This is a genomic window from Falsiroseomonas sp., assembly GCF_030695085.1.
Taxonomy (GTDB): domain Bacteria; phylum Pseudomonadota; class Alphaproteobacteria; order Acetobacterales; family Acetobacteraceae; genus Falsiroseomonas.
This window is the reverse complement of record NZ_JAUYTS010000142.1, coordinates 1-55,191: the sequence shown is the minus strand read 5'-3', so window position 1 is coordinate 55,191 and position 55,191 is coordinate 1. Positions and strand designations below refer to the sequence as shown.

The window sequence follows — 55,191 nt, the reverse complement described above, 5'->3', positions numbered from 1 at the left end:
ACCCGGCGAAATACAGCCAGGACCGGGCGACGGATGACATCGCCGCAATCATCAAGGGGCTGGGCCTCGGGCCAAGCCATGTGGTGGGTCTGTCCATGGGCGGCTTCGCCACGTTGCATATGGGCCTGCGGCATCCGGACCTTGCCCGCAGCCTGGTCGCCGCCGGCGTCGGCTATGGCGCCGCCCCGGGCAAGACGGCGCAGTTCCATGCGGAGACGGACGCCGCCATCGCCCGCATCCGGGCGGAGGGGATGGACAGGTTCGGCCTGACCTACAGCCGCGGCCCGACCCGCCTGGTGTTCGAGGAGAAGGACCCGCGCGGCTATGCGGAATTCCAGGCCCAACTCTGCGAGCACAGCACGGAAGGCTCCGCACTCACCATGAACGGCGTGCAGCGCCGCCGCCCCAGCCTGTTCGACCTGGAGGCGCAGTTCCGCGCCATGACGGTGCCGACGCTGGTGATCGCGGGCGATGAGGACGACCCCACGCTGGAAGCCAGCCTGTATCTGAAGCGCACCATCCGCAGCAGCGCGCTGCTGGTGATGCCGAAATGCGGGCACACGATGAACCTGGAGGACCCGGACGCCTTCAACCGCGCGGTGCTGGACTTCGTGACGCAGGTTGATTGCGGCCGCTGGACCAACCGCATTCCGGCCAGCCTGGCCGGCGGAATTATTGCGGCAGCGGAGAAGTAGGCGGCCCTAGGCCTGGCGCAGCCGCTCAACGCGCCGGACCTGATAGTCTTCTATCGCCCGCGCCATCGGCAGGCGCGGGTCGAAGCGCAGATGGGTGAGGGAGACATAGGCCGCGTGGCCCGTCTCATCCGCGCCGAAATCCAGCTTGCAGACGATGCCGCCCTCGTCCCCCGCATAGCTGAGCGCCACGATGCGGCAGCTTGGCGCGAGCTTCATGGCCGGGCTCTGCTGCCGGAGCATCTCGAGCAGCTCCGGTGTCGGGCGCGCGGGCAATGGCAACGCAGCCTCGATCTGCGCCTGCAGCCGGCCAGTGGCTTCGATATCGTCGATCACCCCGGCCGGCCCTTCGCGTCAGATCAGCACGCGGTTGGCGGCGGCGGCGGCGAGGGGTTCCTTCCAGATCACCTCGGCCGGCGTCACTTCCTTGGACAGCCGGTTCATGCCGCGCAGCTGGTCAATGGCGAGCTGGATGTTGCCGACGCTGTCGGGCGTCAGGTTCATCTTGTACTCGACCTTGGTCATCAGCTCCGCGATGAAGGCGCGGTCCTGGCGCAGGAAGCGGGCGACCTGGGCGGCGGCCTCGGTGGGGTTCGCGGCGATGAATTCCTGCGCCTGGATCAGGGACCGCATCAGCCGGGTCGTCGCCTCCATGTTGGACTGCGCCCAGCCCTTGTTCATGTAGACGAAGTTGCGGACGATCTGGATCTGCTCGTTGGAAACCAGGATCTTGGTGTTGGGGATGGCGCGCATCGCCCGCGTCGGCCAGGGCTCCCACACGGCGAAGGCGTCGATATTGCCGCGCTCCAGCGCCGCCACCATCTCCGGCGCCTCGACATTGACGATGGTGTAGTCGGCCGGGTTCAGGTTGAGCTTGGAGACGACCGATAGCCAGAAGGTCTCGCTGCCGGTGCCGCGGGCGACGCCGACCTTCTTGCCCTTCAGCGCCTCCATATTCTCCACATTGCGGCCGAGCACGCTGATCCAGCGCAGCAGCGCTGTGCCCTCAGCCACCGCCACCACATTCGGGTCCACCAGATGGGCGGAGACGCCGGCCTGTTCGGCGCCATAGGCGGAGTTGATCTGGTTGCCGATCAGGAAGGCGATCATGGCGGAGCCGGAGGGGCCGGTATTGACCGTCACATCCAGCCCGTTGCGGGTGAAGAAGCCACCCTCCCGCGCCACGTAATAGGGCGCGAAGGATGGGTCCACGCCGGTGGCGATGGTCATCTTGATCGGCGCGTTCTGCGCGAAGGCGGGGGCGGCAAGCACGGCGCCACCAGCGGCGAGAAGGGTTCGGCGAAGCATATTCTTGTTCTCCCTGTTTTTCACATGGTCGGGTTGAAGCGGCCCGCGAAGGCGCGGATCAGCAGGCGGAACACGCGGTCCGTCGCGAAGCCCAGCAGGCCGAGCGAAATCAGCGCCACGAAGATATCCTCCACCTGCATGAACAGACGGGCATCCCACAGCATCTTGCCGAGCCCATCATTGCTGGCGACAAGTTCGGCGGCCACGATGGTGACGAAGGCATTCGCCATCGCCAGCCGCATGCCCGTCAGGATGTAGGGCACCGTCGCCGGCAGGGCGACGAGGGCGAAGACCTGGAACTTGTTGGCGCCGAGGCATTGCGCCGCACGGATCTTGTCCCGCCCCACGGCACCGACGCCGGCCGCCGTGGCGATGATCACGACGAAGACGGTGGTATAGGCGATGAGGAAGATCTTGCTCTCCTCCCCGATGCCGAACCAGATCACCGCCACGGTGATCATCGCCACAGCAGGGATGAAGCGGAAGAATTCCGTCCATGGCTCCAGCAGCAGCCGCACCGGCCGGAAACTGCCAATGGCCAGGCCTACGGGGATGCCGATGGCGGAGCCAAGCAGGAAGCCCTGGATGATGCGGCGCATCGAGGCCCAGATGGATTCCTGCAGCAGCCCTTCCTCCAGCAACACCCAGCCGCGCTCGAACACCGGGAAGGGCGAGGGGAACAGCACGGAGCTGACCAGGTATTGCGAGGCCAGGTGCCAGATGACGAACAGCAGCGCGAAGCCCAGCACATAGCCGATGACGGTGGCGGATCGGCTATTCATGCGGGTGGATCTCCGCATGAATCAGTTCATGTACCTGCCGGAAACTCGCCATGAAGGCGTCCGAGGTGCGTTCGCGCGGATAGGGTAGGTCGATCGGCACCACCGCCTTCAGCGTGCCGCCCGGGCCGCGCTTCATCACGCCGACGCGCGTCGCCAGCGCGCAGGCTTCCTCGATGTCATGGGTGATGAACAGCACTGTCTTCCGGTTCTCCGACCAGATGCGGGAGAGTTCGGTCTGCAGCACCGCGCGCGTCATCGCATCCAGCGCCCCGAAGGGCTCGTCCATCAGCAGCATGCGCGGATCATTCGCCAGCGCGCGGGCGATCTGGATGCGCTGCTTCATCCCGCCGGAAAGCTCGGAGGGGTGCTTGGACCCCTGCCCGGTCAGGCCGACCATGTTGAGGAACCGGTCCGCGATGGCCCGCCTTTCGCTGCGCCCCATGCCGCGCAGGCGCAGGCCGAATGCGATGTTGTCCCGTGCGGTCAGCCAGTCATAGAGGCTGTCATGCCCCTGGAAGACCACGCCCCGATCGGCGCCGGGTCCGCGTACCGGCTTGCCCTCCAGCCGGATCTGGCCGGCGGTGGGCGTATCGAACCCCGCCAGCATGTTCATCACCGTGGTCTTGCCACAGCCCGAAGTGCCGAGCAGGCAAAAGAATTCGCCCTCCGACAACTCCAGGTTGAAGTCGCGCACGGCCTCATAGGCGCCGGTGCGCCCGCGGAAGGTCATGCCGACCCCATCCAGCTCCACGAAGCCCACCATGTCCCCCACTTGTATCCAGGCTTGAGTTTACGGCACCCCCGTGATGCGGCAACCCGGCTTCACGCTCCTTCGACGGGGGATTAGAAGCGGGCTGCACGGATAGGAGGCAACGGATGATGCTCGAAGGCAAGGTGGCAATCGTCACCGGGGCAGGCGGCGGCATTGGGCGGGAGATCGCGGTCGCCATGGCGCTGGCGGGCGCCTCCGTCGTGGTGAACGATATCGGCGCGAGCCTGACCGGCGAGGGGCCGACCTCCGCAACCCCCGGTGAGCAGACGGTGGCCATCATCCACCAGCGCGGCGGCAAGGCCGTGGCCAATACCGACAGCGTGGCGGAATGGGGCAGCGCGCAGCGGATCGTGGCGCAGGCGATGGATGCCTTCGGGCGCATCGACATCGTGGTGAACAATGCCGGAATCCTGCGCGACCAGATCTTCCACAAGATGTCGCCGGAGGAATGGCTGGCGGTCATCAATGTGCATCTGAACGGCAGCTTCTTCGTCAGCCGCGCGGCGGCGGAGCAGTTTCGCAAGCAGGGCTCCGGCGCCTATGTGCACATGACCTCGACCTCCGGCCTGATCGGCAATTTCGGCCAGGCGAATTATTCGGCGGCGAAGCTCGGTGTGGCGGCATTGTCGAAATCCATCGCGCTCGACATGCAACGTTTCGGCGTGCGGTCCAACTGCATCGCGCCCTTCGCCTGGTCGCGCATGACCAGTTCCATCCCATCCTCCACCGAGGCCGAGAAGGCGCGCGTGGCGCGCTTGCAGCAGATGACGCCGGACAAGAACGCGCCGCTGGCGGTGTTCCTGGCCAGTGATGCCGCGAAGGACGTGACGGGGCAGATCTTCGCCGCGCGGCACAATGAGCTGTTCCTGTTCAGCCAGCCGCGGCCGATCCGCTCCACGCATCGCGGCGAGGGCTGGACGCCGGAGACGATCGCCGAGACCGCCCTACCCGCGCTCCGCAGCCATTTCCTGCCGCTCGATCGCTCCGGCGATGTGTTTTCCTGGGATCCCGTCTGATGGATTTTTCACTCACCGAGGAACAGGTTGCGTTCCAGGATTCCGTCCGCCGCTTTGCCGAGCAGAACCTAGCGAAGGATGCGCTGGCGCGCGCGCATGATGAGCGCTTCCCCTGGGATGTGGCGAAGCTGATGGCCGAGAACGGGCTGTTCGGCATCATGGTGCCGGAGGCGGATGGCGGCCAGGGCGGCACGCTGTTCGATGCGATCCTGGCGATGGAACAGATCGCCTATGTCTGCCCGCGCAGCGCGGATGTGCTGCAGGCCGGCAATTTCGGCGCGTTCCGCACCTTCGCGGAATACGCGACGGCGGACCAGAAGAAGCGCTATTTCGAACCGCTGTTGCGCGGCGAGACCATTGCCGCGGTCGGCATGACGGAGCCGGATGCGGGATCGGCGCTGACCGACCTCAAGACCACCGCGACCAAGGTGCAGGGCGGCTATCTACTGAATGGCGGCAAGGTGTTCACCTCCAACACCGAGGATGCCGGCGTCTTCGTCATCTATTGCCGCTTCGGGCCAGGCGTGAACGGCATCGGCTCCGTCCTGCTGGAACGCGGGATGGAGGGCTTTCGCCTCGGCCAGCCCAGCCGCTACATGAATGGCGAGACCTGGTGCGCGCTGTACTTTGATAATGTCTTCGTGCCGGATGAGAATTTGCTGCTCGGTGAGGGCGGGTTCCGCAAGCAGATCGCGGGCTTCAATGTGGAGCGTGCCGGCAACACCACCCGCGCGCTGGCGCTGGGCGAATATTGCTTCCGCCAGGCCAAGGCGCATGCCGAACAGCGCAAGCAGTTCGGCCGGGCGCTGATGGAATTCCAGGGCCTGCAATGGAAGTTCGCGGAGATGCGCGTCGCGCTGGATTCCGCGCAGTTGCTGCTGTACCGCGCCGCCGTGCGCGCCAAGGACGGGCTGCCGGATGCGCAGGACGTCGCCATGGCGAAATACGCCTGCAACCAGGCGGGGTGGATGTGCTCGAACGAATCGATGCAGATCATGGGCGGCACGGGCTATAGCCAGGACCTGCTGATCGAGTATTGCGTGCGCAAGACGCGCGGCTGGATGATCGCGGGCGGCAGCCTGGAGGTGATGAAGAACCGCATCGCCGAGGGCGTCTTTGGCCGCAGTTTTTCTCAAAGGCCGTCCAAGTGACACCTCTGGCGCAGGCGCTTCTCAATCCGCGCCTCATCGCGCTGATCGGCGCTTCCGCCGATGAGCAGCGGCTGACGGCGCGGCCGCAGCGCTATCTGCGCCGGCATGGGTTTACCGGGGAGTTGTTCCCCGTGAATCCGCGCGCGGCGGAGGTGCTGGGCGAACGCGCCTATGCCTCGCTGGCCGATATTCCGGGCGAAATCGACTTTGCGTACATTCTGCTCGGCACGGATAATGTCGAGGCGCAGGTCGCGGCCTGTGCCGCCCGCGGCATTCCGGTGGCCTGTGTGCTGGCCGATGGTTTCGCGGAAGCGGGGCCGGAAGGGGCTGCCTTGCAGGCCCGCGTGCTGGCCGCCGCACAGGCCAGCGGACTGCGGCTGCTCGGGCCGAATTCGATGGGTGTGGTCAATCTCAACGCCCGCACCGCGCTGACCACCAATGCGGCGCTGGAGGCGGAGGATCTGCCGGCCGGGCGCGTCGCGCTGGTCTCGCAATCCGGCTCCATGATGGGGGCGCTGCTGTCGCGCGGCGCGGCGCGGGGCCTGGGCTTCTCGCATCTCATCGGCACGGGGAACGAGGCCGATCTCACGGCGGGCGAGATCGCCTCCCTGCTGCTGGATGACCCGGATGTGGATGCGGTCGCGCTGTTCCTGGAAGCGATCCGCGCGCCTGAGCAGATGGCCGCCGCCGCTGCCAAGGCCCGCGCGCTGAACAAGCCGATCATCGCGCTGAAGCTCGGCCGCAGCCCGTTCGGTGCGGAGCTTGCCACCAGCCATACCGGCGCGCTGGCGGGCAGCGATGCGGCGGCGGATGCCTTCTTCCGCGCGCATGGAATTTTACGCGTTTCCATGCTGGAGTCGCTGCTGGAACTTCCGTTGCTGGTCGCCGGGCGGCGCGCGCCGGCACGCAGCCACCGCGCGGTCAGCGTAATGACAACGACGGGTGGCGGCGGTGCCTTGGCCGTCGATGCGCTCGGCGTGCTGGGGATCGAGGCGCGCAAGCCGGATGCGAAGGCCGCCACGAAGCTGGAATCCGCAAAGTTCAACGCGCATGCGCGGCTGCTGGACCTGACGCTGGCCGGCGCACGTCCGGATCGCGTCATGGCGGCGCTGGATGCGCTGCGGGCCGCGGAGGATACGGACCTCGTGCTGGCCGTCATCGGCAGTTCGGCACAGTTCCGGCCGAAGGATGCGGTGGCGGGCATTGTCGAGGGGGTGAAGGTGCCGGGCAAGCCGGTGGCCGCCTTCCTCGCGCCGCAGGCGGAGGCGTCGCTGCGCCTGCTGGCGGAGGCCGGCATCGCCGCCTTCCGCACCGCCGAATCCGCCGCCGACTGCATCAACGCCTTCTGCGCCTGGCAGGCGCCGCGGGCTATTCCCGAGCTGCCCGCACCGGCCATCACGCTGCCGGCACGGCCGGATGAGGCGGATGCGCGCGGCGTATTCGCGGCGCTTGGCCTGGATTCGCCCTTCGCCGTCATGCAGGACTCGCCGCCGGATGGCATGCGCTATCCGGTCGCGCTCAAGATCCTGTCGCCGGACCTGGCGCACAAAACGGAAGTTGGCGGCGTCGCGCTGAACATCGCCGACGCCGATGCGCTGCGGGAGGCCGCGGCCGCCATGCGGGCGCGCGTCACGGCGGCGGCGCCAGGGGCGAAGATCACCGGAATGCTGGTGCAGCCGATGGCGAAGGGGCTGGCGGAGGCCATTCTCGGCTTCCGGCGGGACCCGGAGGTGGGGCCGGTGGTGCTGCTCGGCGCCGGCGGCGTGCTGTCCGAGTTGCATCGCGACATCGCGCTGCGCCTGGCGCCGGTGGACCTCGACACGGCGCGGGAGATGATTGCGGAGGTGCGCGCGCTGAAGCCTCTTTCGGGCTGGCGCAACCTGCCGCTGGGCGACCTCGACGCGCTGGCGCAGGCCGTGGTCGCGGCGTCCCGCCTCGCTTCCGTGGAGCAGGTGGCGGAGGCGGAGATCAACCCGCTGATCATCGGCCGGCCGGGCGAAGGCGTGACGGTCGCCGATGCCTGGGTGGTGCTGCGGTAGTTGTCATGGCAGGCTGCGGAACATGGATGCCGAAGCCCTGATCCGCGCCCGCTACGGCGCCCTGCCCTTCACCCCTCCCGCCGAAATCCCCGCCGGCCTGGCCATGCTGCTGGACCGGCGGGTGACCCGAAGCTACCGGCCGGACCCGGTGCCGGATGCGCTGCTGGACCTGATTCTGGCCGGCGCGCAATCGGCGCCCGCCAAATCGGACCTGCAGCAATATTCGATATTGGTGACGCGCAATTCGGAAAAAATCGCCCAGGTGGCGGATGCGATCGGCACCATGCCTTGGATCAAGCAGGCGCCGGTGCTGCTGCTGTTCTGCGGCGATATCCGGCGCGGGCGGCAGGTCTGCGCGGCGCAGGGCCGCGAACATGGCAATGACAGCATCGACACCTTCCTGAATGCCAGCGCCGATGCGGCGCTGGCGATGGGCTTCGGAATCATGGCGGCGGAGGCGATGGGCCTCGGCACCTGCCCGATCTCCTATGTCCGCAACAACCTGGCGCTGGTGCAGGGGTTGTTCGGGCTGCCGGAGGGGGTGTTTCCGCTGGCCGGGCTGACGCTGGGCTTCCCGGACAAGCGCAACGAGACCTCGCCGCGGCTGCCGCCTGCCGTGGTGGTGCATCGCGAAACCTACGATGACAGCAGGCTCGCCGCCGCCCTGCCCGCCTATGATGCGCTGCGCCCGCCGGGGAAGCCGCGCTATCCGGATGTGCATGGACCGAAGCCGGAAGGCTGCACCTGGTCCGAGAATGCGGCGCGGCAGCTTTCCGTGCCGGAACGCGCGAATTTCCGCGCCTGGCTGGCGACGCGAGGCATCAACCTTGGCTGACGCGACGGCCGACAACCCCGGCGGCACCGGTGACCTGATCCCCGGCCCGCGCAAGCGCACCGTGGTGCCGCGCCATGCGTCGAGCCTGATCGTCTGGCGCCAGGGCTCCGGCGAGCCCGAGATCCTGATGGGCATGCGCCACCCCAAGCACAAATTCATGCCGAGCATCCTGGTGTTTCCGGGCGGCCGGGTGGATCGCGGCGACCATGGCGTGAAGGCACTTTCCGAGATGAAGCCGGAAACCTTCGGGCTGCTGGCGCATCAGGCGAAGCCCTCGCTGGCGCGCGCGCTGGGCGTGGCGGCGGTGCGTGAATTGTATGAGGAAACCGGGCTGCTGCTGGGTGAGCGGAAGGGGCAGCGGCTGCTCGCCGACCTCGCGCCGCTGGACTATCTTTGCCGCGCAGTGACGCCGACGACGCGCAGCATGCGCTTCAACGCCCGCTTCCTGATCGCCCCCGCCGAGGCGGTGCGCGGCGAGATCAGCGGGTCCGGGGAATTGGAGGGGCTGGCCTGGTACGGGCTGCGCGCGGCGCGGGCGGCGAAGCTGGCGGATATCACGGCCAAGATTCTTGGCGAATTTGCCGAATGGCTGGAGGTGCCGGCGGAGCGGCGCGCGGAACGACCGCGCATTGTCTTTCGCGGCCAGGATAACCGGATGAGCGACGGGTAGGCGGCGGCCCCCACCCCGACCCTCCCCCGCAAGCGGGGGAGGGAGAAGCGGGTCAGCGCGGCTCGAAGCTCTCCCCGTCCTGCACGGCCTGGCCCTCGGCCGCCAGCTTGATCAGATGCGCCAGCAGGCTGCGCGCCGCCGCCGGCACCAGCTTCGGCTCCAGCACCGGGCCATAGACCGCCGGCACCAGTTCCAGCGCCGTCGCGCGTTGGGCGGCGCGCAGGGCATCCCGCACCTTCGCCTCCCGCTCCAGCCGATGCGCGGCCAGCGCCGCGACGAAGGGCGCGGGGTTGGGCAAGGGCGGGCCATGGCCGGGCAGGTACAGGTGGGCATCGCGCGCGGCCAGCTTCCCCAGCGAGGCCATGTAGGCGGCCATGTCGCCATCCGGCGGGCTGACCACGGTGGTGGACCAGCTCATCACATGGTCGGCGCTGAACACCACGCCGTCTTCCCGCGCGAAGCACAGGTGGTTGGCGCAATGGCCGGGGGTGTGGATTGCGGTCAGACGGAATTCGTCACCCTCCAGCACCGCGCCATCGGCCAGCGTCACATCCGGCGTGAAGCTGTGGTCGCCCCCCTCCCCGCCCTGGTCGGGCGGGGTCAGATGCGGGCCGAAGCCGTAGCTGCGCGCGCCGGTTGCCGCCTGCAGGGCGGTGACGCCCGGGGAATGGTCGCGATGGGTGTGGCTGACCAGGATATGGGTGATGGTCTCGCCTTCCGTCGCCCGCATGATGGCGGCGAGATGCGCGGCATCGGCCGGCCCCGGGTCCAGCACCGCCACGCGGCCCTGGCCGATCACCCAGGTATTGGTGCCGCGCCAGGTGAAGGGGCCGGGATTGTCGCACAGGATGCGCCGCACGCCGGGCGCGACTTGTGTCACCGTGCCGGGCGGCAGGGGGTCGTCGCGCAGGAAGGGAATGCTCATGGCTTTTTTCCTCGGCGCATGATCTCTCGGTGCATGATGTAGAGGCTGGCCAGCACGATGGCCGCGGCACCGGCCAGCGTCGAGAGGCCCGGCACATCGCCGAAGGCCACCCAGCCGAACAGCACGGCCCAGAGCAGCGATGAATAGGAATAGGGCGCGAGGAAGGAAACCTGCGCGCTGGCCCAGGCCTCCGTCAGCAGCACCTGCGCGGCGCCGCCGATCAGGCCGATCGCGATCAGCATCAGCAGGTCCAGCGGTCCTGGCGTGACCCAGACGAAGGGCAGTGCGAACAGGGTGAAGAAGGTCATCAGCAGCGATTGCCACAGCACGATGGTGCCGGAATTCTCGGTGGAGGACAGGGTGCGGACCAGCATGGTGGTGCCGGCCGAGAACAGCCCATGCGCCAGCGCCGCCACCATGCCCCAGCGCGCCGCGCCGCCGAAATCGCCGGTGAAGGCGCCCTGACCAAGCGCGATGATCATGATGCCGAGGAACCCCACCAGCACCGCGGCGCCGCGATGGATCCCGACCTTCTCGCCCAGCAGCGGAATCGACAGCAGCGTGACGAAAAGCGGCGTGGTGTTGGTCAGCGCCGTGTGCTCGGCCAGCGGCAGCAGGCCGAGCGCGAAGAAGGAACAGGCCTGCGCCGCCGTGCCGGTCAGCGCGCGGAGCATATGGCCGGGGAAGCGCTTGGTCCGCAGCGCGCCCACCAGATTGCCGCGCAGGCCGATGCGATGCATCACCACCAGCACCACCACCGGCAGGGCGAAGAAGCCGCGAAAGAACATCTGCTCGAGGAAGTGGACCCGCTCCGCCAGTTCCTTCACCAGCACGCTCATCCCGGCGAACAGGGCGCAGGCCGCCAGCATGTAGATGACGCCGCGCTTGGGGTCGTGGCGAAGCGCCATCAGCGCGCCCCCCCTGCGGCGGAGCGGTCAGCACGGCCAACCGCGGCGCGATCCTCGCGGCGGCGCACCTGTTCCCGGTGCAGATTGTACAGGCCGGCGGAAATGACGACGAAGGCGCCGGCCACGGTGTACCAGCTCGGCACCTCGGCCCAGATCAGGAAGCCCAGCACGCCGCCCCAGATCAGCGTTGTGTATTCATAGGGCGCAAGGGCTGAGACCGGCGCGATGGCGAAGGCGCGGGAGAACAGCAGATGCGCGAAGCCATTCGCCATGCCGAGGAAGGCGAGGCACAGGAAGATGTCCCAGCGCGGCACCAGCGGGCCGAGCGGCGGGAACACCGGCAGCAGCAGCAAACCCACCGGCACATGCGCCGCCAGCAGCCAGAAGGCGATGGTCTGCGGCGTATCGGTGGCTGCCAGCACGCGGGTCCAGATCCGCGTCAGGCCGAGCGTCGCGGCGCCAGCCAGCAGCATCGCCGCCTCCCACCGCCACAGCTCGCCGCCCGGTTGCAGGATGATCATCACGCCGGCGAAGCCGACGCAGGTGCTGGTCCAGCGGCGCCAGCCCACCTTCTCCCCCAGCAGGGGAATCGCCAGCAGCGTCATGATCAGCGGGGCGGCGGCATTCACGGCGTAGGAGGCACCGAGCGGGAAGGCGTTGAACCAGGCCAGGTAGAAGGCCACCGTCACCACACAATGCAGCAGCGAGCGCAGCGCCAGCAGCGGCTTGCGGACCGGGACCAGCCCCCGCCCGCGCACCAGCAGCGCGATCGCCAGCATGCCGAAGACGCCGCGCCAGATCATCGCGACGGCGACGCCGACCTCGGGCAGCGCCCATTTCACAGCGGCATCGGCCGCCGAGATCACGGTGTAGCCGGCGACGATGATGCCGATGCCGCGCAGCGTGTCCTGGGTCAGCGGCAGCCGCGGCAGGATGCGCGCGACAACCGGTTTTCGATCACCCAACAGCCGGTGCCAGTACCGCTTCCGCCTGCATGCAGGTGGCGCCGGTCTCGTCCCGGGTTTCCAGCTTCACCTCCTCACCCGCCACCCGGCCGAGCAGGGTCAGCGGGCGGCTGTCGAAGGCCGGGCGGCGGCCGCGGAAGGCGAAGCTGTGCAGGCGCTGGCCGGGGGCGTGGTCCAGCGCGTGCTGCGCCATCAGGGTCGCCTGCAGGGGGCCATGCACCACCAGGCCGGGATAGCCTTCCTCCCCGGTCACATAGGGGTGGTCGTAATGGATGCGGTGGCCGTTGCCGGTAAGTGCCGAGTAGCGGAACAGCATCACCGGGTCCGGCAGCACGGTGGCGGTGGCCGCATCGGGCCAGGCCTCCGCGGCGGGGGCAGGTTTCACGGCGGCCCCCTCCGCGCCGCGATAGACGATGTCCTGCTCCTCCTCCAGCGCCAGGCCGGCGGGGCCGTGCAGCAGATGGCCCACGGTGACGAAGACCAGCCGGCCCGATCCGCCGGATTTTTCGGTGACCTTCAGGATGGTGCTGGTGCGCGTGATCTCGTCATCCGCCCGCAGCGGGACGGGATGGAAGCGGAGGCGGCCGCCGGCCCACATGCGGCGCGGCAGGTCGTGCACCGGGGGCAGGAAGCCGCCGCGCTTCGGGTGGCCGTCCGGGCCGATCTGGTCCGGCATCACCCAGTCCTGGAAGAACATCCAATGCCACAGCGGCGGCAGCTCGGCCGGCACCGGGCGGCCCAGCGTGGCGGCCATGCCCTGCAGCAGGCGGGGCTCCAGCCGGTCCTCGCGCGTTTCGGTGCGGCCGACGTAATCCTGGTGCGACATCAATCCTCGCGCAGATAAAGAAGGTAGGTGTTCATGTGCACCACCCGCGTGTAGTGGCGCCAGGTCTCGGCGAAGGCGGGATGGCGGGAGAAATAGGCGATCGGGTCGAAATCCTCCGCCCCGCAGCGCGGGATGCCGGAATTCTTGGCGACCAGCACGGCGCCGGGCGGGGCGCGTGCGAAGTCTTCCGCGACAGTGCGATAGACCAGGAATTCGGGGCGGGACATCTCCCAGGGCTCGCGGTAGCGCGGCGCGCCCTCGGGGCAGCCGGGATAGGCGCCGATCAGCAGCCACAGATTCATGGTCCGCAGCGTGGACCGCGCGCGGGCGTAGTTCAGGGCCGGATAGACCGGGTAGATATCGGGCGAGAGCACCAGCAGCCTTTCGCCGGCCACCTCGCGCTTCAGCGTGGCAGTCAGCTGGCCCTCCGCCAGGCTGGCGTACCAGATCTGCCGCCAGGGGCTCTCGCCGCGAACCTGCACGATGGCAACCGCGGCGACCAGGGCCAGGGCCAGGGCTGGTGCCGCCTCCGCCGCGCGGCCGGAAGGCAAGGCGTGGTCGAACCAGCGGGCCACCACCCAGCAGGCCATCAGCGCGGTCGCCATCGCCATCGGCACCACGTGATAGGACCAGCCCTTGTGCTGCACCCAGGCGGAGAGCAGCCCACCCACCGCGACCGCCGCCAGCATCCGCGCCGGCATCCCGGCGCCCTTCCAGGCGAGCAGCGGCAGCGTCACCAGCAGGGCGATCAGCGCCGGGCCGAGCTGGTTGGTGAACAGCACGTCGAACAGACCGATGCCGCCATTGCCCAGGTAGAAGTCCATCACCAGCGGCACGACGAAGCCGAGATAGTCCGGGAAGAACAACGGCAGGCTGGCGAGATAGAGCAGCCAGATCCCGGCCATGATCCAGGGCAGCCGGTCCCGCAGCGCGGCCACCGGGCCACGATGGAGCAGCACCAGCGCCTCCACCAGCGCCGGCACCGCCAGGAAATGCGGCTTCAGCGCGAAGCCCACCGCGGCGGCGATGGTCACCGTCAGCGCCAGCCCACCCGGGGTCGGCAGGCCTTGTGCCCGGCGCGCCGCCAGCAGGGCGTAGGGCAGCGCGAACAGCCCCATCAGGTGTTCCCGCTGGCCCACATCATAGGCGACCATGACGATGATGAGCGGGATCAGCGCATTCAGCGCCGCGGCCTCGACCGGGCCTTCCTCGATCCCCTGGCGCAGCCGCAGGCAGAGCCACCAGGCCAGGCCACAACAGGCCAGCACGCAGAGCAGCCAGGACTGCACGATATCGAGCGGCGTAAAACGGTCGATCAGCGCCGGAATCGCCGCCAGCACGAAGATCAGCGGCGGGTTCACGTCGATCAGGTCGCGAAACAGCGATTCGCCGCCAACCCAACGTTCCGCGAAGTTCAGGATGGCGGCGACGTCGTGGTTCAGCGGCGGCGTCAGCACCACAACCATGAAGAAGAGCGCTGGCAGCGCGGCCAGGACACGCAGCAGCCCGGCCCAGTACGCCGGCTCGGCGGGGCTGAACAGGCGCGGTGCCGGCACGGCCTCGGCAGTCGGGTGGGCCGGTTTGGCGAGGGGCTTCGGGGTCATGTGCGGCTCACGGCTGCCGCATCCTCGGCGGGCTTGGCGCAAGGTGCAACCGCATTGCGGCGCGCATGCGGCAGGTCTGCCCCGCAGCCCAGGCGGAGGCCGCCTTACGGCTGACGCGCGGGCGCCTTGCGGTCGCCCCGGTGCGGCGTCACAAGGGCGTGGTGGAACCTGCAGAATACGAACTGATGGACGCGGCCGAGGACGGCATGTGGTGGTTTCGCGCCGCCCATGCCCGGGTCCTCGACGCGCTCCGCAACCGCCCCGGCGCTGCCGGGCCCGTGCTCGATGCCGGCTGCGGCACGGGCGGCTTCCTGCTGCGCCTGGCGCAGCAGCTGCGCGACAGGCCGGCGATGGGCCTGGAATACATGGCCGAGGCAGCGCATCGCGCCGCCCAGAAATCCGGGCGGCCGGTGGTGGCGGGGGATGCCAATACGCTGCCCTTCGCCGATGCCAGCTTCGGCGCGGCGGTCTCCATCGACGTGATCTGCCATGCCGGGGTGGACCCCGCGCGGGGGATGGCGGAGTTGCACCGCGTGTTGCGGCCGGGCGGCACCGTGGTGCTGAACCTGCCGGCCTATGAATGGCTGCGCAGCGCGCATGATGCGCGTGTGCACACCGCCCGCCGCTACACCGCCGGCAGCGCCCGCACGATGCTGGAACAGGCCGGTTTCACCCAGGTTTCCGCCCGCTACTGGAACGGCCTGCTGCTGCCGCTGATGGCGTTGCAGCGGAAGGTGCTGCAGGCCAGGGCGGATGCGCCCAGCGACGTGACCCACTTCCCCCCCTGGATCGACAAGACCCTGCACGCCGTCTCGGAGATCGAGCGGCGGATCGGCGGCGCGGGCATTCCCATGCCCGGCGGCGGTTCCGTCCTCGTCATCGGCACGCGGCCCTGACGGAGAACCCGACGTGACTGAGACCCTGGCCCGGTTCGCCGGTGCTTCGAAAATCGGCGCTTCTGAAGCGGGACCCGCGGGATTGTCCTCGGGGTTGCCGCATCCGGGCGCCACACCGGTGGGGCTTTCCATCGTCGTCCCGGTCTATCGCGGCGCCGGCACGGTGGGCGCGCTGGTCCAGGCGCTGTCCGCGCTGCGCCCGGCGGGCGGGCTCGAGATCATCCTGGTGAATGATGGCAGCCCGGACAATTCAGGCGAGGTCTGCCGCGCCCTGGCCGCCGAGGCCACCGTGCCGCTGGTCTATGTCGAGCACGCCCGAAACTTCGGCGAGCACAACGCCGTCATGTCCGGCCTCCGCCAGGCGCGCGGGTCCTTCGTCATCACCATGGATGACGATCTGCAAAACCCGCCGGAGGAGGTCATCCGCCTGTACGACCACGCCCGGCTCGGCGGCTGGGACGTGGTCTATACGCGCTACGCCAAGAAGGAACATGAGGGCTGGCGCAACCTCGGCAGCCGCTTCGCCAATGGCGTGGCGGATATGCTGCTGGACAAGCCGAAGGGGCTGTACCTGTCCTCGTTCCGCTGCATGAGCGCCATGGCGGTGCGGGAAGTGGCGAAATACAGCGGCCCCTACCCCTATGTGGACGGGCTGCTGATGCAGGTGACGCAGCGCCTCGACAGCATCGAGGTGAAGCACCTGCCGCGTGCCGAGGGCCGGTCCAACTACACGCTGAAGCGGCTGGTGCTGCTGTGGCTGAACCTCGCCACCAATTTCTCCGTCCTGCCGCTGCGGCTGGCGATCCTGGCCGGCGCGGTGATGGGCGTGTTCGGGCTGGTGGCCGCCGCCATCGTGCTGTTCGAGGGGCTGAGCGGGGAGACACCCTCCGGCTGGGCCTCGATGATGACGGTCACGCTGCTGGTGGCCGGCGTGCAGTTCCTGATCCTGGGCGTGCTCGGCGAGTATGTCGGCCGCGCCTTCCTCTCGGCCAATGGCAAGCCGCAGGGCGTGGTGCGGGATGTGGTGCGGGCGGGGGGCGCCGAACGGTGATCTCCGCCTGGATCACATTGGCCGCCGCCATCACCACCTCCCTTATCGGGCAGGTCCTGCTGAAGGCGGGCGCCTCCGGCTCCGTCGCGGCGGAGGCCGGCTTCGTGGACCAGCTGTTCCGCTGGCAGACCATTGTCGGGCTCGGCTGCTACGGGGGCGCGGCGCTGCTGTACATCATCGCCCTGCGCAAGATCCCGATGTCGGTCGCCCTGCCCTGCACGGCGGCGAGCTATGTGGTCATCGCGCTGATCGGCTGGGGCATGTTCGGGGAAAGCCTAGGGCTGGCGAAGATCGCGGCGATCGGGCTGATCTCCGCCGGCGTGGTGCTGCTGGCCACCACAGCCTGAAGGCGATGCGGCCCGGGCTGGTCCTCGCGGCGCTCGGCGTCACGCAGATCCTGGGCTGGGGCACGGCGTATTTCCTGCCCGGCGTGCTGGGGCCGGCGATGGAGCGCGACCTCGGCCTGGCGCCGGGGCGGGCCTTTCTCGGCATCGCCATCCTGCTGGGGCTGGCCGGATTTCTCTCGCCGGTTGTCGGGCGGTTGATCGACCGGCACGGGGCACGGCCGGTGATGGCCTGCGGGTCGCTCGTCTTTGCCGCCGGTCTGGCGCTGCTGGCATTCTCGCAGAACTGGGTGCAGGCGCTGGGGGCCTGCCTGGTGCTGGGCCTGGCCGCGGCGCTGGCGCTGACGGAGGCAGCCAATGCGGCCCTGGCCGCGCTCGGGGCGGAACGCGCGCGGCGGCGGCTCGGGCTGCTGGCGCTGGCCTCCGGCCTGTCCTCCATCGTCACCTGGCCGGCGCTGGCGGCGGCGGAGGCGGCGTTTGGCTGGCGCGGCGCGGTGCTGGCCTCGGCGGCGGTGCATCTGCTGGTGGCGTTGCCGCTGCACCTGGCCTGCGTGCCGGCGGCGCCTCGCGGCGCCCGGCCGCCACGGCTGGCGGGCGGGCTTCTGCCGCCGCGGCTGCGCTGGCTCTCCGCCGCCTTCGCCATGCAGACGCTGGTGGGCAGCGCGATCCTGGCCAATATGGTGCTGCTGGTGGAGGCGCTGGGGATGGAACGCGGCAGCGCCATCTGGTGGGCCGCCCTGGTCGGCCCGGCGCAGGTGACGGCGCGGCTGCTGGATGTGGTGGGCGGCGGGCGGTTCAGCGCGATCGCCACCGCCTCCGTCGCTCTGCTGCTGATGCCCCTCGCGCTGCTGATGCCGCTGGTGGCACCCATTGGCGTGGCGCTCGCCGCGCCGGTCTTCGTGCTGGCCTATGGGCTGGCCTCCGGCGTCATGTCCGTGATGCGCCCGGCCTGCCTGATCGAGCTGCATGGCACGGATGGCTACGCCACCGTCGCCGGGCGGGTGATGGCGCCCGTGACGGCCGCCATGGCGGTGGGGCCGGCGCTGTTCGCGCCGCTGATCTTCGCGCTGGGGGCGGAGGCATCGCTGGCGCTGGCGGCGGTGGGCGCGCTGGCCAGCCTGTTGCTGCTTCGCATCGCCGCACGCGCATCGTAGGCTTTGCGGCATGAGGTTCCTGCCCCTGCTTCTGCTGCTGGCCGCCTGCGCCACCCCGCCGCCGCCCTGCCCGCCCGGCACCCAGGCCGCGACGATGCTGGAGGGCTATTTCGGCCGCAACTCGGGCGGGGCGGAGGTGGTGGATGACGCCGCCTGGGCCGGCTTCATGGACCAGGTGGTGACCCCCGCCTTTCCCGATGGCCTGACCGTGCTGGATGCCGCCGGCCAGTGGCGCGGCGCGGCCGGGCGGCTGGCGCGGGAACGCAGCAAGCTGCTGGTGGTGGCGATGCCCGGCGCGACGCCGGCGCAGGCGCTGGCGCGGATCGACCCCGTCATCGCCGCGTTTCGCGCCCGCTTCGCGCAGGAAAGCGTGATGGTGACGACGGCCGGGGCCTGTGTGAGGTTCTGACCTCACCACCGGAGGAACCCGACCCATGCCCACCACCGTGAATGAGATGCTCGCCGCCGCCCATGCCGCCGTGCCGCGCATCTCCGCCGCCGAGGCCCGCACCCTGGCGGCCAACCCGCAGACCGTGCTGCTGGATGTGCGCGACGCGGCGGAGGTGAAGGCCTCCGGCAAGGCGAAGGGCGCGGTGGCGGTCTCGCGCGGCCTGCTGGAATTCCGCGCCGATCCGGAAAGCCCGCTGCATGAGGCGGCCTTCGACCGGGCCAGGACCATCATCATCTACTGCGCCTCCGGCGGCCGCGCCGCGCTGGCGGGCAAGACGCTGAAGGATATGGGCTACACCGACGTACGGAACCTCGGCGGCTTCAAGGACTGGGTCGAGGGTGGCGGCGAGGTCGAGATCGGCTGACCGCCGGAGCAGTTTAGCGCGCCAGCATCGCCTGACTGAGGATGCGGGCATAAGGGTCCGCCAGGGCCTGCGGTGTACGTGACTCGCGCAGGCGTCTCATGTTTGCGGCCTGCCGCGCATGGCGCGCCGGGTCGAAGCTGTTCGCCAGGTTGTGCAACACTTGGCGAAGCTCGGCTTCGTCCTCACAGAGAAAGCCGATGTCGCCCGCCTGCTGGAAGAAGCTTTCCATGCTACGGCGGCGCAGCGCAATCACCGGCTTGCCTGCCGCCACGGCATCGAGAAGCGTGCCACTGGCAGCCAGATCGTAGTAGCTGCCTTGGACCGGAACGCAGACATAGTGCAGCGCCTTGAGCCGGGCGAGATAGACTTCCCGCTTCAGATGCGCGCCGTCCGGAGGATCGGTAAACCCCGTCATTGGCTGCCCGATGAATTCGCGATGCATGGCGCCGACATGGTGGAATGCGAGGCCCGGAACATCGGCCAGCGCGGCGACCGTGCGCATCCACAGGTCGAACCCTCGCCCTCGATTGGCGATCCCTAGCGTCCCAATCCGCACCGGCACGTCCGGCAGCGCCTCCAGTTCCAGGGAAGCACCGGCTGGATGTGGGATGAAATCAACTTTCCCTTCCAACCACGGGGCGAGTTGGACCATTGCTTCCGCCACATGGCGTTCAAGTACAAGAATCCGAAACCGCTGCCCTGGCAACCACCGCAACGCGGCGTGCAGGTCGATGATGCGGGCTAGCGGATTGCGGGATCGCCAACCCTCACGAAGCACATTCACTTCGCCATGCAGGGGGAATTGCATGGGCGGGCCGCCCATACGCTGCATGATCCACGCGCCGAACATTCCTGCAGGCGTGCTGGAGGACACGATCATCGCGGCGGTTTTTCCAGCATGGGCACGATGTATCTGGCGAAGGGTGGCAATAGCGTGAAGGATGCGGGCGAAGGAGGAATGGGTGACCTCCGCCTTGTCTGGCCAGAGAGTGAGGGCATGAAATGCGAGCCCGTCCTCGCCGTCCAGCAGCGGCCGGATCGCGTCGAGATGCGTCGGGTCCGCCCAAAAGGCGATCCCACGCTCCGGGAACGCCCGCATGACGGTCTGCAGAAACGCGGCGTTAAACGGGGCGTGGCGCCCGCTGCGGTTGGAAAGCTCGACCACAACGATCGGCCCGTGGCGCTCCGACGAAGGCCACGGCTCCGCCCCGACCGTGGTTGCCAGAACCCCCTTTGCTGAAACCTCCACGACCTTCATTACACCCACCACGTATTTATTGTGCGACCATGACCATTAAAGGGATGCTGCGGGAGACCCAGAGGCCTTCACAATCTCGATAGACAAACGCGTAAGATGCTGAAAAATGAAACTTATTTTGTTGCGATGCCGTTCAAACTATTGAATTTTCAGGAAAATCAAATACTAGAAACCGCGATACCGCCATGAAATATGCTGGTAATTTTTTTTCGACGTCCATTTTTTCGTGTGCTCGGGTTTGGCAGTCGCAGCTCTCCGGGCCGTGGCTGTGCGTCCTGCTGGTGCGCATAGTCCGCGGCTCACCAATCTCCCTCAAAGCGATACGGCCCGCTGAACCGCCTGGGGGCCGCGGCCACCCCGCGACCTCATCCGTTCGGAGGATCTGGCCGGCCAGCCGCGGCCACCGGTTCAGCCGAAGGCGCCCACCTCATGCGCGATGGCGGCCGAGCATTCCCGCACCTGGGCGAACAGCCCGGCCATCGGGGTGAAGATCGCGGTGTGTTCCGCGGCGTAGGAGGCCCCGCCACGACCCGGTGCCGGTTCGTGGAAATCCAGGCTGCTCGCCGGGTCGGGGCGGGAGGGAAAGACCTCCGCCAGCAGCGCCAGGGCGCGATCCACATCCAGCTGCAGGATGCCGCGGATCAGCGCCTCTCGCGTTGCGCCGTGGCGCGGGCTGAATTCGGGAATCTGCACCGCCAGCAGCCAGATGCGATGGATCAGCGCCAGGCGCAGCGCATGCAGCAGCACCAGCCGGTCCGGCATCCGCGGCAAGTCCGGCCAGGCGGCACGCAGCGCCAGATGATCGGCCTGCAGGTGCCGCAGCATGCGCCGCACATCGGCGGACAGGCCAAGCCGTTCGAGCGCGGAGGCCACATGCATCAGCTCCTCCCGCCGCCCCGGGCGCCTGGTGGCGCCGGCGCGGTCGAGCCAGGGGCCGGGGTCCAGCGTATCCACCCCGGCCCGCAGCACGCCGAGATCGGAACACGCCGCCGCCCGCGCGGCCATGGCCACGGCGCGGGCGAAGCGCGGGCTGCGCGCCAGCATGTCTGCGAAGCTGTCCGGGTTGGCGGCCACCGCGGCGCCGAGGCCGTGCAGCGTATTCGCCAGCCAGCCCATCTGCTGCAGGATGGCGTTGTTCGGAATGGCGCGCAGCTGGGAAGGGTGGGTGATGCGCGCCGGCCCGCCCATATCCGATTGCCGCGCCGAGGGCCGCGAGCCGGTGCGGTCCAGCAGCCCCGGTCCGAAGGCGCCGAGCAGCGCGGCATAGCCCGGGTCCTCCACCAGGATCTGCATCTCCCGCCGGATGGTGGCGAAGAAATCCGCGCCGTAGTCGCTTTCCGCATAGATCGGGTCCGGCTCGGTGGCCGGTGGCGCGAAGGCGTGCTCGGCGATGCGGGCGATGGTGGCGGCGGCCAAAGCGGGGGTGCCGAACAGCAGATAGCCATCGCCGCCCTGGAAGCTGCTTTCCTCCCGCAGCTTCAGCCCCGCCTTGGCCAGCGCCGCCCGCGCCTGGGGCGGGGAGAGGTAGTCCAGCCGATCCGCCAGGCTGTCCGGATGCCCACCACGGCCGATGCTCTCGCCATGGGTGTCGAACAACACCAGCTCGATCTCGGACAGGCCATGCCGGCGGAGCTGATCGGCCAGGCGCAGCTTCAGGCGTTCCGCCAGGTAGCTGGCCGGAAGCTGGCCGACATAGCGGCCGGAATCGGAATAGCCGAATTGCAGGCACAGCCGGCCATGGGTGCGGAGGTAGTCGCGAAAGAAGGGGCTGCGCAGCGCCTCCTCCACCACCTTCTCACCGCGCTCCAGCGCCTCCGCCGTCTCGAACAGGGGCGAGATCTCGACATGGCGCTCGATGCCCAGGCGCTTGGCCAGCCACAAGGCACCGAGCAGCGTGTAGCCGCTTTCGGTCTCCGCGATCAGGAAGCGCACGGGCTGGGACGCATCCACATGCTTGGCGATCTGCGCCACCGTCATCATCAGCCGCACGGCGGAGGCCTGTTCGGCCAGCAGCGCGCCGAAATCCACTGGCTGCGGCGTGACCTCCGCCAGCGCCGCATTCACCTGGGCCAGCAGGCCGCGGCGGCTGGCCATGTCGTCCGGGCTGGCGGTCAGGCCCAGGCGCTGGCGCAGCGCGTTGTGGATCTGGCTCGCATTCAAACGGGTGTGGGTATGCGCCAGCGCCAGGCCGTGCCCGGCGAGGCCGGCGCGGGCGATGGCGAGCGCCAGACGCGTCGCCTCATCCGGCGCCGCAGCCAAAGCCGCGGGGAACAGGCCGACCAGCGGGCCAGGGTCGGTCAGGGCCGCCTCGCGCTCACCGATCAGCACCGCGGCGAAATGCTGCACTGCCTCCGGCACCGGGGTCTGTGGCACTGCATCCAACTGCCGGGCGACGGCGGCTTCGGCCTGGCCAGCGCGGGCGGCAAGCGCTGCCGCGCAGTCACCGAGCGGGGCAAGCTGCGCGGCCAGGCGCTGCAATTGCAGGCGCTTCATGGTCAGGCGCAGGCCGATCGTGTCCCACCAGCCGATATCGGTGCGGCCATCGGTATCGTAGCCGACCCAGGAACTCAGCAGGATCGGCGCCGGCAGCAGCGCCTGCCAGCGATCGCCCCAGATGCCGCGCGCCGCCCGCAGCAGCGCACCGTTCAACGCATCCAGCGCATCCCGCCCGCGCTGGATGGCGGCCACCGCCTGGACGAATTCCTCAACCAGCGTGGGTGCGGCAGGGCGGTGCGACAGGCCTGGCGGGAATGCGGCGCCAGACGCCGCCGCCGCCACGGCCGCACCGGTGCCGGGCGGCAGCGAAAAGGTGGGATGCGCGGTGAACACCGCGGCGAAGCGCGGACGCTCCACCACCTCCCGGAAGGCGGCGAAAGGCACCGGGCTGTCCTCCGGGTCCGGCCGCACCAGCCGCGCGGCCAGCGCATCCAGCGTCCCGGCGCCGCGATCCAACCCGACATAAGCCGCCAGCCGCCGGGCGCGGTCCGCGGCAGCGGTATCAGCCAGCCGCGCAATCAACTCCCCCACCGAGGCCGCATCCAACCGCCCATCATCCAGCCGCCGGCTGATGGCCAAGGCAATCAACAGGACAGGATCGCCAAATGGGTCCGTCGCCGCAGCCTCCCGCGCCTCCCGCAATTGCAGCAGCAGGGCGGCGATGATCTCGCCGATGCGGTCCGCCTCGGGCGGCGCGGCAACGGGGCTGGGTTCGGCGACAAGCGCCTGTTGCATCCGGTCCATGCCCCGATGCTGCACCTGCGAAGGCCCCGGACGCCAGCATGTTCTTGCGGGGTGGCGGCTGGTTTGTGCGGGCGGCCTGCAAGGAGGGCTCTGCCCTCGTGATCCCCTTTGACCGAACTTTGGGAGCGCTGTCGGCCAGGGGCGCGTGCCTCGGGAAAGATGCCGCCCGGCAGGACCGCGCCACCGAGTTCTAGAACTGCGCTGAACTGCCCCACCAGCTCGATGGCGGGCGGCCCGCCTTCGCCGTCCGGGGGCATGACGACCACCCGCGCGATCAAGGCCCGCGCCGCCTCGAGCGCCTCCGGCGCGCCCTCCCCGGCCAGTGCCTCCCGGAGCGCCGCAAGCCGGACGAGGCGGATGGGATGCGGGGACACGCAGGCCGACGCCGATGACCGAGACTTACAAGTGCGGGCCGCTGACCGACCACACAGACATAACAACCTCACGCAAGAGGTCGCTGCTCTCGGGTGCCACCACCACCAGCACGCCGGTCGGCTGCGCCATCTACGCCCGCTACTCCGATGACGGGCAGAACCCCAACTCCATCGCCGACCAGATCCGCCTCTGCCGCATCTACGCCGAGCGCCCCGCCGGACTGGAGACGCGGCGGGAGTAGCGCCGCGCCTCCCTCGCCGGGCCGCCACCCGCACCAGCGAGGCTGCCCCCCTGACCTCGGGGTGATCTGCCGCGCCATTTTGGGCCAAAGCACGAAATACGTGAAACACCGTTGGAAACGGGTCGGCGCTTGTCGCGAGGCAGCCCGCTCGGTCATCATCGACGGGATGCGTCGAGGAGGATGACCTGAGCGGAATATAGTCAGGGCCGTCAACTGGCCCACGACCAAAGTCTCGGCCGTTGACCGGCCTCAATCGCGCCGGCAGCATTGCGCAATGACCATCGCGGCCGAAACCCAGCTCCTCCGCCACGTGCTGGAGACAGAAGAAGACGCGATTCCCGCTTCCGCGAAGCAGGCGGCCCGCCGCTTCCTGTTTGACACGCTGGCCGTGGGTCTCGCCGGCTCCGCACATCCCGCGCAGCCAGGGCTGCTTTCCGCCGCCAGCCGCTGGGGTGCGGGCGCGGAGGCCGGGATCTGGGGCGAGACCGCGCGCCTGCCCGCGGCGCAGGCCGCCTTCGTCAACGCCTTCCAGGCACATGCGCTGGAGTTCGACGCGATCCACGAGGCGGCCGTCGTCCATGTGATGACGCCAACCCTCGCCGCCGCGCTTGCGGAGGCGGAGCGGCAGTCTGCGCTGGGCAGGCCGGTTGCCGGCAGCCAATTCCTCGCTGCTCTCGTCCTCGGGGTCGATCTCGCCTGCACCATTGGCGCGGCAGCGCGCGGGCCGATGCGTTTCTTCCGTCCGGCGACCGCAGGCATGTTCGGCGCCTATGGCGCGGTCGCGCGGCTGCGCGGCTTCGATGCCGCACGCGGCGCGGCTGGTGCGGGGCTGATGCTCGGCCAGATCCCCGGCACCATGCAGGCGCATCACGAAGGTTCGATCGCGCTGGCGGTGCAAATGGGCTTCGCCGCCGCGGCAGCCTTCCGTGCGGCGGACCTTGCCGAGGCTGGGGTGAGCGGCCCGCTCGCCTGGCTCACCGGCCCCTCCGGCTTCCTCGAAATGACGGAGGCCGGGCATGATCTTGAACCGGGCCTCGCCGCGCTCGGCCGCGATTGGCAGGTGACGCACCTGGCGCACAAGCCATTCCCCTCCGGCCGCCTGACCCATCCCGCCATCGATGGGGTGCAGCGGCTGATGGCACGCGGCGGCATGGATCCCGGGCGGATCCGGGAGGTTCGGCTGCACCTGCCGCCGCTCGCGATGCGGCTCGTCGGCCGCCCCCTGGTGCCGGAGCTGACCGAGAACTATGCGCGGCTCTGCCTGCCCTATGTCGTGGCGACCACGCTGCGCTTCGGCACCGTCGGGCTGCAGGATTTCACCCCCGCACGGCTGTCGGACCCCGCGACGCTCGCCCTCGCGCTGCGCGTGAGGGTGATGGAGGATGGGACCAGTGACCCCAACGCGGTCGTGCCGCAGACCGTCGGGATCATCGGCGAGGAGGGCCTGGCGGCGCGTGTGGTGGTCGAGGCCGCGCTCGGCAGCCCTGCCAACCCGCTGACGGAAGCGGCGCAGATGGCCAAGGCGGAGGCCTGCGCCGCCGCCGCACGGCATCCCATGCCGCCGGAGCGCCTTCGCCAGCTCGCGACGCGCGTCGAGGCGCTCGCATGCGCGCCGGATGTCGCCGCGCTGGCGAAGGCGCTCGGTCCAGTCTGACCGACCGCTCAGCCCGTGATGTAGCCGAGCGCGCGGTCGCGCGTATTGGCCTCGGCATCGCGGCGCGCAGGATCGCCGAAGCCGCCGCCGCCCGAGGTCTCCAGCCGCACGACATCGCCGCGGCGGAGCTGCACGCCGTCGCTCTTCGGCGGGATCGGCGTCGCCTCGCCGTCGCGGATGCGCAGCAGCCGCCCGAGGCTTCCGGGGCGGCCGCCGGCCAGGCCGTAGGGCGGGAAGCGGAACCGGTCCATATTGGCGGTGAACACGCAGGACGGGCTCTCGACGCGCCATTCGCGCACCAGGCCGAGGCCGCCGCGGTGCTCACCGGCGCCGCCGGAACCGGGCAGCAGCCCGTAGCGGGTGATGGAGAGCGGCATCTGGCTCTCGATCATCTCGACCGGGATGTTGGCGTTGTTGTGCATGCCGAAGGACCAGGCGTTGACGCCATCCTTTGCGGGGTGCGCCCCGGTGCCGCCGATCTCGATCTCCACCAGCACCTCGCGGTGCCCGTCCTCGGCGATGGTCTGGAAGGTGACGACGTAGCTGCCACCATAATACGCGGCGGGGATGCGGTCGGGCAGCGGCTGGTGCAGCGCGCCGAACAGCACATTGGCCAGGCGGTGCGTCACCGCGACGCGATGCGCCACGGAGGCCGGAGGGCGGCAGCTCGTCACGCTGCCTTCGCGGTGGATGATGCGGATCGGGCGGTAGCAGCCGGCATTGGCCTGCACGGCGCCATCGGTCGCGGCGATGATGGCGTAGTAGGCGGCACAGTCGGACATCGCCGGCGTGCAGTTCACCGGACCGCGCTGCTGGTCCGCGCAACCGGTGAGGTCAACCTCGATCTCATCATCCGCAATCGTCACGCGCGCATGCAGCCGAACCTTCTCGCCGGAGACGCCGTCCTCGTCGAGGAAGTCCTCGAATTCATAAACGCCGTCTGGCATGGCGCGGATGGCGGCGCGCATCGCCGCCTCGCTCATATCGAGGATGCGGGCGCAGGCCTCCAGCATCACATCCGCACCGTGCCGCAGCGCGAGGCGGCGGATGGAGGCGGCGCCGACCTCGAGGCTGGCGAGCTGGCTTTGCAGATCACCGAGCATCAGCGCGGGCTTGCGCACATTCTGCCCGATCATCGCCCAGACCGCCTCGTTCAGCTTGCCGCCCTCGATCAGCTTCAGCGGCGGGATTCGTAGCCCTTCCTGGAACACCTCGGTCGCCGTCGCGGCGTAGCTGCCGGGCGCCATGCCGCCCATGTCGATGTGGTGGCAAAGCGCGCCGACATAGGCGATGCGCCGGCCTTCATGGAATACCGGCTTGAAGACAAGCACGTCGTTCAGGTGCTGCGCGCCACAATAGGGGTCGTTGGTGGCGACGATGTCCTCCGCCCCCCAGCGCTCCGCATCCACAAAGCTGGCGAGCAGCGTGCGCAGCGCCGCACCCATCGAGTTCAGGTGCTGGGGGATGCGCGCGGATTGCGCGACGTTGTTGCCCTCCGCGTCGAAGACTGCGGTGGAATAATCAAGCAGCTCGCGCACGATGGTGCTGCGGCTGGTGCGCCAGATCGTCACGTCCATCTCCGCCGCGGCCGCCGTCAGCGCGTTGCGGATGACCTCGATCTCGACCGGTCCGAGTCTGCTCATGCCGTTCATCCCTCCGCTGCCGCATCGCTTTTGTGCGACGCAATCAACGCCCCGCCGGTGCCGAGGGTCGCGATCCATCCGCGGCCGATCCAGTGCGTCGCGAAAGGCTCCTCCACCACAGCGGGCCCCTCGATGCGATCAGCAGGGCCGAGTGCGTCGCGGTCCCAGACCGGCAGATCGCGCCATTCCCCGCCTTCGAAGACGCGGCGCGTGCCCTTGCGGGCGGGGCGTGTGGCGGGCTGGGGCTCCGCCACGCGCGGCTTGGGCAGGCTGCCGGTGGCGAGGGCGCGCAGCGTCACGATCTCCACCGGATCGCCGGGATTGGCGTAGCTGAAGCGCTGGCGGTGCATGGCGTGGAAAGCCTCCACCAGCCGCTCCAGAGCCGCGGCATCGGGCGCGGCGATCTCGCCCCAGGGCACCAGCAATTCGAAGGCCTGGCCCTGGTAGCGCATGTCCGCGGCAAGCTCGATGCGGCGTTCCGCAGGCGGAATGCCGTCGCGCGCCAGCCGCGCATCGGCCTCGGCGCTGAGCGAGGCCACCGACTCCGCGATCGCGGGCAGCGAGGCGGGCTCCGCTCGGCAGAGGCGAGAGCGCGCGAGGTCCTGCGCCAGGTCGGAGAACAGGATGCCGTAGGCGGAGAGCGTCCCGGGATCGCGCGGGAAGACGACATCGGAGATGCCGATCTCAGCCGCCACATCGGTCGCGTGCAGCCCGCCTGCGCCGCCGAAGGAGAGCAGTGCGAATTCGCGCGGGTCGAGCCCCTTCTCGAACAAAGAAAGGCGGATCGCCGCACCGAGGCTGGCATTGGTGACGGTCAGCACGCCCTCCGCCGCGCGCTCGACCGTCAGGCCGAGCGGCGTGCCGACCCGCGCCTCGATCGCGGCGCGCGTGGCGGGCATGTCCAGCTTCATCATGCCGCCAAGGAAGAAATCGGGATCGAGCCGCCCGAGGGCGAGATTGGCATCCGTCACCGTCGGCTCCGTCCCGCCGCGGCCATAGGCGACGGGGCCAGGCTTGGCCCCTGCACTGCGAGGCCCGACGGTAAGGCGCCCGCCCGCATCCACCGCGGCGATGGAACCACCACCAGCGCCAATGGTCCGCATATCCACCATCGGCAGGCGCACCGGCAGCCGGTCGATCTCACCCTGCGTCACCACGGAGACGCGCCCATTCTGCACCACGGAAACATCGAAGGATGTGCCGCCCATATCCACCGCGACCAGGTTCGGCCGCGCCAGCATCTGCGCCAGCCGCCCCGCCGCAAGGGCGCCGCCGGAGGGGCCGGAAAGCAGCAGCCGCGCCGGCTGTTCCGCCGCGGTGCGCAGGCTGCAAACGCCGCCATTGGACTGCACGAGAAAGATGAGCGGACGGAATCCGCCCTCACCGAGCCGCCGCTCCAACCGGTCGAGATAATTCTGCACGACCGGCAGCAAAAGCGCGTTCAGCACTGTGGTCGAGGTCCGCTCATATTCGCGGATCTCCGGGCTGACGTCGCAGGAAAGCGAGACCGGCAGGCGCGGCCGCGCTTCCGCCAGCAGCGCGCCCAGGCGCCGCTCATGCGCGGGATTGGCGTGGCTGTTGAGCAGCGCGACGGCAATGCACTCCGCCTCCAGCGTATCGATCCGCGCCAGCAGCGCGGGCAGCGCGGCCTCGTCGAGCGGCTGCTCGGCGGTGCCGTCGGCGCGCATCCGTTCCGCCACGCCGAGACGCCGGTCGCGCGGGATCAGCGTGGGGAAGGGATCGGGTGCCAGGCCGTAGATGTCGCGTCGCACATGGCGGTTGATCTCCAGCACGTCCTCGAAGCCGGCGGTGGTCAGCAGCACGCCGCGCGCCAGGCGGCGCTCCAGCACCGCATTGGTCGCAATGGTTGTGCCATGCAGCAGCAGGCCGATATCGGCGAGGGCGAAGCCGAAGCGCTCCGCCGCCTCACGCAATCCCGTCGTGAGGCCGAGCGAGGGATCGTCCGGCGTGGTCGGCGTCTTCCATGCGTGCACGGCGCCGGTGCGGGCGTCGAACACCTGCAGGTCGGTGAAGGTGCCGCCGATGTCCACGGCGACCCGCACGGGGCGGGGCGGCTCAATGTCGCTTTGCAACGCGTGCTCCAAGGCCAGGAGATGGCGAGAAAAATATCATGCTGCGATGTGCGGTACTTGACCAGGGGTGCCGCGCGGAATTGCCAGATATGCGACGCATCGCGCACGGAACGATCTCGCTGCTTGCATGGCGCCCTTCGCCAGTGCCAACATCTTTGGCGGGCCCGACGCCTCGCGCGGAACGGCACTGCCAGGGCAGGACGAATCAAGCACGGGAAGGAGAATCTCAGGTGAAGATGCGCAAGCTATTCGGCGCCGCGCTCGCGGTGCTCCTCCCGGCCGTCATGGGCAGCGCGGTGGCGCAGGATCTGCCGCGGCTGCAATTCAAGGCGATCGGCCTGAACAGCCCGACCGTCGCCTCGACGGTGAACGAGGTCCCCTTTTGGCGGGAAACCATCCCGCGCGCCTCGAATGGCGCCATCACGGTGGATATCACGCCGCTCGACCAGATGGGCGTCGACGACCGCACCATGCTGCGCCTGCTGCGGCTCGGCATCATGGACTTCGCGGGCATGGACATCTCGAAGATGGCTGGCGACGATGCGCGCTTCGAGGGCTGCGACCTGGCCGGGGTGACCCTCGACATCGATCGCGCACGTGAAGCCTGCAACGCCTGGCGGCCCATCATCGACCGGCAGATGCAGCGTAACTGGAATGCCAAGCTGCTAGCCTTCGGTGGCAATCCGCCGCAGGTGTTTTGGTGCCGCAGCGTGCTCGGCGGTCTCGCGGATCTTCGCGGCAAGCGCGTCCGCGTCTTCAATAACACGATGCGGGACTTCCTGCAGGGCGTGAACGCCACCGCCATCAGCATGGCCTTCGCCGAGGTCGTGCCCGCGCTCAACAACGGCGTGGTGGACTGCGCGGTCACGGGCAGCCTGTCAGGCAACACGGCGGGATGGACGGAGGTTTCGCGCTCCATCTACCCGATGTCGCTCGGCTGGAGCATCAACGTGCTGGCGGTGAACCTCAACACCTGGAACCGCCTCGACCAGCGCACGCAGACCTTCTTCCTCGAACAGGTCGCGACCTATGAGGACGGGATGTGGGAGACGCTGCGGCAGGGCACCGCCCAGGCTGACAATTGCAACACCGGCCGGCAGCCCTGCACAATGGGGCGGCCCGCCAACATGACCATCGTCCCCGTGCGGCCGGAGGAGGAGACGCAGCGCCGGCAACTGGTCGAGGGTGCGGTGCTGGCCAACTGGGCACGGCGCTGTGGCGCCGAGTGCACGCGGGAATGGAACGACACGGTCGGCCGGACGCTGGGCCTGACCGCACCCGTGCCCGGCCGCTGAAGCCCAACACACGGATCGGGCCCGGTGCTTGAAGGCCGGGCCCGCCTGTCTCCGTAAACCCGTTTATCCGGAAGGCGCATGCGACAACTCCTCGCAGCCGCACAGGGCGTAGCCCGCGCCGGACTCTGGTTCGGCGGTGCGCTCATCCTCCTTTCCGCATGCCTGATCGGCGTCGATGTGACGATACGCAAGCTGTTCGCCGTCTCGGTCGGCGGCGCCGACGAGATCGCCGGTTACGCACTGGCCATCGGCACAAGCTGGGCGCTGGCCGCGGCGCTGCTCGACCGCGCCCATATCCGGATCGACAGCGTCTACATGCTGCTGCCGTCGCGGCTTCGCGTCGCGCTCGACTTCGTCGGGCTTGCGCTGTTCATTGGCTTCTTCGCGCTGGTGGGTTGGCATGGCATCGGCGTGCTGCAGCAATCCTGGGTCTCGGGCTCGCGCAGCCAATCCGAACTCGAGACACCGCTGATCCTGCCACAGGCGATCTGGCTCATTGGCCTCGGCACCTTCGTGGTAATCGGGGTGATTCTGTTGCTTGCCGCGATCGGGCACCTGTTTGCCGGCGACCGGGCCGGAGCCGGGCGCCTCATCGGCACCCGTTCCGCACAGGAGGAGGTGGACGAAGAAATGCGCGCGGCAGCGGCACGCAAGGCGGCGGAAGGCCGATGATCGCCACGACCCTTATCGTCCTGCTCGCGCTGCTCGCGCTGGCCGTCCCGGTCGCCGCGGCGCTTGGCGTGCTCGGCCTGGTGCTGGACCAGATTTATGGGCGCTTCCCGCTGTCGCTCGCGATGGGCGAACTGGCCTGGTCCACGTCCAACTCCTTCCTCCTGGTCGCGATCCCCTTCTTCGTGCTGCTGGGCGAGATCCTCCTGCGTTCAGGCATCGCGGAGCGGATGTATTCTGCGCTTGTACAGTGGATGCCGTGGCTGCCGGGCGGGCTGATGCATTCCAACATCGTCGCTTGCGGGATGTTCGCGGCGACCTCGGGCTCCTCGGTCGCCACCGCGGCGACGATCGGCACCGTGGCGCTCGGTGAGGTCGAGCGGCGCGGCTACAATGAGCGCCTGTTTCTCGGTACCATCGCTGCGGGTGGCACGCTCGGCATCCTCATTCCGCCTTCGATCAACATGATCGTCTATGGCGTGCTCACCGAAACCTCGATCCCGCAGCTCTATTTGGCAGGGTTGCTGCCCGGCATCCTGCTGACGGTGCTGTTCAGCCTGACGGTGATGGTGGCGTGCCTGCTGCGGCCGGACCTCGACGGCACGCGGGTGCCGACAAGCTGGGAAGGGCGCCTGCGTTCCCTGCCGGATCTCCTGCCGCCGCTGCTCATTTTCGCCGCGGTCATCGGCTCGATCTATGCAGGGTTGGCCACGGCGACGGAATCGGCGGCGCTCGGCGTGATCGCCGCAATGGCGGTCGCTGCCTGGCATGGGCGGCTGACGCTGGAGGTGCTGCGCGCCGCGCTCGAAGGCACAATGCGGACAACGGCGATGATCATGGCCATCCTGATCGCCGCCTACTTCCTGAACTTCGTGATGACGTCGATAGGGCTGACTGCCCAGGTGAACCGCGCCATCACCTCGCTCGGCCTGTCACCATACGAGCTGCTGCTGGTGGTGATCGTTTTCTACATCGTCCTCGGCATGTTCATGGAGACGCTCTCCATGATGGTGGCGACAGTGCCGATCATCGCGCCTGTCCTCGTCACAGCAGGGTTCGACCCCGTCTGGGTCGGCATCCTCATCATTCTGCTGATGGAGACGGCGATGATCACGCCGCCGGTCGGCATCAACCTGTATGTCGTGCAGGGGCTTCGCAAACGCGGCCGCATCGACGACGTGATGATTGGCGTCGCTCCCTTCGTGCTGACGCTCGTGCTGATGATCGCGGTGTTGGTGGTCTGGCCGGACCTCGCACTCTGGCTGCCGCGCAGCGTCGCCACCGCGGGCTGACGGCTACGTCCTGTCGAGCAGGATGTTGCGCGCGTCATCGAGGCTGGCGCGCCAGCCCGGCAGTACCAGGCAGGTGGCGTCGTATTCCTCGACGATCAGCGGCCCCATCTGCGACACGGCAAGGTCGCTGCGGCGGATCACGGGCGCTTCCACCCAGCCCTCCTCCGGCCCCAGGAAGATGCGCCGTGGCGCCGGGGCCGCACTCTCGGCACGGCTCGGCACGCCACCGAGCGGCTGGGCGACGCCGGTCCGGATTCCCTGCCCGACCACCTGGATGGAGACGAGTTCGACCGGTTCCTCCGCGCCGGCCCGGTGGCCGTAGGTCCGCTCATGCTCCTGCCCGAAGGCCTCCTCCAGCGCGCGCAGTGCGTCGGTGGTGATCGGGCCATCGGGCAGCGGCACCGTCAGGTCGAAGCTCTGGCCGTGATAATGCAGGGCGGCGGCACGGCGCAGCCGCGCTTCCGCACCGGTGAAGCCCTCCGCCGCAAGCTGGTCGAGCGCCTGGCTGGACAGCGCGTCCAGGGCGGCGTTGAACTCGGCCAGATCCAGCCGGCGGGTCTGCCGGCGGAGACTGCGCGAATAATGGTGCTCCACATCCGCGTAGAGCAGCCCGAAGGCCGAGAACAGGCCGGGTGCCGGCGGCACCACCACCCGCCGCATGCCGAGCGCCTCCGCCATGCGGCAGGCGAACAGCGGTCCGTTGCCGCCGAAGGAGAACAGGGCGAAGTCGCGCGGATCGCGCCCACGCTCGGACGACACGGCGCGGATCGCGCGGATCATGTTGGAGACGGCAATGAGATGCGCGCCATGCGCGGCGCGCGCGAGTTCCAGCCCGAGCGGCCGCGCGACCTTCGCCTCGAAGGCGGCGCGCGCGCTTTCCGCGTTCAGCCGCACGGCACCACCAACCAGATGCCCGGGGTTCAGGTAGCCGAGGATGACATTGGCATCCGTGACCGTCGGTTCGGTCCCGCCCATGTCGTAGCAGACCGGGCCGGGGGAGGCGCCGGCGCTCTCGGGGCCCACCTGCAGCGAGCCGCCGGCATCGATCCGCACCAGGGAACCGCCGCCAGCACCGACCTCGGCCAGGTCGATCGCCGGAACCTTCAGCAGGTAGCCTGCCCCGGTCAGCAGGCGCGAGCCCATCATGATGCCGCCGCCCACCGAGTATTCGGTGGCGCGCGTGACCTCGCCGCGCTCGACCGTCGCGGCCTTGGCCGTGGTGCCGCCCATGTCGAAGGTGATGACGTCGGGCAGCCCCTTCGCGCGGGCCAGCGCCTGCGCGCCGACTACGCCGGCCGCCGGGCCGGACTCGACGATATGCATCGGCTTCGCCACGGCAGCCTCGGCGGTCATCAGCCCGCCATTGGATTGCATCAGCAGCAGCCGCGCCGGCACGCCCGCGCGATCCAGCCCGCCGCGCAGCGAGCGCAGGTAGCGCGCGACAATCGGCATGATGTAGGCGTTGATGACGGTCGTCGAAGTCCGCTCATACTCCTTGATCTCCGGCAGGACTTCGGCGGAAACCGAGAGCGGCAGGTCCGGCGCCAGGTCGCGGATGATCGCCGCGATCGCCTGCTCATGTGCCGGGTTGGCGTAGGAGTTGAGCAGGCAGACGGCGATCGCCTCCACCCCCTCATCGAGCAGCGCCTGGACGACGCGCGCGGCCTCCTCCCTATCGAGGGGCCGCTCGATGCGGCCGTGTGCGTCCACGCGCTCATCCACCACGCGGCGGAGGTGGCGCTCGACCAGCGGCGCCGGCTTTTCCCAGGCGATGTCGTAGAGGCGGGGCATGCGCAGCGTGCGGATTTCCAGCACGTCCCGAAAACCCTTGGTGGTGATCAGGCCGGTGCGCGCGCCCTTCTGTTCCAGGATCGCGTTCGAGGCCACGGTGGTGCCGTGGCGGATTTCCTCGATGGCGTCGCCGGTCACGCCGGTCTCCGCGAACAGTTCGGCCAAGCCTACCACGATGGCGCGCGCATAGTCGTCCACGCTGGAGGAGATCTTCTTGGTGTGGATGGTACCGTCCGAGCCGAACAGCGCGATGTCGGTGAAGGTGCCGCCGATATCCACGCCGACGCGCCAGGTGATGGTCATGGCGGTCATTCCCCGGCCTTGGCGGGCAGCGGGTCCGTCCGCTGCACCTTGGGTGTCTCGACCCAGCCACGACGCTGGCGCAATTCTGCGCGCAGATGCGCGGTCGCCGCCGCATCCACCGTCCATGCGGTGATGTCCAGCACCACGCCGTAATCGGCACGCGCCCGTTCGGGCGACAGGAACTCGTTGCGCACGTCCTTCAGCACCTTTGCCGGGTCACGCTCCAGCGGATCACCCCAGCCGCCGCCGCCCGCAAGCACATGGCGGAACACCACGCCACGCTGGATGTTCGTCGTGATCTTGGAGGGCACGAGGCGGTTCTCCCCCTCCGGCTCCATGCGGTTCTCGGACGGCGCGCCGGGGCTGCCGCCGTAAAGTCCGAAGGGCCGATGCACGCGCCGGTCGGAGCGAACCTGCAGCACGCCCTCCTCCTCCGTGAAGCGGTAGTCGCGCCGGAACGGCACACCGCCGCGGAATTGCCCCGCGCCGGCGCGATCCGGGACGAATTCGTAGGCGAGCAACTGGATGGGCTGCTCCGCCTCGGTCACCTCGATCGAATGAGAGGCCATGTTCGCCATCATGTGGCTGTTGCCGTCCAGGCCATCCGCCCAGGGCCGCGCGCCCCAGGCGCCGCAGGTGAAGTCCACATAGATGAAGGGAGAGCGGTCCGCATGGTACCCGCCGATCGAGATGCCCGTATTGCCGCCATCGCCCGCCGCAAAGACCTTGTCCGGCAGCATCATGGCGAGCGCGCCGAAGATGCAGTCCGTCATGCGGAAGCCGGTGAGCCCGCGCGCGGCGCAGGCCGCGGGCAGCACGCCGTTGCCGACCGTCCCGGGCGGACAGATCACCTCGATGGCGCGGAAGACGCCTTCATTGTTCGGGATGCCCGGCGGCAGCACGGATCTGACACCGGTGTAGGACGCGGCCTTGGTGAAGGACAACGTGTTGTTGATCGCGCCCTTCACCTGCGGATTGGTGCCCGTCCAGTCCACCACCATGTGCGCGCCGGTCTTGCGGATGGTGACGAACAGGCGGATCGGCTTGCCGTAGTCCACGCCGTCGTCGTCGATCCAGTCCTCGAAGGACCACTCGCCATCGGGCAGATCGGCCAGCGCGGCGCGGGTCAGGCGCTCGGCGTAGTCGATCACATCCTGCATGTAGACCTTCACCGTCTCCGCGCCGTAGCGGGCGACGAGCTCGGCGAATTGGCGCTCCGCGATGTGGCAGGCGGCGAGCTGGGCGCGCAGGTCGCCGAACAGGCGGACCGGCAGGCGGACATTGCGCTCGATGATCGCCATGATGGCCTCGTTGCGCCGTCCCGCCTCATACAGTTTCAGCGGTGGAATGCGCAGACCCTCGGCATAGATCTCGGTGGAGTCCGAGGCGTTCGAGCCCGCAACGCGGCCGCCGACATCGGTGTGGTGGCAGATGGTGGCGGCGAAGGCCAGTCGCTCCCCCGCGTGGTACAGTGGCTTGAAGATGAAGATGTCGGGCAGGTGCATCCCGCCCTCGAAGGGATCGTTCATGATGAACACATCGCCTTCGTGGATGTTGTCGCCATAGCGGCGCATTACCGCTTCCAGCGCGGTCGGGATGGAGCCGAGATGCCCCGGCAGCGTCAGCCCCTGCGCGACCAGCCGCCCCTCCGCATCCGCGAAAGCGGTCGAGTAGTCCATGTTGTCCTTGAGCACGCCCGAATAGGTCGTGCGGAATACCGTCAGCGCCATCTCGTCGGCGATGGAGAAGATGGCGTTCTTGAACAGCTCGAATGTAATCGGGTCCCGCGCCAGGGTCATGGTCGGTGCTCCACGTCTCGGATGAGCGGGACCTGTTGCTCCCGGCTTACGTGTGGAGCGTAGAACGCTGCCGTCGAGGCGGGCAATAGCGGGAGCGCGCCCGCGCTGCGGACATCGTACCGCGCCGCCATTGTCTCCGCGCCGCGCAGCACCGCCGTTGCGCGCCCGCGCTCATCAGGCGAATGATATTCCACCTTGCGGCCCTCCAACGTCACGCGTGTGGTGCCGCGGGTGTAGACCGCAGCGAGCGGTGCAGCGCGACTGCTTGCGGGCTGCGCCAACGCCCAGGGGAGGACTGTCTGATCCATGAAGTGATTGTCGTGGCGTACAGCACGACGAGGGTACCAATCGCCAATCCCACTTGCGACAGTAGCAGGAGCAATTCCGTTGCCCGCGCGAGCCGCGGTGCAGCATTCCGATGCTGGTCTGAGGCGCTGGCGAGCGATTGCTGCGCGGTCTGCATCCGGGTCGGATGGAGCTGCATGCCGCGCGTCGCGGCCTACAATCTGATTCGCCTGCCGAAGTCCCGGGCGGTACCTGCCTAAGCGCCCGAGTAAGGCCCAGGCGCCATAGTTCCCGCGGTTAGCCCACTCGAAAACAGGCACCAACGCCCATCCGCGGCAACCCAACCGCTACCACCACGAAGATAACCATTGCTACAGCGGCGAATTCCCGCAGCCTGCCAATTCTATCGCTTCGGAAGCCAGCGCTTGGCGATGCGGCAGGCGACCGTGAAGGCCGGGTTGAAGACATTGCCGACATCGTAACGGACGACCTGGCCCATCAGATGGCTGGCGGCACGGGCGTCCAAACCGTAATCCTCGCCAAGCCAGCGCGACATCTCGGTCGTCGCGTGCTGCAGCGCCTGGTCCAGCGGCCGGGCATTGCCAATGGTGAAGATGTCATTTGCCGTCTCGCCGCGCGGCCAGAAGATCGTCCGCTTCAGCACGCGGAAGGTCACCTCCATCTCAAAGGATGTCTCGATCCCGGTGCCGGTGATCTCCCCGTCGCCCTGGCAGGCATGCCCGTCACCCAGATAGAACAACGCGCCGGGCACCGCGACCGGAAACCAGGCTGTCGTGCCGGGTGCGAACAGCCGGTAGTCCATGTTGCCGCCATTCTGCGCGCTGGTCGCGGTGGATAGCGCCTGTCCGCCCGCCGGCGCGACCCCGAAGCAGCCGATCATCGGCTGGAGCGGCGGTGCGAAATCCTCCAGTCCCTTCACCGTGTCCTGCAGCCGCACCGTCCCGGCCTCGCGGTCGATATCCCAGACGACGCGCTGCTGCGGTGGCCGGTTGAGGATCGCTGCCGGGTCCAGTACGGTCAAGGCGAGCGGCGAAGAGGTCCAGCCGGTCGCCCGGCTCGGTGTCAGCCGATCGATCCTCACGGCAAGCGTGTCCCCGGGCTCCGCGCCCTCGATGAAGAACGGACCCGTCATCGGGTTCGGCCGGCCGGCGACCGTCACCTCCCGCGCATCCAGGCCCGACGCATCGATCGTGTCGGTTATCACCGTGTCGCCATCAGCGACGCTCAGGCAGGGTTCGGCCACGCCGATCGCATTGTAGTACTGCTTGGGATTGAAGCGGTGCGTCGCCATGAGCTCCCCAGGACATCTTGCTGGCATCGGCCGGATGGCCCGCGCCAAGGCTGCTCCGGGCACGGTAAGAACGGAGTCGCGCGGCGGTCAAGGTACGGCGTGGGGCAGGGCCTTGGCGCCGATATTCGTGTGCGGTTCGAGGGGGCGGGCCTGCGGCTGCACCTGCCTGGCCCAACGACGGAGATACCGGCCCGGCTCAAGACCCTGGAAGGCGCGAACCGTGAGTTCCGGCAGGCGCGCGAGATTCTGCGCAAGCCATGATCCACCGGCTGACCCAGTCGCGCAGTCCTCCCCTCGGCAATCAGTCGTGCGACAATGTCTGTGGGCTCATCGGCGAACCACGTCCGCGTCCATGGACGACCCATGGGACCAGTTGGACCGCTTGCGACGCAGGGTTGTCTGTGTATCGACCTGCCCACCCCGCCATGGCAGCGCAGGATTTTGTGGCCCGATGGCGAGACACCACGCTTGGCACCGTGGGTTCCCTTCTCGCAGGGCTTCGGACGAAAATGGACGCACATGCGGTTCGCCAACAACGACACTGTGCTGCATTCGCGCAACGGGTATGAGGACCATGAGGATCCCGCGAAGTGCCGGCACCTGTTTCGGCTGTGGCTGAAGGTGCCGGGCTTCCGCAAGTTTGATCAGGCGCTGATCGAATACGAGCCCTGGTCCGGCTGGAGCCGGCGAGAAGGCATACTGTCCAATGTGCGATCGGCAGGATTTGCTGTCACACAGCTTCGACGCGCACGGCGCAATACTTGAACTCGGGAATTTTTCCAAAGGGATCGAGCTGCGGGTTCGTCAGCAGGTTGGCCGCGGCTTCGCGATAGGCGAAGGGCATGAAGACGAGGCCTTCCGGCAGATCCGGGTCGGCGCGCGCGGAAAGCTCCACCGTGCCGCGGCGCGTGGACAGGCGCAGGCGCCCTCCCGGCGCTACGCCAAGCCGCCGCAGCACTTCCGGCGCGAGGGAGGCCGTGGGCGAGGGTTGCAGCGCATCCAGCACGCTGGCGCGCCGTGTCATGGCACCGGTGTGCCAATGCTCCAGCTCACGCCCCGTTGTCAGCACGAAGGGAAACTCCGCATCCGGCATCTCCGCCGGGTCGAGCAGGTTTGCCGGCACCAGCCTTGCGCGGCCCGTGACGGTCGGGAAGGTCTCGCCGAAGACAATCGCCTGCCCCGGCTGGTCCGGGCCGAGGCAGGGATAGGTGACGCTGTCCTCCCGCAGCAGCCGGTCCCAGGTGATGTGGTCGAGGCTCGGCATGGCCAGCGCCATCTCGGCGAAGACCTCACGCGGGTGGGCGTAGCGCCAATCCAGGCCGAGCCGGCGGGCCAGGTCCACGATAATGTCGAGATCCTGGCGCGCCTGGCCGGGCAGCGGCAGCGCGGCGCGGCCCATCTGCACCTGGCGGTTGGTGTTGGTCGCCGTGCCATCCTTTTCCGGCCAGGCGGAGGCGGGCAGCACCACATCGGCCAGCGCCGCCGTTTCCGTCAGGAACAGATCCTGCACCACCAGGTGGTCGAGCTTCGCCAGCGCCGCGCGGGCATGCACGAGGTCGGGGTCCGACATCGCCGGGTTCTCGCCCATCACGTACATGCCTGCGATCTCGCCACGCTCCATGGCGCCCATGATCTCGACCACGGTGAGGCCGGGCCTGGGGTCGAGCCGGGCGCCCCACAGCGCCTCCAGCCGAATGCGGGCCGCGTCATCACCGGTCCGGTGGTAGTCCGGGAAGGCCATCGGGATCAGCCCGGCATCCGAGGCGCCCTGCACGTTGTTCTGACCGCGCAGCGGATGCAGCCCGGTGCCGGGCCGCCCGACATGGCCGCAGATCAGCGCGAGCGCAATCAGGCAGCGCGTATTGTCGGTGCCATGGGTGGATTGGCTGATCCCCATGCCCCACAGGATCATCGCACGATCGGCGCGGGCGAAAAGGCGGGCGACGCGGCGGATCTGGGCGGCCGGCACGTCGCAGATCGGTGCCATTGCTTCCGGTGTCAGCGCGGCTACGTGGTCGCGGAGCTGCGCAAAATCCTCAAGGTGGGCCGCCACATATTGCCGGTCGTGCAGCCCTTCCGTGATGATGACATGCAGCATCGCGTTCAGCAGCGGCACGTCGCGGCCCGGCGCGAAGCGCACTACCTCCGTTGCGTGCCGATCGAGGCCGGTTCCGCGCGGGTCCATGACCACCAGCTTCGCGCCGCGCGCGGCGGCCTCCTTCAGGAATGTGGCGGCGACGGGGTGGTTCTCGGTCGGGCGCGCGCCGATCACCACGATCACCTCCGCCTCCAATGCCGCGGTGAAGGGGGCGGTGACGGCGCCGCTGCCGATGCCCTCGAACAGCGCCGCGACCGAGGCCGCGTGGCAGAGCCGCGTGCAGTGATCCACATTGTTGGTGCCGAAGCCCGTGCGCACCAGCTTCTGGAACAGGTAGGCTTCTTCGTTGGACCCCTTGGCCGAGCCGAAGCCGGCCAGCGCATCCGGCCCGCGCGTGTCGCGGATGCGGCGCAAGCCTTCCGCCGCCCGCGCCATCGCCTCCTCCCAGCTCGCCTCGCGAAACTTTCCGCGGGCCCGGCCGGGATCGACGCAGTCACCGGGTTCCTTCGCCGCGTTGTCGATGCGGACCAGCGGCACCGTCAGCCGCTCGGGGTGGCGCACATAGTCGAAGCCGAAGCGCCCCTTGACGCAAAGCCGGCCGAGATTGGACGGCCCGTTGCGCCCCGTCACTTCGACGATGACATCGTCCCGCACCCTGAAATCGACCTGGCAGCCGACGCCACAATAGGGGCAGACGCTGGGCACCACGCGCTCCGCCGCCTGCGCGCGCTGGCCCGCCTGGTCCACGACGGATTTGGGCAGCAGCGCGCCAGTCGGGCAGGCCTGCACGCATTCCCCGCAGGCGACGCAGGTGCTTTCGCCCATCGGCGTCGCGGTATCGAACACCACCTGCACCTCCATGCCACGATGGGCGAGGCCGATGACGTCGTTGTGCTGCACCTCGCGGCAGGCACGCTCGCAGAGCCCGCATTGGATGCAGGCGTCGAGCTGGACCAGCATGGCGGGATGGCTTGCATCGGCGCCGGGCGCATGCGCCTCCGCGGAGAAGCGACTGGCGGTCACGCCGACATGCCGCGACCAGCGCGCGAAGACGCCGGCGGGGTCGCGCGCGCCGGCGCCGGGCTGGTCTGCCAGCAGCAGCTCGAACACCATCCGGCGCGCATGCTGCACGCGCGGTGTCGCGGTCTGCACGACCATGCTCTCGACCGGCTTGCGGATGCAGGACGCCGCCAGCACGCGCTCCCCGCTCACCTCGACCAGGCAGGCGCGGCAATTGCCGTCGGGGCGGTAGCCCGGGCGCTCCAGGTGGCAAAGGTGCGGTACCTCCACGCCGAGGCGTGTCGCGACCTGCCAGATGGTCTCGCCAGGCCTGGCTTCGACCTCGCGGCCATCGAGTGTGAAGCGCGTCGTCATGGCAGCCGGTCTTCGGGGAAGTGCCGCAACAGGGTCAGCACCGGGTTCATCGCCGCCTGGCCCAGCCCGCAAATCGAGCCATCCGCCATGGCCTGCGCCAGGTCCTTCAGCAGCGCGCGGTTCCACACCGGCGCCTCCAGCATCTGCGCGGCCTTCGCGGTGCCGACCCGGCAAGGCGTGCATTGGCCGCAGCTTTCATCGCGGAAAAAGCGCAGCAGGTTTCGCGCCGCCTCCGCCAGGTCGTCCTGATCCGACAGCACCACAACCGCGCCCGAGCCAACGAAGCAGCCCTGCGCATCAAGCGTGCCGAAATCGAGCGGCAGGTCACCCAGACGCTCCGGCAGAATACCGCCGGAGGCGCCGCCAGGCAGATAGGCCGCGAAGCGATGGCCGGGCGCCATGCCGCCGGAGAACTCCTCGATCAATTCGCGCACGGTGACACCGGCGGGGGCCAGCTTCTCCCCTGGGTCGCGCACGCGGCCGGAGACCGAGAAGAAGCGCAGGCCGGTGCGCCCGCGCCGCCCCTGCGCCGCATATGTGGCTGGACCTTCCGGCGTGCCCAGGATCTGCGGCAGGAACCACAGGGTTTCGACATTGTGGATCAGCGTCGGCTGACCGAACAGGCCGGCCTCCCCGGGGAAGGGCGGCTTGTGGCGGGGGTAGCCGCGCCGACCCTCCAGGCTCTCCAGCAGCGCCGTCTCCTCGCCGCAGATATAGGCGCCGGCGCCGCGGCGCAGATGGATGGGCATTTCCGCCAGGCCCGCAGGCGCCAATGCGGCGATCTCGCGTTGCAGGGCGTGGCGCAGATGCGGGTATTCGTCGCGCAGGTAGATCCAGCCCGCATCCGCGTGCACGGCATGTGCGGCCAGCAGCATGCCCTCCAGCACCCGATGTGGCTCGGTCTCCAGGCAAAAGCGGTCCTTGAAGGTGCCGGGCTCGCCTTCATCCGCGTTCACCACGACATGACGCGGACCAGGATTGGCGCGCACCAGCGCCCACTTCCGGGCCGCTGGGAAGCCCGCGCCGCCCAGGCCGCGCAGCCCGGCTTCCTGAATGCGTTCCAGCATCACCTCGCGCGGCAGATCCCCCGCCAGCGCCGCCGCCAGCACGCGGTAGCCGCCACGGGCGCGGTAGTCCGTCAGCGCGGGCGGCGCCGGCATCGCCGGCGCATCGCCCGCGACAGTGCGCGCGATGCGGTCCGGCGTCGCCGCCCCCACCAGATGGTGTCCGACGGCGCAGGCAGGCGCATGGTGGCAGGCGCCCAGGCAAGGGGCCGCGACCAGCCTTGCGCCTGCGATGGGTGCGTCGCGCAACGCCTGCATCAGCCGCGTCGCGCCGGCCATGACGCAGGGCAGGCTTTCACAGACCCGCACCGTCACCGGTTCCGGTTCCGGCGCGGCGTCGTCCAGCAGGTTGAAATGCGCATAGAAGGTGGCGACTTCGAAAACCTCGACCGGCGCCAGGCGCAGCATCGCCGCCAGGGCCAGAAGGTGGCCTTCCCGGAGGCAGCCGAAGCGGTCCTGCAACGCGTGCAGGTGTTCGATCAGCAGGTCCCGCCGCAGTTCCATCCCCGAAAGCGCCGTGACGACAGCCTCGCGCATTTCCGCCGTGAAGCCGCGGCCACGCGGGCGGGAGCGTGGTGCGCGGCGTGGCGTCATGACCGAAGGCAAAGCGGCGGGTGGCATCAGCATGTCGTCGCGCTCCACCTGTTCCCGACATCCGAATCACGGGCAGGCTTGATCGGCCGCCCGGCAGATGGCTTGCCTCGGCATTAGCACCCAGAGGCTTGACCATGTCCGCGCGTGGCTGACTGACCAGGCCGTTGCGAAGCGTAGGCGTGCCCGGATGGATGGCGCAAGACTGCGTCCAGAAGCAGGTGGCCGGAAACGGGATGGTATTCCGATCCGGCCATCCGAAGATCAGTCACGCTTGGCTTCGCGCTTCGGCTTGTCTGGCTTCTCACCAACGCCCAGGGCAACGGGCGCCATCTTGGCGAGACGGCGCGACGCTTTGGCCTTGCACAGGCGCACATCAACGAGCCAAGGTCGCGCTCGCATCTTGAAGCGTGGGCGGGCCAACGGCATGTCGGAACAGCATCACGGTGGCGAGCGAAGGCTGCGCATCGGTGTGGATGTTGGCGGCACCTTCACCGATCTCGCGATGGTGGACGAGGCGACGGGCCGCATTCTGTTCCACAAGGTGCCCTCCACGCCGGCCGATCCCTCGCAGGCCATCGAGGCGGGGGTGCGGGGCATCCTGGAACGCAATGGCCGCGCCGCCGCGGAGGTTGCCTTCCTCGGCCACGGCACGACGGTGGCGACCAACATGGTGATCGAGCGGCGCGGTGCGCGCACCGGCATGATCACCACCAGGGGCTTTCGCGACGTCATCGAGATTGCACGGCAAACCCGGCCACACCTCTACGACTACGACATCCAGCGTCCGGCCCCTCTGGTGCCGCGGCGTCGCCGTATCGAGATTGCCGAGCGTATCGCCGCCGACGGGACCGTGCTCCACCCACTTCATAAAGCAGACGTACTGGCCGCCGCCGAGGTGTTTCGCGCAGCGGGCGTTACGTCCGTCGCCGTCTGCTTCCTGCATTCCTGGCGCGACGCGCGCCATGAACGCGCCGCGAAGGAGGCGCTGCGCCGCGCCCTTCCGGACGTCTACCTCTCCGTATCCAGCGAGGTGCTGCCGGAGTTCCGGGAATTCGATCGCTTCTCGACGACGGTGCTCAACGCCTTCGTCGGCCCTCGCATGGCAACCTATCTGGACCGGCTGCTGGCGCGCGTACGGGATCTGGGCGTCTCGGCGGAGCCCTATACGGTGCATTCCAATGGTGGCCTGATGTCGGTGGCGACCGCGGCCGCGACGCCGGTACGCACCTGCCTCTCCGGCCCCGCGGCTGGCGTGATCGGGGCGGCCATGGTGGCCAAGCAGGCCGGCTTCCCCGATATCATCACCTTCGACGCCGGCGGCACCTCCACCGATGTCTCGGTCGTGGCGGGCGGCAAGGCAACCTCCAGTTCCTCGCGCGACGTTGCGGGCTATCCGGTGAAGGTCCCCTCCATCGGCATCGACGTGATCGGCGCGGGCGGCGGCTCCATCGCCTATATCGACGCGGGCGGTGCGCTGAAGGTCGGGCCGCGCAGCGCTGGCGCTGATCCCGGCCCTGCCGCCTATGGCCGCGGCGGCACCGAACCCACCGTCACGGACGCCAACATCGTGCTCGGCCGGCTCGATCAGACCGCGCTGCTGCGGGGTGCGATGCCGGTGGACGCGGAGGCAGCGCGCCGCGCCATCGAGCTGCGTATCGCAAGGCCGCTCGGGCTGACGCTGGAGCAGGCCGCGCTTGGCATCATCCGCATAGCCGTTGCCAATATGGGCCGCGCCATCCGCGGCGTGACGACGGAACGCGGCTACGCGCCGGAGCGTTTCGCGCTGTTCGCCTTCGGCGGCGCCGGGCCGCTGCACGCCACCGAAGTCGCCGCCGAATGCAACATTCCGGTGGTGGTCCTGCCGCGCGAGCCTGGCACCATGTGTGCGCGCGGAATCCTGCTGGCCGACATCGCGCTGGATTTCGTGCGCAGCGAGATCGCTACTCTGGATGATGCAACCTGGTCGCGCGCCGCCGCCCGCTTTGCCGAGATGGATACCGAGGCGGAGGCCTGGCTCGCTTCCGAGGGCGTGCCGCCGGAACGCCGCGGCACGCTGCGTGCGCTGGAACTGCGCTACGAGGGCCAGAACTTCGAGGTGCGCGTCCCGCTGGCCGCCGGCTGGCCCAGCCTGGCCGAGGTGCTGGAGGCCTTTGCCCGGGAGCATGCGCGAACCAATGGATACGACATTCCCGGCCGCGGGGTGGAGCTGGTGAATTGCCGCCTGACCGCGGTTGGTCATGTGCCGCGCGGCGCACCCGAGCCGCCGCCGGAAGGCGGGACGGTGGAGGCTGCCCGCATCGGCACGCGCCGCGTCTATTTCGACCCGGGCAGCGGCTGGCGCGACACGCCGGTCTATGCGCGGGAGATTCTGCCGGTCGGCGGTCGCATCACCGGCCCCGCCGTCATCGAGGAGATGTCCTCCACCTCGCCCGTCTTTCCGGGCCAGTGGGCGACGCTCGATGCGGAGGGCAACGTGATCATCCGTCACGAGGAGACCGGTGCCGCGCGCGCCCGCAGGCGGGAGCACGCCGATGCCTGACATGATCGCAACCGGGAAAGATGGACGCGGCCGGGACGGCGCGGACCCCATCGCGATGGAGGTCTTCGCCAACCGCCTGCTCTCCATCACGGAGGAGATGGGCAACGTCCTCGTCCGCGCCTCTTTCTCCACCAACATCAAGGAGCGCAAGGACTGCTCTGTGGGCATGTTCGACGCGCGCGGGCGATGCCTGGCGCAGGCGGCCCATATGCCAATGCATCTCGGCTCCCTGATGGGCGCGGTGGTGACCGTGCTGGAACGCTACCGGCTGGACCAGTTGCGCCCGGGCGATGCCTTCGTCTGCAACGACGTCTTCCTCGCCGGCGGAACGCATCAACCCGATATCAACATCATCACGCCGATCTTCGTGGAGGACCGCGTCGCGTTCTTCGCCGCCAATACCGGCCACCATTCCGACGTGGGTGGCCCCAACCCGGGCAGCATGTCGCAGAGTGCTCGCAGCATCTTCGAGGAGGGTCTGCGTATCCCGGTCATGCGGATCGTTCGTGCGGGCGAGCTTGATCTCGACCTGCTCGAGATGATCGCGCACAACTCCCGCGAGCCCGTGGAGCGCATCCTCGATCTCCGCGCCCAGATCGCGGTCAATGAGCGTGGGGTGGAGCTGATGGGCCGCCTGGTCGCCACCGACGGGCTGGCAGCGACGGAAGCCGCGATCGAGGCGCTGCTGGCCTATACCGGCCGCAGGCTACGCGCCCGCATCGCCACCCTGCCTGATGGCGAATACGCGGGCGAGCGCTGGATGGACGGCGACGGCGTGCCGGGCGGCGGGCCCATCGTGTTGCGCGCGAAGGCGGTGGTGAAGGGTGACGACCTGCTGCTGGATTTCGCCGGATCGGCGGCCCAGGCGCGGGGTGCGCTGAACATCGCCACCAACGCGCTCCAGGCCACCTGCTATTACGCGGTGAAGGCGCTGCTCGATCCCGAACTGCCAGCCAATAGCGGCCTGTTCGATGCCATCCGTATCAGTGCGCCAGAGGGCAGCATCTGCAACCCGCGCTTCCCGGCGGCCACCTGCGCCCGCGCGATCAGCGCCAACCGGCTATCTGGCGCGATCTTCGACGCCTTCAGCAAGGTGTTGCCGGCGGCAAGCCGGATGGCGCATAGCCACGACTCCGTGCCCGCCTTCGTTGTCGCCGGTGAGCGGCGTACCGGCCCCTATGTCTACCTCGAGACGATCGGCGGCGGGGCGGGTGCGAGGCTCGGCGCGGATGGCGCCGATGCGGTGCAGATGCATGTCACCAACAGCTCCAACCTCCCGGCGGAGGCGATGGAGATCGAATACCCCGTTCTGGTGGACGAATACGCCCTGGTGCCGGACAGCGGCGGCGCCGGGCGCTGGCGCGGCGGGCTTGGTATTGCGCGGCAGGTCAGCGCGCGCGTGGACGGCACGCTCATCACGGCACGCGGCGAGGGGCATGAGAAGGTGGCCCCCGGCCTTGATGGGGGCCTGCAAGGGGGCCGCGCCCTGCTGCTGATCGAGCCTGGCACGGAACGCGAGCGCCTGCTGCCCACCGCCACAACCGCGCTGCCCGTCGCCGCAGGTGTCGGCGTGCGCATGGAAACGCCGGGCGGCGGCGGCCTGGGCGATCCGGGCCTGCGCGATCCCGGCACGATCGCCGCAGACATCCTGGATGGAAAGGTGACCAGAGCGGCCGCCGAGCGCGACTACGGCGCCGCCCGCGTCGCGGAGGCGTTGGCTACCTGGAGGGACCCGACATGATCCGTCGCCGCACCACGCTTGCCGCCCTGATCGCGGCGCCCAGCTTGGCCACACCGCAGATCGTCCGTGCACAGGGAGGCTACCGGCCGCCCGCACCCGAGGTGATAATGCCGAGAGCCCCTGCCGCGGCCACCGGTTCTGGCCCGGCAGGATCAGCCCAGCCTGCTACAGCGACAATCCACTAGAATTTCCCCCGGACCACTCAATGGGGGCTGATCAGCGATGCATCGGGACGCTCCGGCCGCGATGCCGACGCCGCCGGGCCAGGACGCCTTCGGCGCGATCCAGGAGATCGTCCAGATCCTTCAGGCGGATCCCGCGACCGACTGGTCTAAGGTCAATCTGGCCGCGCTGCGCGAGCAACTCGTGGACATGAACGAGGTAACCCTTCGGGCCGTGGCTATCGAAAGCCCGATTGACGGTGGTGTTGCCATTGCGGTGACCGGCAGTGGCCGCAATCTGGAGGGCATCCGGCGCATGATCCCTGCGCACGGGCAGGAGCTGAATCGGCTCAACGGCTGGCGTGCGACAACTGAAGCCCTGCCTGATGGTGTGCGGCTGACCGTCACCTCGTTGGATCCTGTACAGGTGGCGCGCCTGCGGGCGAGCAATTCCACTGATGCATGCCAAGCCGGCCATCGAAGCGCTGGGGCTTACTCGGCGCTACGGCGATCGGCTGGCCGTGGACAACATCCACTCTGCAGTCGCCCGTGGTGAGATCTTCGGCTTCCTCGGCCCGAACGCAGCCGGCAAGTGCACCACGGTCAGGATGCTCACCGGCTATATGCCGCCAAACGCCGGGACGGCACGCCTGGCCCGGTTGAATGTGGCGTAGGTCAAGCCGCAAGTGGTGAGCGTCGGGTCATCTTCCCCGTCTTCTTCTACCTGGTCTTCTCCACGATCCACGACCTTCCGGTCGTGTGAGTGTACGCCTCCAGGAGAGGCTGACCACGAAACCGGAATGTCCAGCACCTCCGCGGACGCTGCGTTGTGGGAATCCAAATGACTCTCGAGCAACGATCCAGCTCCTGCGGCGTTGATGGATGGCGCATAGTCGCTGCCGGAGCAGATGAGCCATGGTTTTCGAGCTGCTCAGACCAGCCAGGCAAGCGATTTGGAAAGATGCAGCGCCGGTTCGTGCTGAAATATTCGGCATCGAACGCCTTGAAATGCATGGCAAGAGTCTTGCGGCGATTCAGAGCGTCACCAGGCGACAGAGCCTGGGTGATCCGCTGGGCCGGCGCCTCGCGGACAACGCAGCGCGTTTGCTCGAGTGCTATGTCGGCATGGTGCAGGCGGTCGACGAGGCAAGGCCCGTTACCCCAGCCACCGAATGGTTGATTGACAACTTTCATCTGGTGGAACGCCAGATCCGCGCAGTTCAAGTCCACCTGCCTCCGAGTTTCTACCGCCAGCTGCCCAAGCTCGCCAACGGCCCGTTCGCCGGCTATCCGCGCGTTTTCAGCGTCGCCTGGGCGTACGTCGCCCACACCGACAGCAGCTTCAATCCGGCGATGTTCACCCGCTATCTTCGCGCCTACCAGACAGTACAGCCACTCACCATCGGTGAGCTTTGGGCCAGCTCCATCACCCTCCGTATCGTGCTGATCGAAAATCTGCGCCGCCTGGCGGAGCGCATGCTTGCCGACCGAGTGGCGGAGAAAGCGGCGGACGGCATCGCAGACAGGCTGCTCAACGCAGCGGGGACGCCGGACCAGCCAGTTTCGGCTGTATTAGCGGACCTGGCGAGCGGACCGGTCGCTGATGCCTTTGCCGTACAGTTGGTACACCGGCTGCGCGATCAGGACCCATCGGTCACGCCTGCATTGGCCTGGCTGGATCAACGTCTGGAGGCGCAGGACACGACCGCTGACGCGGCGCGGCAGGATCTGCAAAGGAGCGAGGGTGCTGCCAACGTCACCGTGCGCAACATCATCACGAGCCTGCGCCTGATCGCCGACGTGAACTGGAACCAGATGTTCGAGAGCGTCAGCCTGGTCGACGAGGTTCTTGCCGCAGGCAGCAGGTTTGCAGCCATGGATTTCGCGACAAGGAACCTGTACCGCAGCGCCATCGAGGAGCTGTCCGCACGCTCCGCCAGTAGTGAGATCGACATCGCCCGCAGTGCGGTGACCGCCGCACAGCGTTATCCGGATAATCCGCGAAAGTCGGACCCCGGCTATCATTTGCTGGCCGGGGGGCGGCGTGATTTCGAAATCGAGATCGGCTTCCGACCTCCCTTCCGCGCCTGGCCAGAACGCTTGAATCGTGCCCTGGGCATTGGTGGCTATGCCAGCGCCGTGGTCTGCACGACGCTGATCCTTCTCGCGCTCGCGCTGTACGCCATGGGGGCGATGGGGCTTGGCTGGGGGTGGCTAGTGGCGCTTGCCGTCCTCGGCATTGTCCCAGCCCAGGACCTGGCCGTGTCCCTGATGAACCGCGTTGTCACCACCGGCTTCGGCGCACGGCTGCTGCCCGGGCTGGAGTTACTGGAAGGCGTGCCGCCTGAGCTTCGGACCATGGTGGTGGTTCCAACCCTGTTGACCTCCGTGTCCGCGATAGACGAGCTGGTTGAGCGGCTGGAAGTGCATTACCTGGTGAGTCCTGCCGGCTGCGTCCATTTTGCGCTGCTGACCGACTGGACCGATGCCCCGGACGAACAGGCGCCCGATGACGAGGCCTTACTGGCGGCGGCCACTGCAGGCATTGCCGAACTGAACCGCCGCCTCGGTCCAGGGCCCGATGGAGACCGCTTTTTCCTGCTGCACCGCCGCCGGGTGTGGAACGCCGGCGAAGCCTGCTGGATGGGCTGGGAGCGCAAGCGCGGCAAGCTGCACGAGTTCAATCGGCTCCTGCGCGGTGCGGCCGACACCAACTACATCGCGCCCGACGGGCTCGCGCCGCGGGTTCCCGCCGGTGTGCGCTACGTCATCACGCTCGATGCCGACACGCGCCTGCCGCGCGACACGGTGGGCCGGTTGATTGGCAAGATGGCGCATCCGCTCAATCAACCACGCCTCGACTTGGTCGCCGGGCGGGTGGTTGAGGGTTACGCCGTTCTGCAGCCGCGCGTTACGCCATCGCAGCCCATCGGCACCGAGGGTTCGGTGTTTCAGCGCATTTTTTCCAGCGTAAGCGGCATCGATCCCTACGCTCTGACGGTGTCCGACGTCTACCAGGATCTATTCGGGGAAGGCTCCTACGCTGGGAAAGGCATCTACGAGGTTGATGCCTTTGAAGCCTCGCTGGCCAGCCGCGTGCCGGACTCGACCCTGCTCAGCCATGATTTGTTTGAGGGCGTGTATGCCCGCTCCGGTCTCGCCTCCGATGTCGAGGTCGTCGAGGAGTTTCCGTCGCGCTATGATGTAGGCGCCCAGCGTCACCACCGATGGGCGCGCGGTGACTGGCAGTTGCTGCCCTGGATCCTTGGCAGAAAGGCCAGGCGCTCGGCGGGACACAGCGGTGCCATGCCGACCATCGGCCGTTGGAAGATGATCGACAATCTTCGCCGGTCATTGTCGGCGCCAGCGGCGGTGCTGGCGTTGCTGGTGGGCTGGACACTTCCGTCGGCCACGGCGGCGCTGGTCTGGACGCTGCTCATCCTGGCCACCATCGCGCTGCCGGCGCTGATTCCAGTCCTCGCCGCCGTCGTTCCTTGGCGGAAGGATGTAACCCTCGCCAGCCACACCCGCGCCCTGGCGCACGATCTTGCGACGGCGCTGGCGCTTTCCGGCCTTCTGGTCACCTTCCTGGCGCATCAGGCCTGGCTGATGGGCGATGCCATCGCGCGCACGCTGTGGCGGCTTTTCGCCTCGCACCGGCACCTCCTGCAATGGGTGCCGGCGGCGGACGCCACGCGCAGCCGCCGGCCGGGCCTGGGCGATTCCTTCCGCGCGATGAGCGGTGGGCTGGTGATCGGCGGCGTAGCCGGCTTGGTCGCCGCTTCGTCGGGGCATTGGTTCCTGGCCGGGCCATTCGCGTTGCTTTGGTGGGCCTCGCCCGCCGTGGCGCGCTGGGCGAGTTCCGCGCCCCGATCCGCGGCCCGCATTGCCGTCTCCGAGGATGAACGCCACGCACTGCGGCTGACGGCGCGGCGCACGTGGCGGTTCTTCGAGACGTTTGTCACGAACGCCGACAACATGCTGCCGCCCGACAACTTTCAGGAGGATCCGGAACCGGCCCTGGCGCGCCGCACCTCGCCTACGAACCTTGGCCTCTATCTGCTTTCGGTGGTCAGCGCGCGCGATTTCGGCTGGATCGGCACGCTGGAGGCCGTCGATCGGCTGGAGGCCACGCTCGAAACCATGGCCCGGATGGAACGGCACCGCGGCCATTTCTACAACTGGTATGACACGGGCAACCTTCGCCCGCTGGACCCGAAATACATCTCCTCCGTCGATAGCGGCAATCTGGCAGGGCACCTCATCGCCCTCGCCAATGCCTGCCGGGAATTCCCGCGTGCGGCGCCTCCGCCCATGCGCGGTATTGTCGATGCGATCGACCTGGCGCGGGAGGAGAACGCGCGCCTGAACGATGGCCATCGCACGCAGACGACGACCTGGCGGCAATTGGATGGCGCACTCGCCGCGCTCGGCGCCGCGGTTGTGGCCCAGCCGGACCGGGACCATGCCGCCCAGGCCGACACGGTTGCCGAAATCGCCCAGGCGCTGGCCTTCGAGCGCGGCAACGGCGCGGGCGATGACCTCCTGTTCTGGGCCCGGGCCTGCCGGAACGCGATCGGCAGCCATCGGCGTGACCACGACCTCGATGCCCTTGCCAAGGCAGCACTCGATGCGCGGCTGGCCTCCCTGGCGGAGGATGCGCGCGCCATGGCCATGGCCATGGAATTCGGCTTCCTGCTCGATACGGAGCGCATGCTGCTCTCGATCGGCTATCTCGTGCCCGAGGGCACGCTTGACCCCAGCTGCTATGATCTGCTGGCCTCCGAGGCGCGGCTGGCCAGCTTCTTCGCCATCGCCAAGGGGGATGTCCCGGCGCGGCATTGGTTCCGCCTGGGGCGTGCCATGGTGCCGGTGGCCCACAGTGCGGCGCTGGTATCGTGGTCGGGCTCGATGTTCGAGTATCTGATGCCTTCCCTGGTGATGCGCGCGCCAGGTGGCAGCCTGCTGGAGCAGACCAACCGCCTGGCGGTGCGCCGCCAGATGGAGCATGCGGCGGCGCTGCAGATTCCGTGGGGGATTTCGGAGTCCGCCTACAATGCGCGGGACCTGGAACTGACATACCAGTATTCCAATTTCGGCGTTCCCAACCTCGGCCTGAAGCGGGGCTTGAGCGAGAATTGCGTGATCGCCCCCTACGCCACGGCGCTGGCCGCGATGGTGGACCCCAGGGAGGCATACGCCAATCTGGCCCGGCTGACACAGGCCGGCGCGCGTGGTCGCTATGGCTTCTACGAGGCCATCGACTACACCCGCACCCGCCTTCCCAAAGGCGCTGACAGCGCACTCATCCGTGCCTACATGGCGCATCACCAGGGGATGACCATCGTGGCGCTGGCCACCGCCCTGGATGGGGGCGCAATGCGGCGGCGCTTCCATGCCGAGCCGATCGTGCAGGCCACCGAATTGCTGCTGCATGAGCGCATGCCGCGCGAGGTCGCAAGCGCCCGGCCATTCGCGGTGGAGGTCAGATCTGCCGGCCGGACGTCCGAGGCGGATCGATCGGGCGCGCGCCATTTTCCATCAGCGCAGCAGGCCACGCCCGCCACGCATCTGCTCTCGAACGGCCGCCTTTCCACAATGCTGACCGCCGCGGGTTCCGGCTACACGCGCTGGGGAGACATCGTGGTGACGCGCTGGCGCGAAGATGCCACCTGCGACGATGCGGGTTCCTACATATACCTGCGTGACGTGCGGTCTGGCCTGGTCTGGTCCGCGGGGGCACAGCCTACCGGCGCGCGGCCGGACAGCTATGGCGTCACCTTTCACGAAGACCGCGCGGAGTTTACCCGCGATGACGGCACGCTGACGACGACGCTCGAGGTGATCGTCTCGTCGGAGAACGATGCCGAGGTGCGTCGCATCTCGGTGACGAACACTGGCACGACCCTGCGTGAGATCGACGTCACCTCCTATGCCGAGCTGGCACTGGCCAGGCCGGCCGACGACATCGCGCACCCGGCCTTCTCCAAGCTGTTCATCGAGACGGAATACGTCCCGGCCCTGGGGGCCTTGCTGGCGACGCGCCGCAAGCGCGGGTCCGACGACCCGGGAATCTGGGCGGCGCATCTGAGCGTGGCTGAAGGCGCGACGCACGGCCCACCCCTGTTCGAGACCGATCGTGCGCGGTTCCTGGGGCGCGGTCACGGGGCGCGCAGCCCCGCCGCCCTGGCCGGCAGCCGCGACCTGTCGGGCACCGTGGGCACGGTGCTAGACCCGGCCTTCGCCCTGCGCCGACGCATCCTCGTGGCACCCGGGGCGATGGTGCGCGTCGCCTTCTGGACGATGGTGGCGCCGACGCGCGAGGCGCTGCTGGACATCGCGGACCAGTACCGTGACGCCGGCGCATTCCCGCGCGCCGCGACGCTGGCCTGGACCCAGGCACAGGTGCAGATGCACCACCTGGGCATCACGCCCGGAACGGCGGCATTGTTCCAGCGCCTTGCCGGGCATCTGGTGTACGCCACGCCGGCCATGCGCGCCAATTCCGAGGCGATCTGCCATGGCGGCGGCGCGCAATCGGGGCTTTGGGCGCACGGCATCTCGGGCGACCTGCCCATCCTGCTGCTGCGGATCGATCAGGCCGACAACCTGGGCGTCGCGCGAGAATTGCTGCGGGCCTTCGAATACTGGCGGGCCAAGCGGTTTGCCGTGGACATCGTCTTCCTGAACGAGCGCCAGTCATCCTACATCCAGGATCTGCAGGAGGCGCTGGAGGCGCTGGTTCGGAGCAGCCGCGGGCAGCACGGCGGCGACCCTCGGCAGGGACGGGTCTACGTGCTGCGGGCCGACCTGATTTCTGCGGAGGCACGCGCCTTGCTCGGCGCGACGGCACGGGTGGTGCTGCTGGCGCGGCGGGGGGGACTCGCGGATCAGATCGACAGGATTTCCCTGCTGATGCGGGAGGCTGCGGAGCAGATGCCAAGGCCGTCGCCTGCCATGCCGTCGCGCCCTACCGCCGAGGCATCGCCTCCCCCGTCGTCGAAGCTTGAACTGTTCAACGGCCTGGGCGGCTTCGACGAGGATGGCCGCGAATACGTCACCCTTCTCGGTCCCGGGCAATCGACGCCGGCGCCCTGGATCAACGTCGTGGCAAACCCGCATTTCGGTTTTCACGTGCCGACCGAAGGCGGCGGGTTCACCTGGGCGGTGAACAGCCGGGAGAACCAGATTACGCCGTGGTCGAACGACCCCATCTCCGACCGGACGGGCGAGGCGTTCTACCTGCGCGACGAGGAGAGCGGCGCGGTGTGGACGCCGACCGCACTGCCGATGCGTGACGAGGCGCTGGGCTATGTGGCGCGGCACGGCCGCGGCTACAGCCGTTTCGAGCACGAGGCGCACGGCATCCGGTCGGAGTTGACGCAATCCGTCCCGCTCAACGACAGCCTCAAGATCTCGCGCCTGCTGCTCACCAACCGTTCGGGCCGCATGCGGCGCCTCAGCGTTACCGCCTATGTGGAATGGGTGCTGGGACCCTCGCGGTCCGCGACGCAGCCCTTCGTCACCACGGCGATGGATCGCGAGACCGGCGCGATGTTCGCGCGCAATCCCTGGAACATCCCGTTTGGAACACGCGTGGCCTTCCTCGACCTGCGG

Annotated in this window: 41 protein-coding genes; 23 read left to right on the top strand and 18 right to left on the bottom strand. The window is 68.8% G+C overall.

Annotation, left to right across the window (positions count from 1 at the left end):
• Positions 1-695, top strand: a 695-nt coding sequence (locus tag Q8S40_RS15250) for an alpha/beta fold hydrolase (protein ID WP_305671056.1), incomplete at its 5' end; no start/stop codon positions are given.
• A 6-nt stretch (positions 696-701) separates the two neighbouring features.
• Here the strand turns inward: Q8S40_RS15250 and Q8S40_RS15245 are convergent.
• Genes Q8S40_RS15245 through Q8S40_RS15230 form a run of 4 tightly spaced genes read right to left on the bottom strand, consistent with a single transcriptional unit; the run spans position 702 to position 3,545 of the window.
• Positions 702-1,028: a hypothetical protein gene (locus Q8S40_RS15245; RefSeq protein ID WP_305671055.1), complete on the bottom strand. Its 327-nt coding sequence runs from the start codon at positions 1,026-1,028 to the stop codon at positions 702-704.
• Between the two features lie 18 nt (positions 1,029-1,046).
• Entirely contained in the window at positions 1,047-2,000 is a 954-nt protein-coding gene (locus Q8S40_RS15240; protein WP_305671054.1) for an ABC transporter substrate-binding protein, read from the bottom strand.
• A gap of 20 nt (positions 2,001-2,020) precedes the next feature.
• Positions 2,021-2,782 carry an ABC transporter permease gene (locus Q8S40_RS15235; protein ID WP_305671053.1) on the bottom strand — a complete coding sequence of 254 codons (762 nt, stop codon included), beginning with the start codon at positions 2,780-2,782 and terminating at the stop codon, positions 2,021-2,023.
• Positions 2,775-3,545: an ABC transporter ATP-binding protein gene (locus tag Q8S40_RS15230; protein WP_305671058.1), complete on the bottom strand. Its 771-nt coding sequence runs from the start codon at positions 3,543-3,545 to the stop codon at positions 2,775-2,777. Before Q8S40_RS15230 ends, Q8S40_RS15235 begins: the two co-directional genes overlap by 8 nt.
• Positions 3,546-3,658: 113 nt before the next feature.
• On the opposite strand from Q8S40_RS15230, the gene Q8S40_RS15225 reads away from it, so the two are divergent.
• The 5 genes from Q8S40_RS15225 to Q8S40_RS15205 are packed head-to-tail and all read left to right on the top strand — an operon-like array spanning position 3,659 to position 9,265.
• Positions 3,659-4,570, top strand: a complete 912-nt coding sequence (locus Q8S40_RS15225) for an SDR family NAD(P)-dependent oxidoreductase (RefSeq protein ID WP_305671052.1) — start codon at positions 3,659-3,661, stop codon at positions 4,568-4,570.
• Entirely contained in the window at positions 4,570-5,721 is a 1,152-nt protein-coding gene (locus Q8S40_RS15220) for an acyl-CoA dehydrogenase family protein (RefSeq protein WP_305671051.1), read from the top strand. The genes Q8S40_RS15225 and Q8S40_RS15220 overlap by 1 nt, the downstream gene beginning before the upstream one ends.
• Positions 5,718-7,760 carry an acetate--CoA ligase family protein gene (locus Q8S40_RS15215; protein ID WP_305671050.1) on the top strand — a complete coding sequence of 681 codons (2,043 nt, stop codon included), beginning with the start codon at positions 5,718-5,720 and terminating at the stop codon, positions 7,758-7,760. The genes Q8S40_RS15220 and Q8S40_RS15215 overlap by 4 nt, the downstream gene beginning before the upstream one ends.
• 22 nt (positions 7,761-7,782) lie before the next feature.
• Positions 7,783-8,595 carry a nitroreductase family protein gene (locus Q8S40_RS15210; protein ID WP_305671049.1) on the top strand — a complete coding sequence of 271 codons (813 nt, stop codon included), beginning with the start codon at positions 7,783-7,785 and terminating at the stop codon, positions 8,593-8,595.
• Positions 8,588-9,265, top strand: coding sequence for an NUDIX hydrolase (locus Q8S40_RS15205; protein WP_304812100.1), 678 nt, complete (start codon positions 8,588-8,590; stop codon positions 9,263-9,265). Before Q8S40_RS15210 ends, Q8S40_RS15205 begins: the two co-directional genes overlap by 8 nt.
• A gap of 52 nt (positions 9,266-9,317) precedes the next feature.
• On the opposite strand, the gene Q8S40_RS15200 is transcribed toward Q8S40_RS15205, so the two are convergent.
• From Q8S40_RS15200 to Q8S40_RS15180, 5 genes are read right to left on the bottom strand one after another with little or no spacing between them, the layout of a single operon-like run.
• Positions 9,318-10,190 (bottom strand): MBL fold metallo-hydrolase, encoded by an 873-nt coding sequence (locus tag Q8S40_RS15200; RefSeq protein WP_305671048.1) that lies wholly within the window; start codon positions 10,188-10,190, stop codon positions 9,318-9,320.
• Positions 10,187-11,098 (bottom strand): DMT family transporter, encoded by a 912-nt coding sequence (locus Q8S40_RS15195; RefSeq protein WP_305671047.1) that lies wholly within the window; start codon positions 11,096-11,098, stop codon positions 10,187-10,189. Before Q8S40_RS15195 ends, Q8S40_RS15200 begins: the two co-directional genes overlap by 4 nt.
• Entirely contained in the window at positions 11,098-12,063 is a 966-nt protein-coding gene (locus Q8S40_RS15190) for a DMT family transporter (RefSeq protein WP_305671046.1), read from the bottom strand. Before Q8S40_RS15190 ends, Q8S40_RS15195 begins: the two co-directional genes overlap by 1 nt.
• Positions 12,056-12,889, bottom strand: coding sequence for a MaoC family dehydratase N-terminal domain-containing protein (locus tag Q8S40_RS15185; protein WP_305671045.1), 834 nt, complete (start codon positions 12,887-12,889; stop codon positions 12,056-12,058). Before Q8S40_RS15185 ends, Q8S40_RS15190 begins: the two co-directional genes overlap by 8 nt.
• On the bottom strand, positions 12,889-14,493 hold the full coding sequence (locus Q8S40_RS15180; protein WP_305671044.1) for a hypothetical protein: 1,605 nt from the start codon (positions 14,491-14,493) through the stop codon (positions 12,889-12,891). Before Q8S40_RS15180 ends, Q8S40_RS15185 begins: the two co-directional genes overlap by 1 nt.
• Before the next feature lie 65 nt (positions 14,494-14,558).
• Here Q8S40_RS15180 and Q8S40_RS15175 point away from each other — a divergent pair, with 65 nt between their 5' ends.
• Genes Q8S40_RS15175 through Q8S40_RS15150 form a run of 6 tightly spaced genes read left to right on the top strand, consistent with a single transcriptional unit; the run spans position 14,559 to position 18,753 of the window.
• Positions 14,559-15,389, top strand: coding sequence for a class I SAM-dependent methyltransferase (locus tag Q8S40_RS15175; RefSeq protein ID WP_305671043.1), 831 nt, complete (start codon positions 14,559-14,561; stop codon positions 15,387-15,389).
• Between the two features lie 13 nt (positions 15,390-15,402).
• The gene (locus Q8S40_RS15170) at positions 15,403-16,440 is read left to right on the top strand and encodes a glycosyltransferase family 2 protein (RefSeq protein WP_305671042.1); all 1,038 of its coding nucleotides are present in this window, start codon (positions 15,403-15,405) and stop codon (positions 16,438-16,440) included.
• Complete coding sequence (locus Q8S40_RS15165; protein ID WP_304812117.1) at positions 16,437-16,787, top strand: multidrug efflux SMR transporter; 351 nt, start codon at positions 16,437-16,439, stop codon at positions 16,785-16,787. The genes Q8S40_RS15170 and Q8S40_RS15165 overlap by 4 nt, the downstream gene beginning before the upstream one ends.
• 5 nt (positions 16,788-16,792) lie before the next feature.
• A complete protein-coding gene (locus Q8S40_RS15160) occupies positions 16,793-17,938 on the top strand; it encodes an MFS transporter (RefSeq protein WP_305671041.1) in 1,146 nt (381 codons plus the stop codon).
• Between the two features lie 10 nt (positions 17,939-17,948).
• On the top strand, positions 17,949-18,347 hold the full coding sequence (locus tag Q8S40_RS15155) for a DUF3574 domain-containing protein (protein WP_305671040.1): 399 nt from the start codon (positions 17,949-17,951) through the stop codon (positions 18,345-18,347).
• Between the two features lie 25 nt (positions 18,348-18,372).
• Positions 18,373-18,753, top strand: a complete 381-nt coding sequence (locus Q8S40_RS15150; RefSeq protein ID WP_305671039.1) for a rhodanese-like domain-containing protein — start codon at positions 18,373-18,375, stop codon at positions 18,751-18,753.
• Between the two features lie 13 nt (positions 18,754-18,766).
• Here Q8S40_RS15150 and Q8S40_RS15145 read toward each other — a convergent pair whose 3' ends face one another.
• Together Q8S40_RS15145 and Q8S40_RS15140 are read right to left on the bottom strand one after the other, a co-directional pair.
• Positions 18,767-20,011, bottom strand: coding sequence for a hypothetical protein (locus Q8S40_RS15145; RefSeq protein ID WP_305671038.1), 1,245 nt, complete (start codon positions 20,009-20,011; stop codon positions 18,767-18,769).
• Between the two features lie 408 nt (positions 20,012-20,419).
• Positions 20,420-23,242, bottom strand: coding sequence for a phosphoenolpyruvate carboxylase (locus tag Q8S40_RS15140; RefSeq protein ID WP_305671037.1), 2,823 nt, complete (start codon positions 23,240-23,242; stop codon positions 20,420-20,422).
• 397 nt (positions 23,243-23,639) lie between these two features.
• On the opposite strand from Q8S40_RS15140, the gene Q8S40_RS15135 reads away from it, so the two are divergent.
• Together Q8S40_RS15135 and Q8S40_RS15130 are read left to right on the top strand one after the other, a co-directional pair.
• Positions 23,640-23,867, top strand: a complete 228-nt coding sequence (locus tag Q8S40_RS15135; protein WP_305671036.1) for a recombinase family protein — start codon at positions 23,640-23,642, stop codon at positions 23,865-23,867.
• 274 nt (positions 23,868-24,141) lie between these two features.
• Positions 24,142-25,521 carry an MmgE/PrpD family protein gene (locus Q8S40_RS15130; RefSeq protein WP_305671035.1) on the top strand — a complete coding sequence of 460 codons (1,380 nt, stop codon included), beginning with the start codon at positions 24,142-24,144 and terminating at the stop codon, positions 25,519-25,521.
• A gap of 8 nt (positions 25,522-25,529) precedes the next feature.
• On the opposite strand, the gene Q8S40_RS15125 is transcribed toward Q8S40_RS15130, so the two are convergent.
• Together Q8S40_RS15125 and Q8S40_RS15120 are read right to left on the bottom strand one after the other, a co-directional pair.
• On the bottom strand, positions 25,530-27,164 hold the full coding sequence (locus Q8S40_RS15125) for a hydantoinase B/oxoprolinase family protein (RefSeq protein ID WP_305671034.1): 1,635 nt from the start codon (positions 27,162-27,164) through the stop codon (positions 25,530-25,532).
• A gap of 5 nt (positions 27,165-27,169) precedes the next feature.
• Positions 27,170-29,227, bottom strand: coding sequence for a hydantoinase/oxoprolinase family protein (locus tag Q8S40_RS15120; protein WP_305671033.1), 2,058 nt, complete (start codon positions 29,225-29,227; stop codon positions 27,170-27,172).
• A gap of 266 nt (positions 29,228-29,493) precedes the next feature.
• Here Q8S40_RS15120 and Q8S40_RS15115 point away from each other — a divergent pair, with 266 nt between their 5' ends.
• The 3 genes from Q8S40_RS15115 (at position 29,494) to Q8S40_RS15105 (ending at position 32,513) form a co-directional block, all read left to right on the top strand.
• Entirely contained in the window at positions 29,494-30,552 is a 1,059-nt protein-coding gene (locus Q8S40_RS15115) for a TRAP transporter substrate-binding protein (RefSeq protein ID WP_305671057.1), read from the top strand.
• 78 nt (positions 30,553-30,630) lie between these two features.
• The gene (locus Q8S40_RS15110) at positions 30,631-31,224 is read left to right on the top strand and encodes a TRAP transporter small permease subunit (RefSeq protein ID WP_305671032.1); all 594 of its coding nucleotides are present in this window, start codon (positions 30,631-30,633) and stop codon (positions 31,222-31,224) included.
• Complete coding sequence (locus Q8S40_RS15105) at positions 31,221-32,513, top strand: TRAP transporter large permease (protein ID WP_305671031.1); 1,293 nt, start codon at positions 31,221-31,223, stop codon at positions 32,511-32,513. Before Q8S40_RS15110 ends, Q8S40_RS15105 begins: the two co-directional genes overlap by 4 nt.
• A 3-nt stretch (positions 32,514-32,516) precedes the next feature.
• On the opposite strand, the gene Q8S40_RS15100 is transcribed toward Q8S40_RS15105, so the two are convergent.
• From Q8S40_RS15100 to Q8S40_RS15090, 3 genes are all read right to left on the bottom strand, one after another.
• Positions 32,517-34,607: a hydantoinase/oxoprolinase family protein gene (locus Q8S40_RS15100; RefSeq protein ID WP_305671030.1), complete on the bottom strand. Its 2,091-nt coding sequence runs from the start codon at positions 34,605-34,607 to the stop codon at positions 32,517-32,519.
• A gap of 5 nt (positions 34,608-34,612) precedes the next feature.
• The gene (locus tag Q8S40_RS15095; protein WP_305671029.1) at positions 34,613-36,406 is read right to left on the bottom strand and encodes a hydantoinase B/oxoprolinase family protein; all 1,794 of its coding nucleotides are present in this window, start codon (positions 36,404-36,406) and stop codon (positions 34,613-34,615) included.
• 688 nt (positions 36,407-37,094) lie between these two features.
• The gene (locus tag Q8S40_RS15090; RefSeq protein WP_305671028.1) at positions 37,095-38,003 is read right to left on the bottom strand and encodes an acetamidase/formamidase family protein; all 909 of its coding nucleotides are present in this window, start codon (positions 38,001-38,003) and stop codon (positions 37,095-37,097) included.
• Between the two features lie 519 nt (positions 38,004-38,522).
• On the opposite strand from Q8S40_RS15090, the gene Q8S40_RS15085 reads away from it, so the two are divergent.
• The gene (locus Q8S40_RS15085; RefSeq protein ID WP_305671027.1) at positions 38,523-38,768 is read left to right on the top strand and encodes a hypothetical protein; all 246 of its coding nucleotides are present in this window, start codon (positions 38,523-38,525) and stop codon (positions 38,766-38,768) included.
• On the opposite strand, the gene fdhF is transcribed toward Q8S40_RS15085, so the two are convergent.
• Positions 38,734-41,475: a formate dehydrogenase subunit alpha gene (gene fdhF / locus Q8S40_RS15080; RefSeq protein WP_305671026.1), complete on the bottom strand. Its 2,742-nt coding sequence runs from the start codon at positions 41,473-41,475 to the stop codon at positions 38,734-38,736. The two genes, Q8S40_RS15085 and fdhF, sit on opposite strands and share 35 nt — an antisense overlap.
• A complete protein-coding gene (locus Q8S40_RS15075; protein ID WP_305671025.1) occupies positions 41,472-43,133 on the bottom strand; it encodes an NADH-ubiquinone oxidoreductase-F iron-sulfur binding region domain-containing protein in 1,662 nt (553 codons plus the stop codon). The genes fdhF and Q8S40_RS15075 overlap by 4 nt, the downstream gene beginning before the upstream one ends.
• Positions 43,134-43,557: 424 nt before the next feature.
• On the opposite strand from Q8S40_RS15075, the gene Q8S40_RS15070 reads away from it, so the two are divergent.
• From Q8S40_RS15070 to Q8S40_RS15050, 5 genes are all read left to right on the top strand, one after another.
• Positions 43,558-45,672: a hydantoinase/oxoprolinase family protein gene (locus tag Q8S40_RS15070; RefSeq protein WP_305671024.1), complete on the top strand. Its 2,115-nt coding sequence runs from the start codon at positions 43,558-43,560 to the stop codon at positions 45,670-45,672.
• Complete coding sequence (locus tag Q8S40_RS15065; protein ID WP_305671023.1) at positions 45,665-47,413, top strand: hydantoinase B/oxoprolinase family protein; 1,749 nt, start codon at positions 45,665-45,667, stop codon at positions 47,411-47,413. The genes Q8S40_RS15070 and Q8S40_RS15065 overlap by 8 nt, the downstream gene beginning before the upstream one ends.
• A gap of 222 nt (positions 47,414-47,635) precedes the next feature.
• Positions 47,636-48,130, top strand: coding sequence for a hypothetical protein (locus tag Q8S40_RS15060; RefSeq protein WP_305671059.1), 495 nt, complete (start codon positions 47,636-47,638; stop codon positions 48,128-48,130).
• Positions 48,033-48,248, top strand: a complete 216-nt coding sequence (locus Q8S40_RS15055; RefSeq protein WP_305671022.1) for an ATP-binding cassette domain-containing protein — start codon at positions 48,033-48,035, stop codon at positions 48,246-48,248. The genes Q8S40_RS15060 and Q8S40_RS15055 overlap by 98 nt, the downstream gene beginning before the upstream one ends.
• 241 nt (positions 48,249-48,489) lie before the next feature.
• Positions 48,490-55,191: glucoamylase family protein (locus Q8S40_RS15050; protein WP_305671021.1), on the top strand; the 6,702-nt coding region annotated here is incomplete at its 3' end.

Bases quoted from the DNA above. Each gene is read 5' to 3' on its own strand.
- Q8S40_RS15240 (WP_305671054.1), bottom strand. From the start codon at position 2,000: ATGCTTCGCCGAACCCTTCTCGCCGCTGGTGGCGCCGTGCTTGCCGCC.
- Q8S40_RS15235 (WP_305671053.1), bottom strand. From the start codon at position 2,782: ATGAATAGCCGATCCGCCACCGTCATCGGCTATGTGCTGGGCTTCGCG.
- Q8S40_RS15230 (WP_305671058.1), bottom strand. From the start codon at position 3,545: ATGGTGGGCTTCGTGGAGCTGGATGGGGTCGGCATGACCTTCCGCGGG.
- Q8S40_RS15225 (WP_305671052.1), top strand. From the start codon at position 3,659: ATGATGCTCGAAGGCAAGGTGGCAATCGTCACCGGGGCAGGCGGCGGC.
- Q8S40_RS15220 (WP_305671051.1), top strand. From the start codon at position 4,570: ATGGATTTTTCACTCACCGAGGAACAGGTTGCGTTCCAGGATTCCGTC.
- Q8S40_RS15210 (WP_305671049.1), top strand. From the start codon at position 7,783: ATGGATGCCGAAGCCCTGATCCGCGCCCGCTACGGCGCCCTGCCCTTC.
- Q8S40_RS15200 (WP_305671048.1), bottom strand. From the start codon at position 10,190: ATGAGCATTCCCTTCCTGCGCGACGACCCCCTGCCGCCCGGCACGGTG.
- Q8S40_RS15195 (WP_305671047.1), bottom strand. From the start codon at position 11,098: ATGGCGCTTCGCCACGACCCCAAGCGCGGCGTCATCTACATGCTGGCG.
- Q8S40_RS15185 (WP_305671045.1), bottom strand. From the start codon at position 12,889: ATGTCGCACCAGGATTACGTCGGCCGCACCGAAACGCGCGAGGACCGG.
- Q8S40_RS15180 (WP_305671044.1), bottom strand. From the start codon at position 14,493: ATGACCCCGAAGCCCCTCGCCAAACCGGCCCACCCGACTGCCGAGGCC.
- Q8S40_RS15175 (WP_305671043.1), top strand. From the start codon at position 14,559: ATGCGGCAGGTCTGCCCCGCAGCCCAGGCGGAGGCCGCCTTACGGCTG.
- Q8S40_RS15160 (WP_305671041.1), top strand. From the start codon at position 16,793: ATGCGGCCCGGGCTGGTCCTCGCGGCGCTCGGCGTCACGCAGATCCTG.
- Q8S40_RS15155 (WP_305671040.1), top strand. From the start codon at position 17,949: ATGAGGTTCCTGCCCCTGCTTCTGCTGCTGGCCGCCTGCGCCACCCCG.
- Q8S40_RS15150 (WP_305671039.1), top strand. From the start codon at position 18,373: ATGCCCACCACCGTGAATGAGATGCTCGCCGCCGCCCATGCCGCCGTG.
- Q8S40_RS15145 (WP_305671038.1), bottom strand. From the start codon at position 20,011: ATGAAGGTCGTGGAGGTTTCAGCAAAGGGGGTTCTGGCAACCACGGTC.
- Q8S40_RS15140 (WP_305671037.1), bottom strand. From the start codon at position 23,242: ATGCAACAGGCGCTTGTCGCCGAACCCAGCCCCGTTGCCGCGCCGCCC.
- Q8S40_RS15135 (WP_305671036.1), top strand. From the start codon at position 23,640: ATGACCGAGACTTACAAGTGCGGGCCGCTGACCGACCACACAGACATA.
- Q8S40_RS15130 (WP_305671035.1), top strand. From the start codon at position 24,142: ATGACCATCGCGGCCGAAACCCAGCTCCTCCGCCACGTGCTGGAGACA.
- Q8S40_RS15125 (WP_305671034.1), bottom strand. From the start codon at position 27,164: ATGAGCAGACTCGGACCGGTCGAGATCGAGGTCATCCGCAACGCGCTG.
- Q8S40_RS15115 (WP_305671057.1), top strand. From the start codon at position 29,494: ATGCGCAAGCTATTCGGCGCCGCGCTCGCGGTGCTCCTCCCGGCCGTC.
- Q8S40_RS15110 (WP_305671032.1), top strand. From the start codon at position 30,631: ATGCGACAACTCCTCGCAGCCGCACAGGGCGTAGCCCGCGCCGGACTC.
- Q8S40_RS15105 (WP_305671031.1), top strand. From the start codon at position 31,221: ATGATCGCCACGACCCTTATCGTCCTGCTCGCGCTGCTCGCGCTGGCC.
- Q8S40_RS15100 (WP_305671030.1), bottom strand. From the start codon at position 34,607: ATGACCATCACCTGGCGCGTCGGCGTGGATATCGGCGGCACCTTCACC.
- Q8S40_RS15095 (WP_305671029.1), bottom strand. From the start codon at position 36,406: ATGACCCTGGCGCGGGACCCGATTACATTCGAGCTGTTCAAGAACGCC.
- Q8S40_RS15090 (WP_305671028.1), bottom strand. From the start codon at position 38,003: ATGGCGACGCACCGCTTCAATCCCAAGCAGTACTACAATGCGATCGGC.
- Q8S40_RS15085 (WP_305671027.1), top strand. From the start codon at position 38,523: ATGCGGTTCGCCAACAACGACACTGTGCTGCATTCGCGCAACGGGTAT.
- fdhF (WP_305671026.1), bottom strand. From the start codon at position 41,475: ATGACGACGCGCTTCACACTCGATGGCCGCGAGGTCGAAGCCAGGCCT.
- Q8S40_RS15075 (WP_305671025.1), bottom strand. From the start codon at position 43,133: ATGACGCCACGCCGCGCACCACGCTCCCGCCCGCGTGGCCGCGGCTTC.
- Q8S40_RS15070 (WP_305671024.1), top strand. From the start codon at position 43,558: ATGTCGGAACAGCATCACGGTGGCGAGCGAAGGCTGCGCATCGGTGTG.
- Q8S40_RS15065 (WP_305671023.1), top strand. From the start codon at position 45,665: ATGCCTGACATGATCGCAACCGGGAAAGATGGACGCGGCCGGGACGGC.
- Q8S40_RS15060 (WP_305671059.1), top strand. From the start codon at position 47,636: ATGCATCGGGACGCTCCGGCCGCGATGCCGACGCCGCCGGGCCAGGAC.
- Q8S40_RS15055 (WP_305671022.1), top strand. From the start codon at position 48,033: ATGCATGCCAAGCCGGCCATCGAAGCGCTGGGGCTTACTCGGCGCTAC.